The sequence below is a fragment of the Bacillus sp. C28GYM-DRY-1 genome, assembly GCF_030519405.1.
Classification (GTDB): domain Bacteria; phylum Bacillota; class Bacilli; order Bacillales; family Bacillaceae; genus Bacillus; species Bacillus spizizenii_A.
The window spans coordinates 1-57,671 of sequence record NZ_JAUMKF010000002.1; the positions used below are offsets into that span (position 1 = coordinate 1).

Sequence of the window (57,671 nt, forward strand, 5' to 3'; positions counted from 1 at the left end):
AGCTGTTCACGCTGATCTTTTGAGTGTTTGGACAACATGGTAAAACCTCCAAAATCTAGATTCACTCATATTTTAACAAAAAAAGCGTGTCGATGAAGCCACTTATTGTGACTTTGTCGACACGCTGAAATAAAGCAGAACCCCTTAAGAGGTTCTGCTTTATTGTCAGTATGTATGGAGACGGTGGGAGTCGAACCCACGTCCAGAAACATCGATTACTTAAGCGTCTACGAGCGTAGCCTGCATATTTGTAGTTTCACTCATCTTCTTGCCTGCGGGCGGGCCTTCCGAGAGCTAGTCTGTTCATCTCTTCTTACGTTCTCAGACGGGAACGCAAGCGTAGCCTACTTGGATGTGCTCTTCACAGACACATAGGCAATGTCAGGAAGAGCTCGCTGCGCTTATTAGGCAGCTAATGCTACGTTTTGGTTAAAACTGTTAGTTTTGCCAGTTATATTTAGTGCGTGTTTACGAGATCGCCTCTCGGCTCGCAGCTCAAGCTCGATCCATCCCTGTCGAATCCGTAACGTCCCCTTGTTATAAGGGAAATACGGGAGAAAATATCAAGCTCTCACTCAAACTGGCTATAGTCTTATTATAACATGATCACGGCGCTTTTCAATTGTAAAATCCTTCAAATAAGCAGCATTATGATCTGTTCGTGAACACAGTATAGCACAGGCCTGATTTTTGAATCAAGCACTATGCCTTTAGAAGCCCTTTTGACTGTCTCTGAACGCTCTCTCGATTTCCCGCTTCGCGTCCTTCCGCTTCAGGTCTTCCCGTTTGTCATAGTTCTTCTTCCCTTTTCCAAGGCCGAGAAGCACTTTGGCAAAGCCGTTTTTGAAATACAGCTTCAGCGGAACGAGAGAATAGCCTTTTTCCTTTGTTAACCCGATCAGCTTATTAATCTCCTTGCGGTGCATTAACAGCTTTCTCGTCCGAAGCGGATCGTGGTTATAGCGGTTTCCCTGCTCATACGGGCTGACGTGCATATTGTGGAGAAACACTTCTCCCCGTTCGATTTTGGCGAAGGAATCCTTAAGGTTTACGCGGCCGGCACGAATCGACTTGATTTCAGTTCCTTGGAGAACGATGCCTGTTTCATAGGTTTCTTCTATAAAATAATCGTGATTGGCTTTCTTATTTTGAGATAATACTTTTCCTGACCCTTTTGGCATGCCAGAACCTCCTCTCTCTAAGGAAAAACTGTCCACCTTTTGCGATACGCTCTATTTTACCAAATGTCACGTACCGCTACAATGAAAAGCTGTTTCCGAAAGAAAGCAAATAGAGCACTGCGGCCCTATTTGCTGGTTGAGCTGCTATTTCTTCTTTTTCCGTTTCTGTTTCGGTGCATTTTGGAAGCCGCGTTTTTTCTTTTTCTTCTTTGGTTTTGTAAACCACTCACCTTTTTCCTCAGACGGAGCTGGAGAAACAGGTGTATTGGTGCTTTGGACGCGTTTTCTGGCAGGCTTTCCGCGTTTTCTGCTCCGGCTGCTGTCCAGTTCTCTCGGACGCCGCGGAGAGCCCTTCATGCCGACAATTTCAAAGTCGATGTTGCGCTCGTCTTTGTTGACATCGACGACCTTGACTGTGATTTCATCCCCGATACGGAAGACATTGCCTGTTCGCTCACCGATCATCGCAAAATGCTGTTCGTCAAAGCGGTAGTAGTCATCCGTCATAAAGCTGACGTGAACGAGGCCTTCGATTGTATTTGGCAGCTCGACAAACATTCCGAAGTTTGTCACAGAGCTGATCATGCCGTCAAACTCTTCACCGATTTTATCAAGCATGTATTCCGCTTTTTTCAAATCATCCGTTTCACGCTCGGCGTCAACTGCACGGCGCTCCATCGTTGATGTATGCTCGGCGATATCCGGCAGGCGTTCAGCCCACTTTTCCTGTGTCGCTTCATCGACTTTGCCGTTGATTAAATACGTTCTGATCAGACGGTGGACGATTAAGTCCGGGTAACGGCGGATCGGCGATGTGAAATGCGTATAGAATTCCGTTGACAGACCGAAGTGCCCTAAGCTTTGCGGGTCGTATTTCGCCTGTTTCATCGAACGGAGCATGACAGTAGATATCACTGTTTCTTCAGGTCTGTCACGCACAGCGTCCAGAATGCTTTGCAGCGCGCGCGGATGAATATCTCCCGCCGTTCCTTTCACCACATAGCCAAATGTCGTTACGAACTCTAAAAACTTTTGCAGCTTTTCAGCATTCGGCTCTTCGTGAATCCGGTATATAAACGGGACGTTCATCCAATGGAAATGCTCCGCTACCGTTTCGTTCGCCACAAGCATAAATTCTTCGATCAGCTTCTCGGCGACAGAGCGTTCTCTGATGACAACGTCTTTAACCGCCCCTTCTTCATCGACAAGCACCTTTGCTTCTTTGAAATCAAAATCAACGGCGCCGCGGTTCATCCGCTTATCGCGCAGAATTTGAGCCAGGCGCTCCATGTCTTTGAACATTGGTACAAGAGGCTCGTATTTTTGTTTCAGCTCTTCATCATCTTCAACAAGAATTTGATTCACATCTGAATACGTCATTCTTTCCGTTGTTTTGATGACACTTTGGAAGATCTCGTGCTCTGTCACCTGTCCCTGACTGTTAATTGTCATTTCACAAGAGAGGGTCAGGCGGTCAACCTTTGGATTTAAGGAACAAATGCCGTTTGACAGTCTGTGCGGTATCATTGGGATGACACGGTCAACCAAATACACACTCGTCCCTCTTTCTAGCGCTTCTTTGTCAATCGGCGAATTTTCGGTTACGTAATGGCTGACATCAGCAATGTGAACGCCAAGCTTGTAGCTTCCGTCATCAAGCTTCGTCACGGTAACTGCATCATCCAAATCCTTCGCGTCCGCACCATCAATGGTGACAATCACCTGGTCACGGAGATCACGGCGGTCTTTCAGATCTTTTTCATCAATTGTGTCAGGCGTACTTGATGCCTGTTCCATCGCATCAGCAGGAAAATCTCCCGGCAGGCCATGCTTATGAATGACTGATAAAATATCAATCCCCGGATCATTTTTGTGGCCGAGAATGGTTTCAATCTCGCCCTCTGCGTTCATGCGGCCTTCTGGATAGCTCGTCAGCTTGACAACAACCTTGTGTCCTTCCGCAGCACCGTTTTTCCCGTTTTTCGGGATAAAGATGTCGCTTGTGATTTTTTTGTCGTCCGGAATGACAAAGCCGAAGTTTCTTGTTTCTGTATACGTACCGACAACCCGCTGAATCGCTCTTTCTAAAATGCGGATGACAGTTCCTTCCTGCCTGGAGCCGCTTGACTGTGAATTCAGACGAACCATGACGATATCGCCGTTCATTGCCGTATTCAGCTCATTAGGCGGAATAAACACATCGCTTAACGACGTATCCTCAGGCAGTAAAAAGGCAAATCCTTTTGCATGTGCTGAAATCTTTCCTTTTATTAAATTCATCTTCTCCGGAATGCCGTAGCGGTCGCTTCTCGTCCGTACGATAAGCCCTTTTTCTTCCAAGGCGACTAACGCTTTGACGAGCTCTTTAAACTCCTCGGCTTCCGTAATATTTAACATCTCCTCAAGTTCCTGAACAGTCAGAGGCTTGTATGCCTCTTCCTTCATAAACGAGAGAAGCTTATCCATAAATGCTTCTTTTTCCATTATCCAACCTCCTGTTGATTACCAATCGAGCTTCTCTAAAAATTCATACACATCCTGATGGACGAGGTCCCGTTCTTTGTCTAGCGTAATGACATGGCCTGATTCCTCGTACCATTTCAGCTGTTTATCATCAGTTTCTACTTCGTTGTAAATAATATTGGCGCTTTCGGTATTAATCATGTGATCGTGACGTGCCTGCACCACAAATATCGGTGAATAAATCATATCGACATTGTTCCTCACATCGGCAATTAAGTCTTGCAGCGCCTTAAGAGTGTTCATCGGCGTTTTTTCGAATTCCTTCATTTCCTCTTCAATTTGCTCCGGGTTTTTCCCCTCGAATTTTTTGTAATTGCGAGCGTATGAAAGGACGCCCTGATACATGACCTCTTCACTCTTAATATGCATCGGTGCGCACATTGGAACAATTCCCTTTATGGGTACAGTGTAACCCAATTTCAGCGAAAAAACCCCGCCAAGCGACAGTCCGCAGGCAGCAATGCTCTCATAGCCCTCAGATTTCAAGTATTCATAGCCATCCATCACGTTTTTCCACCAGTCTTCAGGCCCCGTATGTACTAGTTCTTCAGGGGGCACGCCGTGTCCTTCATATTGAGGGGCGTGGCACGTATAGCCCCGTTCATTCAAGTAACGTCCCAGCATTCTTACATCCGCTGTATTTCCTGTAAAGCCATGCAGCAAAAGCACCGCTTTGTCTCCGCCTTTAAATGTAAATGGTTTTGGTGTCACAACTTTCATGCTCATGTCTCCCTTTCTATCTGCACGATCATTTTAGTTTTCCACAGTTTGATCAGAAAAAAACGCTCTGAATATCAGCCAGAAACGTGAAAAAGGCCTGACTTTACATCAGACCTTATACAAACATTGCCCTATAGGATATAAGCAAGCGCAATCGTTAACACGAAAAACAAGACTGCCAGCACAACAGTGATGCGGTGCAAAATCAAATCAAGACCTCTTGCTTTTTGTTTCCCGAAGAGCTGCTCCGCTCCACCTGAAATCGCACCAGATAATCCGGCGCTTTTACTGGATTGAAGCAAAACGACAATAATAAGTGCAATGCTGACGATAACCAATAAGGTAATCAAAACCGCGTGCATCCCATACACCTCCAGACTCACTGGCCTACATTACTTCTATTTTACATGAAAAGGGTTGGCATGTCACGCTGTATCAGACGCCAAAAGGCGGGATAATACGTTTGATCTTGGTTACCCTATTCATATGAAAAGGCCAAAAGGAGAAAAACAATGCCCCTTATCAGCATAGCCAGCAAAAAACATCTTTATTATGAGGAATATGGACAGGGAACTCCTATCATCTTTATCCACCCGCCGGGCATGGGGCGCAAGGTTTTTTATTATCAACGCCTTCTATCCGAGCATTTCAGGGTGATTTTCCCCGATTTAAGCGGCCACGGTGACAGTGATTACGCGGATCAGCCCGCCTCGATTTCTTATTACGCTAACGAGATTTTGCAATTCATAGACGCTCTGCATATTGATAAGGCTGTGTTATTCGGGTATTCCGCCGGCGGCTTAATTGCGCAGCATATCGGCTTTACCCGCCCGGACAAAGTGTCTCATCTTGTTCTATCCGGCGCTTACCCCGCTGTACAGAACGTAATCGGAGAGAAGATTCACAAGACGGGGATGTATCTGCTCGAGAAAAACGCCGGTTTGCTCATAAAAATCCTTGCCGTCAGCCACACAAAAAATCAAGAGCTTCGGCACATATTGACAAGCCATATGAAAAAAGCAGACCTAGCCCATTGGCATCAATATTATCAGGATTCGCTCCGCTATAACTGCATTGGACAGCTGCCCCATTTACACATGCCAATGCTGTTTATGTATGGCGGCCTGCGGGACTGGACCTTCCCAGCTTCAAGCTATTACCGCAAAGCTTGCAGCCATGCCGAATTTTTTAGATTGGAATATCAGGGACATCAGCTGCCTACCAAACAATGGAAAACATGCAACGAACTGGTGACAGGGTTTGTGTTGACACATCATTCATAGGGATAGAAAACGCTTGGTCTCCTTGCGTTTTTTGTTTCTCTTATTGACTTTTGTCAATAAAATCATAGTAAAAAAGATCCTCAAATTTCAAATTAAAATAGTGAAGCATTTTACCGATCACAAGCTGCCCCGGCCGTCTTTCTCCATTCAGCACGCGGCTAAGTGTGGCGGGTGAGACTCCGATTTCCAGCGCAAGCTGATTAAGGGAATAATCATTATTGACCATATACTGCAAGACATAATCACGTCTAATCTGAATCTTTTCTACTGGCACTTTCCTCACCATCCATTCCTGGAAAACTTTTTCTATGCTTTTACATTACGGCTTATGTTAACTTTTGTCAATACATTTCCAGCCTACCTATTCCCTTTAGTCAATAAACATACTAAAATATGAGTAACAGTGAGGGACGGGGTGAGATACATGGAAAGCTTTGGCGAACAATTGCGGGCATTGCGTGAAGAGAGAAAATTAACAGTCAACCAGCTGGCGACTTATTCAGGCGTAAGCGCAGCCGGCATCTCCAGAATCGAAAACGGCAAACGGGGCGTTCCCAAACCTGCCACCATAAAAAAACTGGCGGAAGCTTTAAAAATTCCTTATGAAGGGCTTATGTATAAAGCAGGTTATATCGAAGAAGTGCATGAAGCCAGGGCTCCTTATAAAACAAAGTGCAAGCTGCTTGAAAAAGCGGAGGCCTATGACCTGAAAAACCTTGCTCTTCTTAAGGATGAAAAGTGGCAATATCTCAATAAAGAAGATTTGCTCATGCTGGATCATTATTTCTCGTTTATTTCAGACGAAGCCAAAAAACGGTCTGATGATGACTAACTTTTGATAGAAATGTGAGGCGATCACCATGTCACCGTTCGGACAGCAATTACGGGAGCTGCGCCGCGCCCGCAAACTGACAGTGAATCAGCTTGCGGTATACTCAGGCATAAGCTCCGCCACCATTTCCAAAATTGAAAACGGCAAGCGGGGCACGCCAAAACCTGCCACTATCAAAAAATTGGCGGCCGTACTCAAAGTTCCCTACGAAAACCTGATGGCTGCCGCAGGCCATATTCGGCCCTTTCCAGAAGAAATCCGCGAAGCTTCGGAAAGCTATCAGTCCATATATGACATTTATCAAACGGCTGTCATTCGCGGAGCGGAGCACCTCCCGATTTTCAATAGCCAAAAATGGGGATATCTCTCAAAGCAGGATATTGAAAATCTCAGCAAATACTTCGATTTTTTAGCCTCGGAAGCAAAAAAACGAACCTCTACTTCTTAATTCCTTATATCTTTTCTCCATATTCTCAGTCACGCATGCATACCTTCCCTCGTTATTTGCGTTATAATAGTGTCAGACGAGGTGAAAAGTATGAACCAATCAGAAATGTGTCCTAGATTTGAAAAAGCAGTCGACATCTTGAGTAAACGCTGGGTCGCTTTAATCGTATTTCAGCTTTTGAACGGATCGCAGCGATTTAGCGAAATTGAAGCAGCACTTCCAAATCTAAGTGGCAGAGTTCTGTCAGAACGGCTGAAAGAACTTGAGCTTGAAGGAGTGGTGAAGCGGGAGGTCATCCCTGAAACGCCGGTTCGCATCGAATATTCATTGACCGATAAAGGAAAGGCGTTAGCCCCCATCTTGGGTGAGATTTCTAAATGGGCGACGGATTGGATTGACCCTTCCTTTCTTGACTAATTGCTAAAACGGTTCTGATCTCAAAGGCGAGAAAAGAGCCGTTTTTATTTTTCATTTGCCAGGTGAAAAAACGATTTCTCAGCCGATACATAGTAGAACCATACATCGCGTTTTTAGCCGAAAAGCTTGAACAGCTGGCGAAAGAGCTTCATGCGAAGATGGATCAGTTCACCATTCTAAAAATAACCCACGTCCAGATAGGACGTGGGCTTTATTCGTTTCTTAAGGGTATTTTTACTCCAACCTCTGCACCACCCGCTATAGTGTTCCCAAGAGTAAGTTCTCCATTATGAAGATTCACTGCATTTTTTGCAAAAGTCAACCCCATTCCATAATGACCTTTAGAATGACGGCTCTTGTCATCCATATAAAAAAGTTCTGTGGCTTTTTCTAACCCCATTTCCGAAAAACCCTTTCCTGTGTCTTTTACCAAAAAATAAAATATCTCAGAATCGCATTTTGCATGTACTGAGACGGTGCCGCCTTCCGGTGTATAGTCAACTGCATTTGTTAAGATATTCAATAATGCCCTATGTAACAATTGCCAGTCTATTTTCGCTTCTTCCATTAGATTTTCTTTTTTGAACGAAATGTTTATCTTTTTATTTCCTTTATAGGCGGATATATCTTTCTGTAACGTTTCTGTCAGCTTCTCTACAGATGCTTTCTCAAAATGAACCGTTAAGGCATCCTCTGTTTTCGATAGGTGAATGAGCTGATAAATATATTGTTCAATTTGATTTCCTGCTCCAAGAATATATTTTGTATACTCAGCTTGTTCTTCGTTTTGTTTTGACAAGCTGAGTAATTCAGCATTTCCCTTAATAATCGTAATCGGAATCTTGATGTCATGCGCCAAAGCGCCTATTTGTTCTTTTTTGTTTTTTTCTAAACGCCACTGTGCCTCAAGTGAGGACTGAAGTGCATCTCTCATTTCAATCAAGGAGTCAATCACATCATCGAATTCCTTAATATGTGTAAATTCGGGAGTGAATTGCAAATTTTGCTCTTTTATATATCGGGTGATGACGTTCAATGTCTCAAAATGTTTTCTTAATCGATTCGCGAAGTAAGTTGTTATAATAGAAATAACTATAATGAGCAAGATAATCAAAATACAAAGACTTGTTAATTCATAGTTGGGAAGGTATTTTCTTAGTAAAGGCGAACTGAAATCCGCTCGTAATGAATATTGCAAAACGCAATATTCATTACCTCTATCAATCACCAAATATCCTTTTTGCCTATAATTTACATACGGTTTTTTTTCAATCTTCTTTTTGACCAGCTGCAGATCTTTTTCTTGAATAGTTCCAGCTGTTTTTTGTTTTGTTTCTTTGTTAAGAATGGCATATGACATTGTATCGGGAATCATATCGGCAGTTACTTCGTCGATGGTTTCCAGCTTCGGCGCAAGTTTTTCCGCTTCCCGTTCATTATAATTCGCTGGGTGTGAGAAACCTGTATTCATCGCGATCGTATTCACAAAAATATATAGCAGTGCAAGTACGACCAAGCTCACACATAGGGTCACCATATACTTTACCAGTTCTCTAAGAAGCGTTTTCCGGCCCTTAAAACCTATTCCCATTTGTACCCAACGCCCCATACCGTTTTGATGGGATCTGCATGATGCTCTTTACATTTTTTTCGAATCGTTCTGATAAATTCTGTAATGGTTGAATACAAGGCATTCCCCTCTATTCCGTATATCTCCTCGTAAATTTGTTCTCTTGAAAAAGTTCTTCCTTTATGCTGAGCCAAAAATTCACAGATTTTATATTCATTTTTTGTTAGGTTGAGTTTGTTGTTATTGATAAATACCTCTTTACTATCAAAATCAAATAAAAAACCGGAGATCACTCTCTTCGATTGGTGTTTATCTCTCTGTTCCCTTCTTAAGTGAGCATTCACTCGGGCACTAAGCTCTTTAACGCCGAACGGCTTTGTAATATAATCATCTCCGCCGGTAATAAGCCCTTTTACTATCGCTTCCTCTTCCGTTTTAGCTGTGAGGAATAAAATGGGACAATCAACCAAAGGCCGTATTTGTTCACATAACTCAAATCCGTCAATATCCGGCATCATTACATCTAGCAAAATTAAATCATATCCTTGAAATACATCGGGCGGCTGTCCATGAACGTGCTCTAAAATGTCAACTTGATGCTGGTCACGGCGCAGAATATTTTGTATCAGGACAAGAATATCTTTTTCATCATCGACAGCAAGGATTTTTGCCATTTCCCGGCCCCCTCATACTATTCAAATGTTTTTCTGCCTTCCCATTTACTAAACCAAATAAGACTGGCAATAATTGTACATATTATACCAAAAACCATGATCAATACACCTGAATGTATTTCATGCATTAACAAAGGGTGATTCCCTTGATTTACTTCTTTAAAGTGAAGTAATCCATGTAAATCTGACAATCTAATCCCCCAAGCCCACGGGTTATATTTCCATATCGCATCGCCTAGTCCAGTGTTCATTAGAGCTGTCATGAGCAGGCCGGCACCTCCTATCAGGACAGAAGCTCCCATTCCAAACATACAGCTGATAAAAAAGTAAATACAATATAGGACTACACTGCCCGCAACTAGCCAGGCACCACCCATTATAAACATATCGTAAGACAAATCCGGCACGTTTAAAATAAACTTTAGCCCTATGAAATAGATCAATAGCGCTAAACCAATAGAGAAAACCTCCATGATAAGCAGCATGAACAATTTACTGACATAAGCAATCACTTTTGGAGCAGTGCTCCCTAGTAACACATGAAATTTCCCCGCCTGTTCTTCTAAGGTTGCAGTCATTCCGCACAGCACCCCGATGAGCAGCGGCAATGCTACTCCAATAGCTTCCATAAAAGACTTATACAAGTGAAATTGGCTTTGATCTCTCCCATAAAAATAGAGGATCAATACGCATGAACAAACGATAGGAATAATAAAATGCAGCCACATAAAGGAGGTGTGCTTGGTTTTCTGGAAATCAGCTTGTAAACACCTCACAAGCAATCTCACCTTACATCGCCCCCTGCTTTTTTGTTCTGTAATCGATGGAAGGAGCAAATGAACGGCTAGTGAAAAATGCAAGTATCAAAAATAACAGAATAGAAATCACTATAGCAGGTGGGACGACCAGCCAACTCAATAAAGGATCATTATTCTCAAGCAGCAGGCCATTAGGGTGAATACCAATAGTTGGAGCCATCATTCGAATTGGCCAGCTCCACGGAATGAACCACCAAAAGGCACGAGATGCCGGCATAACACCGAGAACTAGCGTCCCTATGAAATTTAACATTACCGCCATTGTAAATCCCCACTTTTTTGCCACAAATAAACAGAGCGGAATTTGCCAAAGACTTGTCAACCAAAGCAATAAGCTTGCAGCGATTGTAGAAAGCGTAATAATGGCAAAATCAGCTATAACGAATCCCATGAGTAACATAAAAATCAAAAATACAATCTGAGATAATAGTGAATAAATGACAATAATGATAATTTTAGCATACCATACTTTCCCCAGATTTATAGGCAATGAATACGTCCCATTATAATCGGAGGCCTTTTTTTCTTTTTGATGAGATAAAGAACAAAATAAAGCAATCATTACCGGCATAAACAAAATAGACCACCAGTTATAAGTGCCTGATACAAAAAACTGAACGTTCATTAAAAAAGAAAAACCTATATTAAGAAGAGGTACAAAGATAATCATTTTTCTGGAAAACGTCCTCTTAAACTTTAGGTTTTCGGCTTTTATATAATTTATCATCTTTTGACACCTTCTTTTTCACGGCTTGCCTTTACCACTTCCATAAACAAGTGCTCCAAATCATCCGCCTCGTTTATTTTCCCCTCGTACCCGAGATGACCGCCGACGATAATGCCGATATGGTCTGCAATTTGCTCTACTTCTGAAAGAATGTGACTAGATAAAATGACCGTGATTCCCTCCTGAGGAAATGAGCGAATAAGGTCTCTAAGTTCCTGTATTCCTATTGGATCTAACCCGTTCGTAGGTTCATCAAGAATTAATAATGTAGGGTGATTTAATAGGGCGATTGCAATTCCAAGCCGCTGCCTCATTCCCATCGAAAACTGCCCTGCTCTTTTCTTCCCAGCATGCAGCATATCCACAGTCTTTAGCACACTGTGTATGCGATCTTCGGGAAGGCCGAGCAGCGTGGCATGTACTTTCACATTTTCAAATGCTGTTAAATTATCATAAAGAGGCGGAGATTCTATTAACGATCCGATATTTTGCAGATCAGATCGTTTCCATTTATGTCCGTCAAAGAAAACCTCACCTGACGTTTTCCGTAAAATTCCCGTTAAAATTTTTAGGGTTGTCGATTTTCCAGCTCCATTTGGTCCCAGCAGACCGTAAATGCTGTTTTTTTGAACAGTTAGTGAAACATCTGAAACAGCTGTTTCTTTGCCAAACCTTTTTGTAAGACTTTTGGTTTCTAATAAGACTGTACTCATGTCACTCTCTCCCTTGTTCCGTTTCATTCTTTATCAAGACCGCTCGATAATACTCACGATTAAACTCAACAATGATTTCCTCGTTGACATCAGTTTCCTCGTTTGTACTGTAAACCTTCCCATAGCGCAAAGGTTTTTTCTCTCTGATTTCATCCGGGTCATTAGAGATATACGGTTCTTTTAGTTCTTCTTCCGACCATCTCTTTCCATCACCATCTACAAAGAAAGTTTGGCCTATAGCCCCTATTACTTTTCCTTTTTTGTCTTCATCAACTTTGTCTTTCAGCTGATAAAGTTTATCGTCATAGACCACTTGATCGAGTTTTCCCTTATCAATCAAGCTCTCCATTGTTTCAGATGTCTCGTTTTCGTTATCATCAGTAAAATGCATTGTTTTTTTCGTTTCTTCAACAACTTTATCTTTAAACTTTGTGAATGATTGACAAGCCGATAACGTACATAAAACAATGAAACAGCCTAACAGGTTTACACATCTTTTCAAAAACAACATACACCACCTCAACCTTATGAAATTTCCCAATCGCTGTTAATTACCGACTTTATTTAGCCATATGAAGATGTTTTTTTACCGGATGCAGACCATTCTAGAATACTTTTATCAAAATTTAATCAAAAAACATTTCCAAGTGGAAACTTTAGGCATTTGGGGGGCCAGCTCCACGATCACATGCCAAATAAAAAAAGTGTGATCAGATCACACTCCTCACTCTAGACAAAACTATTCATCTCCAAACTAAAATGATTGTCTTCAACTATTCTTAACTAAAATCCCTGTTAAGAACCCTTGATTCATTCATCTCTTGTCAATGGTCCCTTTATCCCCCATGAAGCTGAATATAAAAATCGGGTGTGAGATATAACTCTTTCACACCCGTTGCTTTTCACATGTCTCAACTCTAAAAGATAAGTATGTATAACACTCAGAAGTGCAAGGAGTCGAGGCAAAGTGATTAGTGGTTTTACTTATTTAGAGATTTTGCAGTTACAAGTAAGTGTTTGTAGGAAGCAAGTTTGCAATGCACCCGTTACACATCCTGGTGTGCAAAGTGATTCACTTTTCCATTGAGGAGTGATTTTAGAGTCTTGTTTAGAGACTTTTACAACATCCAAATCGAAATCATCGAACTTTGACATATTGGTCACCTCCTTTCAATACCTATATAGTAACGGAAAAATATCAAGATTTTATCATTTTTTCCTTTTTTTATTAAATTAATAATGCTTTTGTCCAATCTGTTTTTGATCCTAATTCCATATTTAACATCCCTAACCCTACACCTACAGCGCCATCCAACAGACCAACGTACTGCAAAGGCACCACTTCGTCCCCTTCCATTGATTCATAGTTATGGAATCCAAAGATATAATCCTTGTCGTAGAAGCTCATAATCTTTTGTTTGATTTCTTGAAGCTCTTCCTTAAAATACTCTTGTCCGGTGAGTTGATTGACGGCCAGCATAATCTGACCGATACCGCTATAACCATGGCATACGGTAGGTGAATAAATTCCCTTTATATCAGATATTGTGTATCTTAAATTTTGCACTCCGATATTTAAAAGTTCAGGATTTTGAAGTGCTTTTCCAGCTTTAACAATCGCCAGACATACACCAGGTCTCCCATAACACCAAGCATCTCTGCTAAAATTGACTGCGTTAGGCGGAGATCCGTTTTGATACTCCTCAAAGCTAATAATTCCCTTCCAAAACAAGCGGTCTTGCTCTTCTTTTTCGGAAAATCGCAGTAGGAAGTCCACCATTTTTTCAATCGCGCGTTCTTGCCCCTTTACTTCAATTCCCTGCATGAGTGCTGAAGACAGAACACAAATAGGACCAGGTATTCCATGTGCTAATCCCATATTAAAATTGCCGTTAGGATAAGCTTTTTTTTCAATATCAGTAAACTGATGTTGAGAAGGAATATGCCACCCAGGAACTGTTTCTCCAACTACGGTAATGTCTTCGGTTAACCTAACCAGATAGGTTAACATATCAATTAACAAATCTCCCATAGCCTTATCTTCTTGAAATAACAGCAGATAGCTTGCAATGCCGCTAACTCCTTCTATCACATCATAGTCACTCATATACACTTGCCGCTGCTCAAAATCAGCAAGCAATTGAGGTACAGTTTCAGCCAAATAGTCGTTAATACTAGAAATCAAACCATTATAATAGGTGAAACGTTGCGATAAACAGACTGCTGCCAGCCCAATACCAGCTGCTCCAGAAAACATTGAAGGAGTATGCAGCCCTTTTTCTTTTATTTCATTTACTAAAATTGACAAATATTGATGTCCTAGGTCGTCCCATCCTTCCTCAGGAAAATGGGCGTGCAATTCGGCATACAGCATGCAAATGCCAGGTATCCCGTGACTCAAAGCAGTTGACTTCCAAGGGATCAGCGGAACTTCACCGATGCTGCGAAAATTATCTTTTTGATTCACTATTTCAAGCACTTTATCGTAATTAGAAATTTGACGAGCCATTTCTTTCACAATTTCAACTTCTATCCTTGATACAGTGCCTCTTTCCATTTGGTGCCTTCCTCCTCTAATGGATTCATATAGTTCTCGGATTCATCCATTTTTTTATATAGCTGGCATGTTTTTAATAGCTCTTCATGTGATCCTATTCCTACAATTTCTCCTTCATCCATTACAATGATTCGATCTGCAAGTTTGGCAGCAACTAATCGATGGGAAATAAAGATTCCTATTTTATCTTTTGACAAGCTGAAAAAAGTATCAAAGGTTTCTTTTTCTGCAATTGGATCCAGCGCAGAACTAGGCTCATCCAAAATATACAAGGAAGCCTCCCTAAAATAAGCTCTTGCCAAAGCAATCTTTTGCCATTGTCCGCCGGATAACTGTCTTCCTTCATCAAACCATAGTCCGAGCTGTGTATCGAATTGATAGGAAGAATGGCTTTTTAAGAAATCGGCCTTTACAACATCGAGAACCTCATGCATTTTGTTTGTTTGATGTAGTTTATCAATTTGTCCGAATCCTATATTTTCTTTTAATGTCATTTCGTATTTCATAAAGTCTTGAAATAGCGCTGCAATTTGGTTCATATAACTTTCCATATCCAGTTCTTTAATATTTGTTCCATTAATCAAAATGTCGCCCTGCTGAACTTCATATAGGCCGGTAAGGAGCTTAATGAATGTACTTTTCCCTGATCCGTTTGGCCCGACAATGGCTACACGTTCTCCTTTATGCAAGGAAACGTTAATATGTTTCAGTGTCTGTTCTCCTTGGTTGGGATAGATAAAGCTGACATTTTGAAAAACAACAGAATGAATAGGCTCAACAATTGGCTTCTTGTGACCTTGACTTTTCTCTTCTTTTAATTCCAGAAATTCATACAATTGATTCATATAGAGATTGCTGTTATAGATCGAATAAATGCTTGTCATGATAGATTGTGAGTGATTTTGCACCAGCGAAACCGATCTGATATAGCTCATTACATTACCGACCATTATTTTTCCCGCAAAAGCAGACATGATGGCAATAAAAATAATGACAGCTCCAACTAATTGCACTGCAATCTCATATATGAGGTTCAAATACGTTTTCTTTCTTAATATCTTTGTATCTTGTTCTATAAATGATTTTTTGATATCCCAGTACTTGTTTAACAAATAATCCTTGAGGTTATACAATTTTAATTCTTTAAAAGAAAAGTCATGTGTGAGTATATAGCTGATATACCAAGACTTTCTTTCCTTTCCTGCCCTTTTCCAGTGTATGAAAAATTCTTCCTGGCCAATTTTCAAGAAATAGAAAAGAGAAATGACCGGAATAACCAACAACAGGAGTGACACTTTAGGATTCCATGACATCAAAAACGCAATTGATGAGAGCAGCGTCACAAAGGATGTGATCATTGTAATGATGGCTTGAATAATCTGATAGGGCTTATAACTGATTTCTTTCGTTACCCTCTCTAACTTGTCATATATTTCCGGGTTTTCAAAGTCCTTGAGAGCTAAATTACTGCTCTTTTTCATAACTTTATAGTTGAGCTTATAACCAATATTTAATTGAAATTTGCCATTATAAAATTCAGAAACCTGCGAAATGAGCTCCGAAAAAAAAGATACCCCTAGATATGTCAAGAAAATGGTGATAACAATTGACACATCTTTCCGGATCGTCACAAGGGAATTAATCAGTTCTTGTGAAATATATAGTGAAACAATTGGCAGAATACCAGTAATAATGCTGAATACTATCAACTTTAAAAACAGTGATCTTTCTAAGGTGAAAATCAACTTGAACGTCTTAGGCATTTGTTTCATGATAAACAGCAGCTCTTTTAGCTTCAGTTGTTCCTTTACTTCCATACTAAACTACCATTCATCTTGTGATATCGTTGCGCATATAAAGAATGTCTGCATAGGGTAAGAATTTTATTTTCTAGTTCTCTGTCAGTTCCGAATAAACGATTGCAATGCAGATGGATGACACTTCCTATGCGTGAATAAATCTCATCTTTGTTATCAAATGCCTGTTTGATTAAACTTGCATAATGAGCTGCGGCCATTTTTCTTGCTTTCAACGTTTCATATAGTATTCTGCCATCACTTGTTTTCTTGAGATGATCCCAATCTCGATCAGAATTGCACATCTCAATATACAGTTCTCGATCCTTTTTAAATTCAGTACGATACTCATTCTGCAAGGAATTTCTCTCTAAAAAAGTTAACTGTTCTTCAAACGTTAGCTCGAACTGTTCTAAAAACTGTATAACCGAAACCATGCCTGCAATTTCCTTGCTTATCGTAATATCTTTCATCCGGTGCATTCTAATTATCGTTTCAACAACTTTGCTGTCTTCACAGAAAAGCTGTTCTGCAGCCTCCATAAGGCTTAGCCCGCCATATCGTTCTATCTCCCGCTCGTATTGAGTGATAACAAACTCTGAAACCAGCCCTTTTTCTCTTAAGCTTTTCAGCCAATTCAATAGTTGAGGAAACAAGCTGTACAGCACTTCGGCTTTTCCATTCAATCTAAATCTTACATGAGGCTTTGGATCCCGATACCTCATAAAGAAATGTCTGACTGGATATTGATCAGAAATCTGGTTATAAAGATCCGCTATTTCAAAAGCAATTAACTCTTCTTCCCTTGTTTGTTTACAATAAAGCTTAATAAACAGCCAATCTTCAAATGGCATTTTTATTCTGTCGGAACCACTTTCCTCTATTGCGTTAAGAATCGGTAAACTCAATGGTTTTTCTGGCTGTTTTCTGAGCAGCGGAACGACGATTTCACCAGAATAGACATGTTGGTCTCTATCCATCAATGCATCTTCATCATGCTCAGCAGCAATAAGTTGTAATGGCTGGTTATGGTCCGTTTTTTTCAGTTCCCAGAAAAAAACCTCCAAAGTACGTTCATCCTCTATATCAATCAATAATCGATTGTCTGCGTTAACGATATAAAATGTTTGCGGCAGTTCATAAGTACGATGAAATTCAAAAAAAGCAGATTTCATCTCTTCTAGTGATGAATTCGAGTGCATGCTTACATCACTTTTGTATATCAGCCATTGTTCGCATGATAAGGTTATCTCTTTATATTTGATTTCAGGGATATACTTGAAATCACTATAGATGCCAACCCAAGGGAAGTCACTCCATTTTCTTTTTCCGTCCCTTGAAATTTCTAATAAGAATCGTATAGCGTTTGTCATTAACAACGGATTAAACATATGATTTGATTCAAAAGACAGAATTTCGCCAGTTGTTTTATGTCTAGCATAAAAGATATCGTTCTTATTGATTCCAATTAGAATATCTTCTGCTTTGACGGAATCATTAAGATGCAGAGCGCTATTCGTAAAAAGAGACATTTCTTTTTCTCGGTAGCTTACATTTCTTGTTACATTTCCAGACCTGACCTGATTAGGTACAATACTCAACTCACAAACTTTCGAATGTTTCTCTGTTAACTCTTTCTCCTTGTTATGTAAGGCCTCTATGACTCCACTGATTGAATCAGACATATAGGAAAACCTGCCAAATGTTTTCCCTGCGCGGGTTGACCCCACGTTAGGGCCTAAATAAAGCATGACTTTCCCATTTCGTAATTTAACAAAGAAATTGAGCTCAAGTGATAAAGGGATCTCTTCATCAGAAATGGTAGCGTTGCATATGCTATGGAATGTTTCGTCATTTAATTGAATAGGAGCTTTCTTTCTAACTGATTCAAAATACTTTTTCAGGAAAAATTGTTTCATTTCAGGTGAAAATTGATCCGGAAATGATGTTTCTTCAAAGAATTCATTAGCAGGATTCGTATAGGTAGCAGGCGCACCGATGCCAGCGTTTGAACAAAGCATTTCTAAAAGCGGAACTTCTCTTTCATATCCATAGCGCTCCAAAAAAACATGTTTGTACTTTTCTAAGTGGTCTACATTCTTCGCGGAGGGAGAAGCCATATAAGTAAACATGCTGGCCAATTCACTTATGGCAAGAGATGTTTCATGATCTAGTTGAATAGAGGAGTCTGCTAATCCAGCGTCTACTTGCAGAGGAGATGATGTCTTTATGAGTTTATCCATTGTTTCAATCAGATTTACATACTGATGCTCCCCCTCTCCGATCGCGATTCGATTATATGTATCTATCTGATATTGAATGTCCTTACAAGCCTGAATGAGATCATTCGGAATATGGCTGTTTTCCGCTTGAACAATTACATACTGAAATTGATCTGAAACAGTCATCGGCGGACGTAAATTTGATATCAAGAACTCTTTGTCAATAAGGTCTGTTACATACTGATTAATTTTATTGATTGGGGTATTTGGATAGTTATCTACCAAACAACGGATCATATCTTGATAAGCAGCAGATTCACCACAAAGTTCTTTTACCAAATGGAAAACCGAAGTCGCCCGAACACTGACTTCTTCAGATTTTCCATCTGTACTGTACAACAAGTAAGCCCGGTCACCTTTCATATAGCAAGCGGAATTTAATGTGAAAGAAAGCCGATCGGTGTATTCATTTTCCAATTTTCTAATGAGTTGATAGAGCCACTTAAAATCAACCCGAGCCTTTTTGTAAAATGAGTGTTGGTCAAAAGACAATTGATTTTTATTGGCGAAAGACCCTATTCCCACCGAAGAAAAAAGGCCAAAAGGTGTGGTTCTCGTTGCTCTTCTTGTTGCATACTTCAAAATAGCCTGCTGAAAGTTGCGCTTTTTTTTCCCTTTTAATTTATTCGGCGATTGCAGGAAAGTATGTATTGTTTCGTAAAGCGTCCTGCTGGATACCAGTATTTGTTCACGAAACAATGAATCGTTGCAAAGGTCATATAATAACTGATCGATATCGTGAGAATTCTCATTTTTTAAGTCTTGATGTACTAAAGGAATCCGAATCATATAATGATCTATAGGTGTATATAAGGATTTCATATTATTCTATAGCCCCCCATATTTATCCACTTTATATAATAACAACAATTCTACATCTCTCTGCAGAGTCCTCCATTTTATTCTATTTAAACCAAAATTATTACAATACTCTACTTTATACTTTACATTCTAAAAATCAAAAAAATATCAAGTTCCTCCCAGTAAATACCATAAAAAAAGGGCTCTTTTCCCTCTCAGAAAAGAATCCTTTTTGCTTAACTCTATACACTTATTACCTTTTTTCTGCTTTTTTGTTTCACTGGATTCAACAACCTTTCAATCCAAGCCATTATCAAATCTGCTCCTATGGCCATTACCGCAGTGGGGATCGCGCCTGCGAGAATAATCGCGGTTCCGTTTGTCGCGTTTGAGCCGCGGACGATCATATCCCCAAGGCCGCCGGCGCCGACAAATGTGCCGATTGCTGTAATCCCGATGGCAATGACGAGAGCCGTGCGCAAGCCTGCCATAATGACAGAAAGCGCGAGCGGGAGCTCAACCATCCGGAGCACCTGGAATTTCGTCATGCCCATTGCTTTTCCCGATTCTAAGTAGGCATGTTCAATGGTGACAATGCCTGTATACGTGTTTCGGATAATCGGCAGGAGGGAATACAGAAATAATGATATAATCACGGTGTTTGCACCGAGCCCCATGACAAGCATTAAAACGGCCAGCATCGCGAGTGCCGGGATGGTCTGGATAACATTTGTTACGGCGAACACCCAGGCTGATAAGCGGCGATAATGCGCAATGAGGATTCCGACCGGAACCCCGACGACAGCGGCAAACACGACGCCGTAAGCCGACATGAGAAAGTGGCGGCTGAATTCTTCCATGACGTAGCTTCCGTTTTGCGTGTAATACGTCATTAACTGTTCAAGCACGTTCATTGCCTTCGTCCCCCTTTCACGATTCGAAGTAGTGATGCGTTTCTAAATATTCCTTGGCAACGACAGACGGTTCTTTTAGATTGCCGTCGACTTCGTAGTTGAGCTCTTGCATTGTGGCTGTGTCGATTTTCCCGATCATTTTCTGGATCACGCCTTCCAGCTCAGGATGTTCTTTTAGAACATGTTCCGGAACAACCGGAGAGCAATCGTACGGCGGGAAAAATTGCTTATCATCCTTTAGCATTTTGAGACCATAGGACTTGATTCTTCCATCAGTCGAATACGCGAGGACAATGTCCATTTTTCCGCTTTTCACCGCATCATACACAAGCCCGATCTGCATGGGATACGTGCCGCCGAATGTCATGCCGTAGGTTTTCGTAAAATCCTGATAGCCGTTCCCCCTGAGCTTCATCCAATAGTTATCAACGCCCAGCTTTAATTGCGGCGCCCATTTTTTCACGTCTGATACGTTTTCTAAATGATATTGATTCGCCTGCTCCTCGCTGACCGTAAAGGCATATGTATTATCAAACCCGTATGAGCCATACCATTTTAATTCATACCTTTTTTTAAACTCCCGCTGTATCAGCGCCAGCGCTTTACCCGGATCTTTCTCAGGTTCCATTCTCAGCGTTCCTGTCAGCGCGTCTCCCGTATATCTTGTGGCCGCAATGTCGATTTCCCCATTCATTAAGGCCTGCTGCTGAACCGCGTTGGAGCCGAGATTTTTAATGGTTGTTGTTTTAAGATCGGTATGGTGTTCGATCAACTGGCCAAGCATGCTGGCGATGATTTCTGATTCGCTCATGCTTTGCGCGCCGATTTTAATGGTCTGGTCTGAAGCGGCGCTGAGACCCGGAAGCGAACAGCCGCTCAACGTCAGCATTGCTGCTAGCGTTAACCCGATCATCCATTTGAGATATTTTCTTTTCATGAGCCGCCTCCTTATGAAACTTCCTTCAATCTCTGCATGCCGGCAGGTGTCAGTTTTCGTTCACTCACTGCCAGCACGTAATCTATTACAATTGCCAATATCGTGACGGGCACCGCGCCCCCGATGATGTATTCCGGCTGATATAAATTCAGTCCGATAAAAATGTAATCACCCAAACCGCCGCCTCCGATAAAGGAAGCGAGCGTTGCCCAGCCGATTAAGTAAATCGTCGATGTTCTGATTCCCGCCATGATCACAGGCGCGGCAAGCGGCAGCTCCACCAGGCGGACTTGTTCAGCCGGCGTCATGCCGATGCCTTTGCCAGACTCAAGTAGATTTTTGTTGACGCCGCGAATGCCGGTATACGTGTTGCGGAGGATCGGTAATACAGAATAGAAAAACAAAGCCGCGATCGCTGGAACCTTCCCGACACCCAGGAGCGGAATAAAGAAGGCGAGAATCGCCAGACTCGGCAGCGTTTGAATGATATTGACGATACCGATAATGGTGCCGGCTCCCTTTTTCATTCTAGTAAGCACAACCCCTAGGGGAACGGCAACAAGCACGCCTAAGATGACAGAAATGAGCGATATCGTGATATGCTCATATGTTTTATAAAGGAGCTCGCCCCCGTTGGTTTGCAAAAATTGAACAATATGATTCACAACTTATCGCCTCCCTATGACAATACCGCGAGCTGCTTTTCTTCTCCCCAGAGAGAGTCATATACAATGTCGACCAGACTTGCTCTCGTCACAATTCCGATTAAGCGCCGGTTTTCATCCACAACAGGGACGTATTTAACACCCCGTTTTAAAATTTTGCGGACCGTGTCGCGCAGCAGTGTGCCACCCAATACTGTGTATAGATCTTCATGTAAAACCTCTCCTACGAGATTGGCTTTTTTCCGGCATTGATCAATGATTTCAACATCCACATAGCCTTGCAGAACGTACTCGTCATCGACGACAAGCAGTGAATCGACACGCTCCTGCCTCATTAGCTGAATCGCTTCAGAAAGCGTTTTATCCGCGGTGATCGTCACAGGCTGTGTGTTCATAATCTGGTCAACCCGTTCCACATCCGGGCTGGATGACTGGATCAGCCGCTCCTTGCCGATAAATTCCTCAACAAATTCATCTGCAGGATTTCTCAAAATGTCATCGGGCGTTCCGACTTGAACGATTTCTCCCGCTTTTAAAATCACAATCCGGTCTGCCAGTTTAATCGCTTCATCCATATCGTGGGTAACAAATACGATGGTTTTATGTAAGGTTTTTTGCAGTTTTTTAAATTCTTCCTGGAGGGAATCCCTCGTAATCGGGTCGAGTGCCCCAAACGGTTCATCCATTAAGATAAGCGGCGGCTCCGCGGCAAGTGCCCGTAATACACCTATTCGCTGCTGCTGTCCTCCGCTTAATTCATGAGGGTAACGGTCCAAATATTCAGGCCCCATATCGACCAATTTCAAAAGCTCACGCGAACGCTCTTTCCGCTTGTGCTCCGGCCATTTCAGCAGTTTAGGGACAAGTGAAATGTTTTGCTGAATGGTCATATGCGGAAACAAGCCGATCTGCTGAATGACATAGCCGATCTTACGCCTTAACTCTACGGGGTCCTGTTCCATAATGTTTTCGCCATCAATAAAAATCTTGCCGGCGGAAGGCTCAATTAATCGGTTTATCATTTTCATTGTTGTTGTTTTCCCGCAGCCGCTCGGGCCGATAAAACAGATAAATTCGCCTTTTTCAATCTTAAGATTCACGTTGTTCACGGCTTTTTTGCCGCCCTTGTATGTTTTCGAGACATTTTCTAATGTCAGCAAACATCGCACCTCCAAAATTAAGTTTATTCAATTCGTTCAGTTTATATTTAATTTTTCAGACAATTGAATGCTTCCCATTATAGAATAAATTTTATAAAATAAAAAGTTTACAATTTGTTCATATTGTTTATAAAGTATGTGTAAGCGCTGATTTACCCGCATTGACCTATGATGATCTCCTTATTGCTCCAATTTCCTGCCGAATTCTCTTGTTACAGCTTTTCCGCCATGTCAAAAATGTGGTATATTGACATCGGAATTGTTAGCTGAAAGGATTGAAACCGTTGGAGAAAGATCCGTTAACGATCATTGAACAAGCCGAGGACCATTTAATAGAAAGAATCGCGGAAAACATGCATGCATTTGGAATGCCCTCTACCGTCGGGCGTGTGCTGGGCATTATTTATATGAATCGAAAACCGATGACGCTGACCGAATTGTCTGAAGCGACCGGCATGAGCAAAACACGCATGAGCCAAGTTGTCCGGGAAATGCTAGATGCCAACATTGCCGAGAAAGTGTTTGAAAAGGGCGTGCGAAAAGATTTATATGAGGTTGAGCAGGATTACTATCAAACCTTTATCACGCTGTTTACAGCCACTTGGAGCAAAATCGTCAGCAAGAACAAAATGATGCATAAAAAACTCAATCGGGAGCTGCTTAGCATGTTGGATGAAGAGCTTACTCCTGAAGCGGAAGAAAAAGTGAATGAGCTGCTGAAGGAATTAAAGGAATGGCTCGATTATTATAATTGGCTCGGGCGTTTGATTGAGTTTTTTGAGAGCGAAGAGATTTTTAAATATGTGCCGAAGCCGTAAAAAGACGCCCTGTCATTCACAAGGCGTTTTTTCCTATGCCGGCGCCGGCCAGATTTTTCTTCTTTTTAATTGGGCTTAACGAGTGTTCAAGCCAGCCCATGATTAAATCGGCAATCACTGTTATCAGAGCCGTGGGGATTGCCCCCGCCAAAATAATCGCAGTTCCATTTGTTGCATTTGATCCCCTGACGATGATATCTCCGAGACCGCCTGCACCGACAAATGTCCCGATCGCTGTAATGCCGATCGCAATGACAAGAGCGGTGCGGAGGCCAGCCATAATAACAGAAAGCGCAAGCGGAAGCTCGACCATCCGCAGCACTTGAAATGTTGTCATTCCCATCGCTTTACCGGATTCAAGATAAGCGTGTTCAATGCTGATAATGCCTGTATACGTATTTCTGATAATCGGCAGAAGAGAATACAGAAATAATGACAGTATCACCGTATTAGCGCCCATCCCCATGACAAGCATCAGCACGGCGAGCATGGCGAGAGCCGGGATGGTCTGAATGACGTTCGTGATCGCAAAAATCCATCCGCTTAATGTTCTGTATCTGGCGATCAGAATGCCGAGCGGAATTCCAACAATGGCGGCAAATAAAACGCCGTACACCGACATCAGAAAATGGCGGTAAAACTCCTGCAGCACGTAACCGCCGTTTTGCGAATAGTAAGTGCCTAGCTGCTGTAGTACTTCCATATAATCTGCCTCTTTTCTTAATCAAAATAATGATGTTTCTCTAAAAATTCCTTTGCTACGACAGACGGCTCCTTCAGCTTGCCATCCACCTCATAATTAAGCTCCTGCATCGTTTCCGTATCGATTTGCCCAATCAGCTTGTTGATCACACCTTCAAGCTCTGGATGCTCCTTGAGCACCTTTTCCGGAATCACAGGTGAACAGTCATACGGCGGGAAGAAATGCTTATCATCTTTTAAGATTTTCAGATCATAGGCTTTAATCCGTCCATCCGTTGAATAAGCCAGAACGGCGTCCATTTTCCCGTTTTTGACTGCGTCATAGACTAGTCCGATCTGCATGGGATAAGTTGTGCCGAACTCAAATCCGTACGTGCTGACAAAGCCTTTATACCCGTCGCCTTTCCGTTTCAGCCAGGCATTGTCGACGCCCAGTTTATATTGGGAAGCGTTTTTCTTCAGGTCAGACACGCTGCTGATATGCTCCTTTTCCGCAAACTTTTTTGTCACGGTAAAGGCATATGTGTTATCAAATCCGTAGGAATCAAACCATTTATAAAAAAAGCGCTTTTGAAACTCGTTCTGCACAATGTTCAGCGCCTTTTTCGGATCCGTTTCCGCTTCCTTGGCGAGGGTACTTGTTAAATCGGTTCCGGAATAGCGCGTGGCAGCAATATCAATGTCACCGCCCAGCATTGCTTGGTGCTGTACATAGTTTGACCCGAGGTTTTTCACTAAAGCGGTATTCAAATCTGTATCATGTTCAATAAGCTGCGCGATCATATTCGCTACAATTTCTGATTCTGTCATGCTTTGCGCCCCGATTTTGATCGTGTCGTCTGAAGCGCCGCCGAGTCCCGGCAAAGAACAGCCGCTCAGCAGCAGGACAAAGGCGAGAGCGCCAAGCCATTTGATTTTTTTCGTTTTCAACAGAGCCAACTCCCTTACGAAACTTCCTTCATCCCTTGCAATCCTTTCGGCGTCACCTTTCTTTCTGTCACAGCCAGCATATAATCAATGATAATGGCCAAGATCGTGACCGGGACGGCCCCGCCAATGATATATTCAGGCTGATACAGGTTCAGGCCGGTAAAAATGTAATCACCGAGACCGCCTCCCCCGATAAAGGACGCAAGTGTCGCCCAGCCAATTAAGTAGATCGTTGACGTGCGGATTCCCGCCATGATGATTGGGATCGCCAGCGGGATTTCAACAAGCCGAATCTGCTCCCAGCCGGTCATGCCTATCCCTTTGCCCGATTCCAGCAGATTTTTGTTGACACCTTTGATACCGGTATACGTATTGCGCAAGATCGGCAGCACAGAATAGAAAAATAAAGCGGCAATCGCAGGCACTTTCCCTACGCCGAGAAGCGGAATAAAAAAGGCTAAAATCGCCAAGCTCGGCAAGGTTTGCACAATGTTGGCGACGCCTATTATCGCGCCTGCGCCTTTTTTCATTCTAGTGAGAGCGACACCGAGCGGCACTGCAACGATAATGCCTAATACAACGGCTATGAGTGAAATGTATACATGTTCTCCTGTTTTATACAGCAGCTCTCCGCCGTTCGTTTGCAGAAAAGCCATCATTTGATTCATCTTAAAAGAGCTCCTTTCCTGGTCAGATCGTCATAAGCTGGTCTGCCTCGCCCCATATCGAATCGTATACGATATCAACAAGGCTCGCTCTTGTCACAATCCCCGCTAAATGGTTCTGTTCATCCACCACCGGGACATACTTGATGCCCTGCTTTAAGATTTTTCGGACTGTATCGCGAAGAAGCGCCCCTTTTTGTACGGTATATATATCAGAGCGGTATACATCACCAACGACGCTCGCTTTTTTGCGGTTTTGATCAATCATTTCCACATCAACATAGCCCTTCAGCACATTTTGCCGGTCCACAACAAGCAGCGAGTCGACACGTCTTTCTCTCATCAGTTGAATCGCCTGAGAAAGCGTTTTATCCGCTGATACAGTTACAGGTGTTCTGTTCATCATTTGCTCAACCCGCTCCATTTCAGGCCTAGTCTGGATCAAGCGTTCTTTTCCGATAAATTCTTCAACAAATTCATTTGCCGGATTCCGGAGAATCTCATCAGGTGTGCCGACTTGAACGATTTCGCCCGCTTTCAAAATCACGATACGGTCAGCGAGCTTAATCGCTTCGTCCATATCGTGGGTGACAAACACAATGGTTTTGTTTAGTGTTCTTTGCAGTTTTTTAAATTCTTCCTGAAGGGAATCACGCGTAATCGGATCAAGCGCTCCGAACGGTTCATCCATTAAAATGAGAGGGGGTTCCGCAGCCAGTGCGCGCAGCACGCCTATTCTTTGCTGCTGTCCGCCGCTGAGCTCATGAGGATAACGGTCTAAATATTCCGGGCCCATATCCACGAGCTTTAACAGCTCTCTCGCCCGTTCTTTCCGTTTTTCTTCTGGCCATTTCAGCAGCTTCGGCACAAGTGAGATGTTCTGCTGAATGGTCATGTGGGGGAACAGACCGATCTGCTGAATCACATAGCCAATTTTTCTCCTCAGTTCAACCGGATCCTGCTCCATAATATTTTCTCCGTCGATAAAGATCCTTCCCGACGATGGTTCGATCAGTCTGTTAATCATCTTCATCGTTGTCGTTTTTCCGCAACCGCTCGGGCCGATAAAACAGATAAATTCACCCTTGGCAATATCTAAATCGATGCTGTTCACAGCTTTTTTGCCGCCTTTATATACTTTTGACACTTGTTCCAATTTCAGCAATCCGTGCACCTCCGCAGGTTCTCTTTAATTTTCTGAAAAGTATAATCTTTATTATAGTTTGAACTTTATAAAATAAAAAGTTTACAATGTGTTCAAATTATATGTTATTTACAGGTTATTTATTGTTATGATCAAGACGGAGAGGGTGTTCTTACAATTACGCCGGATACCTCCCTCATCCTCCGCATACAACTGTTTTCAACAACTGGCAGAAATATGATATATTGACACCATCAATTGCCATTTGAAGGGATGATCAGCTGTGGAAAAAACTGCTCTCGACATCATTGAACATGCTGAAGAGCATATCATTGAGAAGATAGCCGATAATATGCATACGTTTGGGATGCCTTCAACTGTCGGGCGTGTGCTTGGAATTATTTATATGAATCGAAAACCGATGACCTTAAGCGAGCTCTCTGAGGCAACAGGCATGAGCAAAACACGGATGAGCCAGGTTGTCCGTGAAATGATTGATGCCAATATTGCCGAAAAGGTGTTTGAAAAAGGCGTACGAAAAGACCTTTATGACGTTGAGCAGGATTATTATCAAACCTTCATTTCTTTATTTGCGGCGAACTGGACAAAGGTCGTGAGCAAAAACAAAGTGCTGTATAAAAAATTAAACCGGGAGCTGACTGATCTTTTACAAAGGGACGGGCTTACCCCCGAAGCGGAAGAGAAAGTCAATCAACTGCTCAATGAATTAAGAGAATGGCTCCATTACTATGACTGGCTGAGCAGATTGATTGAGTTTTTTGAGAGTGAGGAAGTTTTTCAATACGTGCCGAAAACAAAAGAAAGCAGCTCCCTGAAGTAAGGGAACTGCTTTTTGCAATATGGCCTTAAAAATCGGAAACATACTTTTAGCCCGGCACCAATCATTCCGACCGCAACGACCGCCAAGATTAATCCCATCAGTCTAGTAATGACGTTCACCTCACGTATTAAAAGACACATCGGTGAAGCAATTATAAAATGATTTTTTAATCAATCTTCGGATTCACTTAGCTGACATCCGTTCGCTCGCGGTATCAACTTAAGGACTTTGGAGATGGATGTGAGAAATATATGAATAACTAGCATAAAAAAGTCACAGCTGCTATTGCGCTTGTATCTTTTTTATGTGGTATTTTTGTATGAATATTGGTTACTTTACAACTTTTTTCTTTTAAAATAAATCTAGTAATCCATTATACCTTTATTACAGATAAAGGAGTTATTTTATGTATTGTCCTCAATGTGGCCATCAAACAGATGGCGGAAATTTTTGTGAGACATGCGGATCACCGCTTCCTCGTCAATCAGGCCAACCGCAGGCGGCGCAAGCCGGAGCTGCTGCGAAACAAGCAGCAAAGCCTGAAGGTCTTCCTTTTTCACAAGATCGACGACATCGTTTTTCAGTTTGGCTGAGACTGTATATTCACCGGGAATGTACGGTCCAAGGGTTTGTGCTTGATCTGCATTCTTTACAGACCCGGCATCCTCTTTAAACTTTAAAATAAATCGGTGCTACCTTTAAGTCATAATGGTCAAATACAAGCAAGCTTTTCCCGTCTTTCTCCGCATATACGATATCCTTTTGGGCTGTTTCAGCACTCAGCGATGCAAAAAGTTCATCTTTTTTGTCTGGATGGTCCTTCAAATATGTAAGAAACGGTTTTATATTGTTTTTAGTTAGCTTAAGCTTGTCATTTACCGGTGTGAGAAGAGAAGCGCTTTGGTCCTTATCCTCATCATTTACGGCTTGTTCAAACCTGTCAATTAACCTATCCTTTGAAGTAAAGTACGCTCCGGTTTTATATGCGTCAAATAATATGACGCACGCTGCGGCAATGCTGCTCCATAAAATGATGGTTTTCGTTTTCTTAGGGATTGATTTTCGAGCCTGCCTGGTTTCAGCAGTGCTTGCTGTTTCTTGATTTGCCTGTTTGCTGCTCTCTCCTATCGGGGTGCCGCAACCCTTACAAAACTTGGCCCCTTCATTATTTTTATGAACGCATTCCTTACAAAACATGTGACTTTACTCCTGTTTGTTTTCCACTATTTTTACACATTTCCAATATTACACATTTTATGATAGAATGGTATTGAATTGGAGGAAATCATGAAATTATCTCTATAAACATATGAAAAGGTGGAATGAACGTGCAAAAGCTTAGGATTCATAAAGAAGAAAAAACAAATCACGAATTATACGACCTATTGCTGCTGGCCGATCCGTCTAAGGACATTGTAGATGAATATCTAGAGAGAGGAGAATGTTACACCGCTTGGGCCGATGATGAACTTGCCGGTGTATATGTATTGCTCAAAACTAGGCCGCAAACAGTTGAAATTGTAAACATTGCCGTAAAAGAGTCTCTCCAAAGGAAAGGTTTTGGCAAACAGCTTGTACAAGATGCCATTGAAAAGGGAAAGGAGCTGGGTGCGGACACAATTGAAATCGGCACTGGGAATTCTAGTATTCACCAGATATCTCTCTATCAAAAATGCGGATTCCGCCTTCAGGCGATCGACCATGATTTCTTTGTCAGACATTATGATGAGGACATTTTTGAAAACGGGATTCAATGCCGCGATATGGTGAGGCTTTATTTGGACTTATAATAAATCATTAAAAATGAGAACCGGGTAATCTCGTAATGTTTTTGTATAGAATTAAATAGAAACGCAGAACACCTTTTTCTTTATAAAACAAGCTGTCCCCAACCTATTTAGACAGCTTGCATTAATCTTTCTAACATTATTTGTATTCAATCCGAAGCAGAGACTTTATTTCAGAGATTAAATCTTCGACTTCTGATTTATTCCTCCCTTTTATAATTATACTTCCATGTCTGCTTCCAGAATCTTCCGGAGTTTGCAGAACATCTCCTTGCTTAACATTTAGTTTATATTCAATCACATTCGGATGCTCTTTTAACTGATTTTCGCCGAGTATTGACTGAACCTTTCCAGGTTGAAAAAAGAGAAATTGACTAGAAGCTGTACACTCATATTCAATTGTGTCTGGATATACCGAAACTTCATTTAGATCATAGTAAAATAATGCAAAAAACAAACTTGTTCCTGTCGCTAACCTTACTAAGTCCGTTATTTTATCTCCCCCCGGCCTTACATGTGTCTCAACTATTTTTGGCCCCTCTAAGGTAATAATCATCTCCGTGTGAGATATCCCTGTTTTTAAAGTGAGGATATCTAAGGTTAAATGAACACTTTCTTCGATTTGTTGATACAATGCTTTGTCAGAATGAAAGGGCAGAATATGTCCCGACTCAATAAATCGTGGGTTTCCAGTAGTTTGTTTTTCTGTTATTGCAATTATTTTGTGTGAACCGTTAAAGCTTATTGCTTCTATACTTATTTCTTTTCCTTCTATATACTCTTCACAAATAAAGGACGTATCTAAGTCAAACTGCTTCGACATCATGTTCAAGTCTTGCAAATTTGATAACTTAAACACCTTGGAACTGCCTGCTCCGTCAATCGGTTTAACAATAACCGGAAATGAAATTTTTTCAACTGCCTCCTTTAGTTCCTGATAAGAGGAAACTGTTTCAAATAACACCCTATGTTTTTCTTCTTGATTTAGTAATCTTCGCATTAGGCTTTTATTAGTTGCTCTTTCTACTGAGCCTAAAGTAACACCTTTGATACCTAGAGCTTCGGTTAAGTAAGCAGCCAATTTCACCGAATATTCTCCAAATCCATAGATTCGATGTAAAGGACACATCTTGTTTATAATCTTTGCATAATAAAGAGCCTTTCTGTAGTCATTCCAGTTAAATAAGAAAACTTCGTCAGCCAATCTTTCTATATCTGCTTGAAGCGTCTCTTTAATAAAAACAAAAATATAATTATATCCTGCTTTTCTTGCATCTTCTATTACACTAGCTCTCGGGCTAATTAGCAGAGCTGTTCTCATGTAATTCACTCCTATTTGTATGAATTAAAATAGCCTTGACTTTCCACAGCAATATCAACCCTACCAGAGCCACACCTATATAAATTAACCATAACCAGATCATTCCGTTATTTACCCCCCACTTATAACAAAATCCACCGGTAAGACTGCCAAGACCTCCGCCAATCATAAAGCTAAATACAACAAACCCCAAATAACTTCCCAGTAGACGCTTTGGGGCTAACTGAGACGCTATGTTATCTAATGAAGCTGGAATTAATATTTCTCCTATTGTAAGTAAAAAGGTAAATACAAATAAGACAGCGAGATGATCTGAAAGGGTTAACGTTACAAACCCGAATGCCACAAAAGTCATTCCTATAACAAGTACAGAGTGTTCTTTAAACCTATTTTGAAAATAAACCATTATCGGATACTGCAAAAGAATGGTCAAAAATCCATTAAAAGAAAATATCACACTCACATATTCAGGTTTTTTAAGAAAATCCTTCATATAAAGAGGAATCGTTAAGTTAAATTGCATATAGAGAAAATAAAAAAAACTAACTGCAAAAGTTAAATATACAATTCTTTTATCTTTAAATATGGCAAACATACTTGACACAGGAATAGTACTTGTTTCATTACCTATTTTTTGATTCAGTAATTTCTTTACAAGAAGCATAACAATAATATGAGTCGCTGCAGAAAAAACAAAAATATAACGTATTGATACTAAATATAAAATTCCGCCTACTAAAGGCCCTAGAGCTGCTCCAATATTGACAGCCGTATTGCGCAGGGCAAAAACAGAACTTCTAATTGAGTCATTTCCGTAAGCTAATACCACTTTTAGGGAAGGGGTAATCATCGCACCCCCCAGCCCTACAAGAATAGTCGATACTATAATAAGCGGTTTGTTGATTGACAAAATAAATAAAACATAGCCAATAGATCTAATGATTAATCCCGACAAACAAACATTTTTTGTACCAAACTGATCTGTTAAAAATCCGCCGAAAAAAGTGAATCCTTGCTGACTGATAGAAAACAGCAAGAGTATAGTTCCAATAAACGCAGGTGAATAATTCAAATCCGACAAATATATCGAAATATAGGGCATAAACATAAATGTTCCAAAACTGCTAATTAAAATGCCAGCCAATGCTATTTTTGATATTCTCGTCATACTCCTGAATGTTCGCAAGAGAGAGGTCATTTTAATTCCCTGCTTCCATTTGCCAGACCATTTGACTTCTCAGCCAGGCGTCTATCTGATTTAATCTCCTTTGGAGCATTTTTTCATTTTCTCCCTCAATCAGCAATCCGGCTACTTTATCTATACTTCGATGTGGTTGATTAAAGTTTGTCCCGGCTACTGCCTTATCATAAATTTTAACCCACTGAAATGGGATCTCTTCTGGAATTTCTAGAATCTCACCTTTATAAGGCGGAATTAGCAGGAATCCATGTAACATGTTTTCAGGTAATAATTCTTTTTGCATGTCTAAGCCGCATTGGCTTCTTATCCATTCTGTTTTTATATTAATACCATATGTAGACTCTAATGCTTGAAGAATATATCCTCCGCCGACTCTGCTCGCAATCTCGCACAAGATCAAATTACCAGTACTAGCTTCTCTGAATACCTCAGCATGATATACAACATTTGCGGGACATTCAAAAGATTTAAGCAATTGATAAAAAAAGTCTTTTACCTCTTTATACTCCTCACTTTTGCTTGAAATTTGAAAACTTCCAAGGCTGGCATTTTCTTTATATGCTAAACAACCATTCCAATATTGTGATACACTTAATAATTTTTCATTGTTATCTATGAATAATGCATCAATATGATACATATCCCCTTCAATAAATGTCTCAGCTTCATAAGCATAGAGCTTTTTCGTCTCTGCATATTTCTGAATGTCTTTTTCATTTCGAATAACAAATATATCTCTTGATGCTCCTTGATCAATAGGCTTTAATATAAAAGGGTATTTATGTTCGGCAGAAAAATCATATACATCAAATATAGAATGAATTTTACGAAAAACAGGAGTGCGGACATTTTGTTCCGCACACTCTTTCATAATAACTTTATCTCGAAAAGATCGTCCGCTTCTCTCTGTTTGCCCGGGAATACCTAATCTGTCACGAATTCTACCAGCCCTGATCATATCATATTCATCATAAGCAATAAGGGCATCGAATTTATAATAGTCTGTCAATTCTTTAACCCTGTACTCGACCAACTCATTTTCGCTCATGTCCGGAATCTCTTCATAATATTGAAATTTATGATTATTTTTCAATTTTGGTGTAGTTAAAACAACCATTTGAGATACCTTTTCCGGAGCAATTTCATTCAGGTCTAATAACTTATCATAAGAATTAATGACTAAGATAGCCAAAGTCTCACCTCTTTAAATAGCACTTGAATTGTATTATAAACAACTCTATTATAATACATTTTCTTCAGTTTTTTTCATTTCATGGATGATCATTTTGGCAATTGCCTGTTCAGTCACATCAGGAGCTTCCGGCATAAATTGTTTTAGATAAAAATTCGGACACGTATTCACTTCTAAAACTCTAAGCTCCCCTGATGGCGTTTCAAGAAGATCAATACCAGCAATTCTTGCTCCCATTACTTTGGCTGCTTTTTCAGCTATTGAAGCCATTTGGGAATCAATATGTTCAATTAAAACGGGTTTGCCTCCGCGCGCCACATTTGTTACCCACTCACCAGCAGGACTATATTTGTAAAAACCCGAAGTGGCTTTAAAATTGATACAAATAATTCTTATATCTCTATCTGGTTTCTCATAATATGGCTGTGCATAAAAACTTTCATTGTATTGAGCAAATGTTCTTGCTAAATCCTTTAGTAAAATTGGAGAATCAACTTTAATGACAGCTTGTCCTCCAGCACTGACTATTTGTTTGTGAACTAATGGATATTTGAGGTCACCTGACCATTCATCTAAATATCGATCTGAATAACCACTAATAACTGGGAAATGAGGTATCCCTTCTCTATGCAGTGCTTCGGAATTTAAATATTTATTTTGACCGCAGAATAAAGTTTCAGCAGTATTGATAACCGGAATTCCACTTCTTTCAAATGCATATAGTAAATTCATGCCCATTCGAAGTATATCTTCAAATACCCATCCTAAAACCAATGCAGGTTTTATTTCGCATTTTCCAATAAAAAAACGATTTCCATCTTCGGTGAAATATGATGTAATATCCTTTGGATTAACTGTTAAACAATCCACGCTATACGATTTGAGAGTTTCAGCTAATGCATCATGGTCTTTTTTATCTTCTTCATTAGCTAAGATAAGTACAAAACCTTCCTTTATATCTGTTGACATTATTAGGTCTCTCCTTTTATGTTTGATTTAAATGGAAACGATACCTTTGCGGTTCTTGAGGATATGTTTACTAGGAGATTTAAGAGTGTCAAGTAGTTCTGGCTTATAATTTGCGACTTCCGCTGGATTGTTTGAATAAACTTGAAGCTTATCTGCCTCGCCTTTTAAAAGAGAAAGATCACATTGGGTATTTAAATTTTGAGATTTCATCCACTCATCGTTATATATCGTGTTTAAATAACGCTCTCCACTATCTGCAGCAAAACAGAAAATGCGATTTATGTTATTTGACTGGGATATTCTTATGGCTGCAGCAACACATGCTCCTGTACTTCCTCCTACCAATACCCCTTCGTTTCGTGCTAGAGCTCTACACGCTATAAAGGCAGTTTCATCTGGCACTTTATAGACTTCATCGATATATTCTATGTGTTCAATATTAGTTGGGGTCCAGCTTAATCCCATTCCAGGAAGTAAATAGCTATGCTCTTTACCGCTAAAAATAGAGGAGCCCACTGCATCTACTGCTATTATTTTTGTTGCTGGATACTTCTCTTTAAAATAACGTGAAATTCCCCCTGTTTGTCCGCCTGTTGAAACTGCCAGTATTATTGCGTCAAAGCCCTCTGCAAACTGATTTTCAATTTCTGGTGCCGTAATGTGATAATGGGCATCTGCATTAGTAGGATTAAAGCATTGATCAGGGCGGAACGAATTTGGAATCTGTTGATGTAATTCATTGGCCAGCTTTATTCTTGTTTTATGATATGATCCACTGTCATCTTTTTCTTGAACAACAATTACTTCTGCTCCATAGGCTTTTAACATATTTAAATTGGCTTGAGTTGTTTTTGGATCTACTAGAATCAGAACTTTGTATCCTTTTGCTGCTCCAATCATGGCGAGAGAAATCCCAAAGTTACCAGAAGACGATTCGATGATTGTATCACCTGGTTTAAGGAGTCCTTTTTTTTCAGCTTGTTCAATAATATAAAGAGCCGGCCGATCTTTTATACTACCTGCCGGATTTCCTCTCTCTATTTTTAAGAATAGGTCAGCATTTAAAATTGACTTTGCGTTGTGAAGTTTAATATAGGGTGTATTTCCGACTAAATCTGTAATACGTACCATACTTTGTGCCTCCCTTTATTAGAATAATTTGATAATCCGCAAATATCTTCTTCTATCTCAGTAACCCCCTTCACACTGCATTTATTTCCATTATAATACAATCAAGTTCTACTAAAAGGGTCTTTATTCCTGTATTTACAAAACATGAAATGATCTCCACAAAAAAAACCTGCCCGGTTGCCGGCAGGTTTTTTTCTAATTACTTATTCAAGTTGTAGAAAGAGTTAATACCGTGGTATTGAGCAGTTTCAGCCAACTGATCTTCGATGCGAAGAAGCTGGTTGTATTTCGCAACACGGTCCGTACGTGACGGAGCACCTGTTTTGATTTGTCCTGCGTTTGTTGCCACAGCGATGTCAGCGATTGTGCTGTCTTCAGTTTCACCAGAACGGTGAGAGATAACAGCAGTGTAGCCTGCGCGTTTCGCCATTTCGATCGCATCGAATGTTTCAGTCAATGTACCGATTTGGTTTACTTTGATCAGGATAGAGTTGCCTACGCCGTTTTTGATACCTTCAGCAAGTTTTTTCGTGTTTGTAACGAAGAGGTCATCACCAACAAGCTGAACTTTTTTGCCAAGACGCTCAGTAAGAAGCTTGTGGCCTTCCCAGTCGTTTTCGTCAAGTCCGTCTTCGATAGAGATGATTGGGTATTTAGAAACCATTTCTTCGTACCAGTCAACCATTTCAGCAGATGTTTTTACAACGCCTTCGCCAGACAGATGGTATTTGCCGTCTTCTTTGTTGTAGAACTCAGAAGATGCAGCATCCATTGCAAGTTTTACTTCTTCGCCAGGTTTGAAGCCGGCTTTTTCGATTGCTTCAACAATTGTTTGAAGCGCTTCTTCGTTAGAACCAAGGTTTGGAGCGAATCCGCCTTCATCACCTACAGCTGTGTTCATTCCTTTAGCAGAAAGAACTGATTTCAGGCTGTGGAAGATTTGAGCGCCCATGCGTAGTGCTTCACGGAAGTTAGGAGCACCTACAGGCATGATCATGAATTCTTGAATATCTACGTTGTTATCAGCATGCTCTCCGCCGTTTACGATGTTCATCATCGGTACAGGAAGCGTTTTTGAGTTGAATCCTCCAAGGTATTGGTAAAGAGGAATCTGTAAGAAATCAGCAGCTGCGCGCGCGCAAGCCATAGATACGCCAAGAATTGCGTTCGCACCAAGTTTGCCTTTGTTTTCAGTACCATCAAGCTCGATTAAAAGCTGATCGATTGCGTTTTGTTCAGTTACATCAAAGCCAAGAAGCTCTGGGGCAATGACTTCATTTACGTTGTTAACAGCTGTTAACACGCCTTTTCCAAGGTAACGGTCTTTGTCGCCGTCACGAAGCTCAACTGCTTCGTATTCACCTGTAGAAGCTCCGCTCGGCACTAGTGCGCGGCCGAAAGCTCCTGTTTCTGTATATACTTCAACTTCAACTGTTGGGTTACCGCGGGAGTCTAGTACTTCGCGTGCATAAACATCAACAATGTATGGCATGAGTTTTGTCTCTCCTTTTGATTTCAAATTATTTTTGAATTAACGATGTTCCTGTCATCTCTTTCGGTTTTTCAACACCGAGAAGGTCTAATAACGTTGGTGCAAGGTCGCCTAGGATTCCGCCTTCACGCAACGTGATGCCTTCCTTCGTAACAATAACAGGGACTGGGTTTGTCGTATGCGCAGTGTGCGGTTCGCCTGATTCTGTAACCAGAATGTCAGCATTACCGTGATCAGCGGTAATGATAGCATGTCCGCCTTTAGCGAGAATCGCGTCAACGACTTCGCCTAAGCATTCGTCCACTGCTTCAATTGCTTTAATTGTTGGTTCAACCATTCCGGAGTGGCCGACCATATCAGGGTTTGCGAAGTTAAGAATGATCGCGTCATGTTTGTCAGCTTCAATTTCTTTGACAAGCGCGTCCTTTACTTCATACGCACTCATTTCAGGCTTCAAGTCATATGTTGCAACTTTCGGCGAGTTGATGAGAATACGCTCTTCACCCGGGAATTCAGCTTCACGGCCGCCGCTCATAAAGAACGTGACGTGCGGATACTTTTCAGTTTCTGCAATTCGAAGCTGTTTTAATCCGTGCTGTGATAATACTTCTCCGACTGTGTTATCGAGATTTATCGGTTTAAACGCTACATAGCCGTCAACTGTTTCACTGAAGTGAGTCAGGCAGACGAAATGCAGGTTTTCCGGATGATTTTCACCGCGGTCGAAATCACGGAAATCTTTGTTTGTGAACGTGTTGGAAATCTGAATCGCGCGGTCTGGTCTGAAATTATAGAAAATCACAGAATCGCCGTCTTGGATTGTCGCAACAGGCTCACCGTTTTCCTTTGTGATTACAGACGGAATCACGAATTCATCATAGATTCCGTTCGCATAAGAATCATCAACAACATCCATTGCGCTGCGGTATGTTGGGCCTTCGCCGTACGTCATTGCGCGGTACGCTTTTTCTACACGGTCCCAGCGTTTGTCGCGGTCCATTGAGTAGTAGCGTCCGGAAATGCTGGCGATTTCTCCAACACCGATTTCCTCCATTTGTTCGTTCAGCTGGTTGATGTATGTTTTCGCTGTTTGCGGACCTACATCACGGCCGTCAAGGAAACCATGAATGTAAACCTTTGTCAGCCCTTCATTTTTCGCAAGCTTTAACAATGCGAACAAATGATTGATATGGCTGTGCACGCCGCCGTCTGATAAAAGGCCGAACAGGTGCAGGGCTTTGTTGTTTTCTTTCGCGTTGTTAATCGCGTCAAGGAATGTTTGATTGCGTTCGAACTCTCCTTCACGAATGGCAACATTTACGCGTGTTAAGCTTTGGTACACAATACGTCCCGCACCGATATTTAAGTGACCCACTTCGGAGTTCCCCATTTGTCCGTCAGGAAGACCAACAGCCTCGCCTGAAGCAGTCAATGTTTGATGAGGATACTGGTTCCAGTAGCGGTCAAAATTCGGTTTTTTCGCTAAAGCGACTGCGTTTCCTACTGTTTCGTTACGTAATCCGAACCCATCAAGAATGATGAGTGCAGCTGGTTTTTTACTCATATTGACCTTCCTCCAATAATTGAACGAATGACTGTGGCTCAAGGCTCGCGCCGCCGACCAAAGCACCGTCAATATCGGACTCTGCCATATATTCTTTAATGTTTGCAGGCTTTACGCTTCCGCCATATTGAATGCGAAGCTTATCTGCAGCTTCTTGGCTGAAGCTTTCAGCGACGGTTTTACGGATATGCGCACACACGTCGTTCGCATCTTTTGCTGTAGAAGATTTGCCTGTTCCGATTGCCCAGATTGGCTCATACGCAATAACAGAAGCAGCAACTTGTTCTTCAGAAAGACCAGCAAGGCCTTTTTTCACTTGGTCAGCAACAAGATCATTTGTTTTGCCGGCTTCGCGCTCTTCAAGCGTTTCACCTACACAGATGATCGGCACAATGCCGTGTTTGAAAGCAGCATGTGCTTTTTTGTTAACTGTTTCATCAGTTTCAGCGAACATTTCACGGCGCTCAGAGTGGCCGATGACGCAGTAGTCGACGCCAAGGTCATTAAGAGCAACCGGGCTGATTTCGCCTGTGAACGCGCCGCTTTCTTCGAAGTGCATGTTTTGTGCGCCGACTTTTAGGTCAGTGCCTTTAACAGCAGAAGTAAGCTTTTCTAAGAAAAGTGCTGGCGCGCAAACAACAGCTTCCGCTTTGTCTGCTGCTGGAATGGAAGATTTCACTTCTTCAACGAAGCTGACAGCTTCGCCGAGTGTTTTGTTCATTTTCCAGTTACCGGCGATAATTGGTTTTCTCATCTGTTCCACTTCCTTATAGCAGTTTTGAGATTATTTATCGTTAAGTGCAGCTACCCCTGGAAGCTCTTTGCCTTCCATAAACTCAAGGGATGCGCCACCGCCTGTTGAGATGTGGCTCATTTTGTCAGCAAGGCCGAATTTTTCAACCGCTGCCGCAGAGTCTCCTCCACCGATGACAGAGTATGTATCTTTCGCCTCTGCCAATGCTTCCGCTACCGCTTTTGTTCCTTGAGCGAACAAGTCGATTTCGAATACGCCCATCGGTCCGTTCCACACGACAAGCTTGCTGTTTTTGATGACGTCAGCATACGTTTCGCGTGTTTTCGTACCAATGTCGATTGCTTCTAAATCACTAGGGATTTCAGAGATCGGCACAATTTTCACGTTTGCATCGTTAGAGAAATCATCTGCAACGAGTACATCTTCAGGCATGTAGAAGTTAACGCCTTTTTCTTTCGCGCGTTCCATAAATGATTTCGCAAGCTCGATTTTATCCTCTTCAAGAAGAGATTTACCGATTTCATGACCAAGCGCTTTCACGAATGTATAAGCAAGACCTCCGCCGATGATCAGGTTGTCTACTTTATCAAGAAGACTTTCGATCACACCGATTTTGTCCTTTACTTTTGCTCCGCCGATGATCGCTGTGAACGGGCGGTCAGGGTTAGAAACCGCTTTTCCGAGTACGTCCAGCTCTTTTTCCATTAAGAAACCTGCAACTGCTGGCAGATGCTCGGCAATTCCAGCTGTAGATGCGTGAGCACGGTGGGCAGCACCGAATGCGTCATTTACATATACATCTGCAAGCTCAGCAAATGCTTTTGCAAGCTCAGGATCATTTTTCTCTTCACCAGGGTAGAAACGTACGTTTTCCAGTACAAGAACGTCTCCGTCCTTCATGTCAGATATTTGTGCTTTTACAGCATCACCGTAAGCTTCATCTGCTTTTTTCACTTCTTTGCCAAGCAGTTCGCCGAGACGTGCAGCGACAGGAGTTAAACGAAGCTCCTCAACCACTTCGCCTTTCGGGCGGCCTAAGTGGCTCGCAAGAAGGACTTTCGCGCCTTGTTCTGCAAGGTGTTTGATTGTTGGAAGCGCAGCACGGATACGTGTATCGTCTGTTACTTCCCCGTCTTTCATTGGAACGTTAAAGTCAACGCGGCAGAATACAATTTTGCCTTTTACGTCGATGTCTTTGAGAGTTTTCTTATTCATGCCTAGGAGATCCTCCTTCAAAATGGTTTGCATACAGCACGAAAAACGTGAAACCGTCTGGTCAAGCGATAACTCCGCTAGGGCAGATCAGCAGTCTTTTTCGGCACAGGGCAGTTCGTCTGAAGCCAGGGCAGCGGCCTTAGGCGAAAGCGCCGGCAAAGCTGCTAAAAAAGCGGCCGTTTCTCTATCACAGAACGTTTTCTGAAAGCCGGTCTTCATGGAAAAAGGGAAAGGGAGATCGTCCCCTTCCCTTGTCCGCTTTCATTATAGCGCTTCTATTCGAAAGAACCAAGCCAGGTCCTTTTTTCAGCTATAAATTAAAGACCTTTTTTTGCGATGTAAGCTGCAAGGTCAACAACGCGGTTAGAGTAGCCGCTTTCGTTATCGTACCAAGAGATTACTTTTACCATGCTGCCTTCCATAACCATTGTAGAAAGAGCATCGATTGTAGAAGAGTTTTTGTTTCCGTTGTAGTCGCCAGAAACTAATGGCTCTTCGCTGTAGCCAAGGATTCCTTTAAGATCGCCTTCAGCTGCTTCTTTAAGAGCTGCGTTTACTTCTTCAGCTGTTACTTCTTGGTTCAGTTCAGCAACCAAGTCAACTAGAGAAACGTTTGGAGTTGGAACACGCATTGCTCCACCGTTCAGTTTGCCTTTTAGTTCAGGAAGAACTAGAGAAACTGCTTTAGCAGCACCAGTTGAAGTTGGGATGATGTTTTCAGCTGCTGCACGCGCACGACGGTAGTCTTTGTGCGGAAGATCAAGGATTTGCTGATCGTTTGTGTAAGAGTGAACAGTTGTCATCATACCGCGTTTGATGCCGAATTTGTCGTTAAGTACTTTTGCAAACGGCGCAAGGCAGTTTGTTGTGCAAGATGCGTTAGAGATAACATCGTGGTTAGCCGCATCGTATTTATCTTCGTTAACACCCATAACGATAGTGATATCTTCTTCGTTAGCAGGAGCAGAGATGATTACTTTTTTCGCGCCAGCTTCTAAGTGTTTCGCAGCGTCTGCGCGTTTTGTGAAGAAACCAGTAGATTCAACTACGATTTCAACGCCTTGTTTGCCCCAGCTAAGTTTAGCAGGATCGCGTTCTGCAGAAACTTCAATTGTTTTGCCGTTAACAACAAGGTTGTTACCGTCAACTGAAACTTCAGCGTCTAATTTTCCGTGTACAGAATCATATTGTAAAAGGTGAGCCAGCATGTTAGCATCTGTTAAATCGTTAACCGCTACTACCTCAACTTCAGGATTGTTTAATGCTGCGCGGAATACGTTACGTCCAATACGACCAAAACCGTTAATACCGACTTTTACTGCCATGATTGTTTCCTCCTTTAATTAAGTGAGAGATATTTATATTGAGGGATTATACATCCCTTAATAACTTCTTTGCGGCTCCTTCGTCTGTGACGAGAACCGTGTTTCGGGGCTTTTTAAAGTAAGCCTCGATCGCCTCGGCTTTTGATGATCCGCCCGCTACCGCAATAATATCGGGGATGGCGTCTATGTCATCCAGCTGCATTCCGACAGAATGCACTTTGTGGACCACTTCGCCGTCCACATTAAAATAGTAGCCAAACGCTTCTGTCACCGCACCGTGATCATCTATCTTCTTTAAGTCTTCTAAAGGTGTGTTTCTCCGCTGAGCCATAGTTTTAGCTTCGCCGATTCCGTGAACCAGCATACTCGCTGATTTTATCGTGTTCAGCACCTCTTTGACAGAAGGTTCTTCAATAATAGATGAATAGGCGCCTTGTGACAGCTGTCCCGGAACAAACAAAAGCCGGTAAGTGCCTGAAGCCTTTTCCGCCATATGTGCGCATATTGTGTTTGCCTGGTTTTTCACGTCTTCGCCTAAACCGCCTCTTGCAGGCACAAACAAAAGCTCGCGGTTTTTAGAATCCGGCGTCATCATTTCGGCGACAGCTTCAATTGTCGTACCGCCAGTTACAGCGACGATATTATTGCCTGAAAATCTTTTTTTCATACATGCGACAGCTGCTCTTCCCATTTCTTTTTTGACCCATGGGGATTGATCGCTGTCTCCGGACACGATAATGGCATCCCTTAGATTTAAACGTTCTTTTAATGTCTTTTCCAAAAGAGTCAAACCTAAAACATCTTTCATCGTATCTTCCAGAACGGAAAGCAGTTCATAACCCTCTTCTGTCAACGTCATGCCATTAGTTTTAATATCGACCAGGTTCTGTTCCTTCAAAAACTGAACCTCGCCCCTCAGCACACGCTCGCTGATTTCAAGACTGGCAGACAGGCTTCTTCGCCCGATGGGTTCTGTCAGCCTGATATACTGCAAGATTTCAAACCTCTTTTGCATAACGAGCAGAAGATCAGGCAATAATTTTTTTTGAGCTTGTAGTAACTGGTTCATGACTCAAACGTTCCTTCCTTTTTTTGCTGGACATTATATGTCCCGCTATGACAAAAAACGTCCCATCATAGCCAAAAAAAATTATTTCTGCTTTCTTAAATTATTTTAACAGGGTGGAATTGTTTATTCAACTGTTAAGAGTCAATTCATCGACAATATTCGCAGAGTTTTCATGCCGAAGCGTTTTATCCAACACTATTTTTTCCTATATATCTATATCTTATACAGAAAACGAAAAAAGGTGCATCCCAACATAAACAGCCCTTCCAAAAGAAGGGCCTTCTATATTAAAGCGTTTTCATTTTATCCAGAGCTTTTCAATCTCTTCGAGCGATTTGTTCTTCGTTTCCGGACAGATCGTCACAACAAACAGGAAGCAAAGGACGTTAATCACCGCAAAAATCCAGAATGTATAGGCGAGCCCGAATGAGTCAATCATCATTGGCACAAACTGTCCGATCGCCCAGTTTGCTCCCCATAAAAAGATGGTCGCAATGCCCGCGGCTCGCGCACGCAGATGATTCGGGAAGATTTCAGAAATCATAATCCATGTGATCGGCCCTACAGATACACAAAATGCCGCCACAAATCCTAAAATAAAGAAGATCAGCATAAGTCCGTTTGTTAACTGAAAGTAGAACGACGTTCCGATTAATATCATAAAAATGGCCATAAATGCAGATCCGATGGACATCAATTTTTTTCGTCCGACTTTATCAATCAACAACACCGCAATAACGGTAAAAATAACTTCTACAACACCGACGATACAGGTTGCCACAAATCCGGCGTTTTGCCCATATCCCATCATTTTAAAGATTTCTGGCCCATAGTAAGTGATCGCGTTCATGCCGATGACTTGGTTAAACAGCGCCAGCAGGATTCCAATGATAAGCGCCTTTCTGAGCCCCGGCTTGAAAAGCTGGGAGAGAGATCCCATTTGTTCTATTTTTAAAGAGTTCTCAATATTCTTTAATTCTTCTTTTGCAACAGTTTCTCCATTAATACGTGTCAGTATCTTTAGCGCTTCAGTTGTTTTGCCCGCTTTCGCCAGCCATCTCGGACTTTCAGGCACGACGAGCAATACGAGGAAAAAGATTACAGATGGCACCATTCCATAAGCGAGCATCCATCTCCAGCCGGTGTGCACACCCCATTCATATGTTCCGGAACGCTGCACAGCGAGATTAATAAAGTACGTTGCGGAAATACCCAATATCGTAAAGAGCTGATATAAGGAAGACAGGCTTCCCCGTATGGCAGGCGGCGCGGCTTCTGTAATGTACGTAACTGAGAGTGATGAGCCCATCCCAATCCCGAGGCCTCCGATAATCCTTGCAATAATTAAAGTTGTCACGTCTTGAGAAAGCGCTGAAACGATGGCTGATATCGCAAATAGCAAAGCAGCTGTCATTAAAATTTTTCTCCGTCCGAACCTGTCGCTTAAAAATCCGGATATTCCGACGCCGGCCACTCCTCCGATCATAATGCTGGAAATCACAAGCCCTTCCATAAACGGAGTCAGGCTGTATAAATCTTTCAGAAAGCCGATGGCGCCTGAAATCACTGCCGTGTCATAGCCGTACAATAAACCTCCAAGTCCCGCCGCGCATGAGATCAAAATGACAAATCCCATTGAATGACTTCTTGTTACAGGAGCATTTGGTTCTAATTGAGTTGGAGTATTCTTCATTTTTCTGCCCTCCCGAATGTTGAGTAAAGCGTTTACATTTCCCTATGCAAATGTACGTACTTATATTAAAATTTAACGAAAATTTCATTTAATTAGTACGTACAAATATAGAATAATCCTGTTTGTATTTTCTGTCAATGTTTTATTACAAAGAATGCTGTGATATACTAAAATTTGTCCGTATACATTTTGGAGGAATGGATATGTTACCAAAATACGCGCAAGTAAAAGAAGAAATCAGTTCATGGATTAACCAAGGCAAAATACTGCCTGATCAAAAGATCCCTACCGAAAATGAATTAATGCAGCAATTTGGCGTCAGCCGGCATACTATTCGCAAAGCAATCGGAGACCTCGTATCACAAGGTCTGCTGTACAGTGTGCAAGGCGGGGGCACCTTTGTCGCTTCACGCTCTGCCAAGTCAGCGTTGCATTCCAATAAAACGATCGGTGTTCTGACAACTTACATATCAGACTATATTTTCCCAAGCATCATTAGAGGTATCGAGTCTTATTTAAGCGAGCAGGGGTACTCCATGCTGCTGACAAGCACAAACAACAACCCAGACAATGAAAGAAGAGGGTTAGAAAACCTGCTGTCCCAGCATATTGACGGACTCATCGTGGAACCGACAAAAAGCGCCCTGCAAACGCCGAACATCGGCTACTATCTGAATTTGGAGAAAAACGGCATCCCCTTTGCAATGATTAACGCGTCCTATGCTGAGCTTGCCGCACCGAGTTTTACCTTGAATGATGTGAAAGGCGGCATGATGGCGGCGGAGCATCTCCTTTCTCTCGGCCACACGCACATAATGGGTATTTTTAAAGCTGATGACACACAAGGTGTGAAGCGGATGAACGGGTTTATACAGGCACACCGGGAGCGTGAGTTATTCCCTTCTCCGGATATGATCGTGACATTTACGACAGAAGAAAAAGAATCAAGGCTGCTGGAGAAAGTGAAGGCCATATTGGAAAAAAACAGCAGGCATATGCCGACAGCCATTCTGTGTTATAACGATGAAATTGCGCTGAAGGTGATTGATATGCTGCGGAAGATGGATATAAAAGTACCGGAGGATATGTCTATCGTCGGGTATGATGATTCTCATTTTGCGCAAATTTCCGAGGTCAAATTAACCTCTGTCAAGCACCCGAAATCCCTGCTTGGAAAGGCAGCAGCGAAATATGTCATTGACTGTCTGGAGCATAAAAGGCCAAATCAGGAAGATGTCACTTTTGAACCTGAATTAATCATCCGCCATTCGGCGCGAAAACTGAATGAATAAAAAAGCAATGTATGGGTCTCCCCTCTACATTGCTTTTTTTATAGCTGTTATCTGTTTTTCCAAACGTCTGCAATGATTTCAAACGAACGCATTCTATCTGCGTGTTCAAAGGTTTCTGAATTGACCATAATTTCATCAGCCTGTGTCGTTTTGACGAAGTCTTCGAGCTTCGCCTTCACTTCTTCCGGGCCGCCGACAATCGTTGAGCTCAGCTGCTCATTGACCATCGCTTTTTCATATGGGCTCCAGATTTGATCCATATCCTCAACAGGCGGCTTAAGCTGGTTCGGCGTGCCGCGGACAAGGTCAAGAAATCTTTGATAATGCGAAGTCGCAAGATGTTGCGCTTTCTCGTTTGTATCTGCCGCGATAATGGTGACGCCGACCATCGCATACGGCTCATCAAGCACTTCTGATGGCTTGAAGGAGTTGCGGTACAGCTCCAGAGCGGGAACGGTATTGGCCGGTGAGAAATGAGCAGCGAATGCAAACGGAAGACCCAGTTCACCTGCCAGACGGGCGCTAAAGCCGCTTGATCCCAGCAGCCAAATCGGCACATCTATGCCCTCTCCCGGAATGGCGCGGACTTGATTGCGCACATTTCCGGACGGTTTAAAGTAATTGCGCAGTTCCTCTAATTGTTCTGGAAAATCTTCACCGCTGCTGATGTTTCTGCGGAGCGCTCTTGCTGTCAATTGGTCTGTTCCCGGCGCACGTCCGAGCCCCAGATCAATCCGTCCGGGATACAGCGTTTCAAGTGTGCCGAATTGCTCAGCAATCACTAATGAAGAGTGATTCGGAAGCATAATGCCGCCGGAGCCGACGCGAATTTTTTTTGTGCCGCCGGCAATATGGCCGATCAGAACAGCGGTGGCAGAGCTTGCGACACCTTCTATATTATGATGCTCAGCGAGCCAGTAGCGGTGATAGCCCCACTCCTCCGCACGGCGCGCCAAGTCCATGCTGTTTTGGAATGATTCTGCAACCGTCCCTCCCTGAACAACCGGAGATAAATTCAAGACAGAAAGCAAGGTATCTTTGCGTTGTTGAGTAGACATGTTTTTCTCCTTTGCAATTGTGATATCAGTAAACAGCCTCAAGCTGTCAAGTCATGATCGAAAGGACTTCTCTCACACCATAACATAACTGCAATCAGGAATAAAATAATTTGATTCGATGAAATTCGAACAATATAAAACGAACCGATTGCTACCATTATTCTGCAGCAAACAATTCCTGAGCCATATCAATAAATAGTTTAGCCGCCAGAGAAGCCTCCTTTAGCGACGGAACTGCAAGCTGTACATCACGGTACACCTGCGTGTCCAAATCCCTCGTCACCACACGCTCTGGCGATCTTTGTAAATAAGAAGGCTTGCCAATAATAAAAACCCTCTTGTCGAATGTGACAAGAGGGTTCCTTATTTACTGATGCTTGCGCCCTTTGACCACATATGCAACTGTAATCAAAAGGTAGATCGCCGCAGTAATGCTGGTAATGACAATTGACGTTGTCAGGATGACGCCGATCAGAATGGCAAGTAACGCCAGTATCGCAAACCATGTGGTGTACGGGAACCATTTTACATAATAAGCCGGTGTTTCTGTTTGTTCTTTTCTCGATTTCAAATGAGCGAATCCGATGATCAGCCAAATGAATAAAACGGTATACCCCAATGATCCCATTAAGTAATTAAACGTTTGGCTTCCTGCGAACAGAGAAATCAATACGCCAATATAGAGAGAGGAAGTGCACATCAGAATTGCAAACATCGGTACATTTTTCGATGAAAGCTTCGAAAAGATCTTCGGAAGCCTTCCGTCAGTAGCCTGTGTATATAAAATGCGTGATGATCCGTATAAACCTGAATTCATAGAAGAAATGATCGCCAGCAAAATGACTGCGTTCATGATATGATCCGCGCCCGGAATACCTACCATTTTAAAGACCATGACGAAAGGACTTTCCGGAACGGAATTCACTTGATTCCATGGAATCAGGCTGACGATGATGAAAAACGGCAGCAGGTAGAACGCGACAATCCGTGTCAGTGTGCTTCGGACAGCTTTCGGGACAACCTTTTCCGGGTTCTTTGTCTCAGCAAGCGTCACACCGATAATTTCTGTACCGCCGTAAGAGTAGATCACGACAAGCATCGCCGTAATCAGCCCTGTGCCGCCGTGCGGGAAAAATCCGCCGTGCTCTGTCAGGTTTGAAAACCCGGCAGCTGTATGATCACCGAATGATACAAATAAGAGCAACAACCCTAATAGAATAAAGACAATAATAACAGTAATCTTGATCATTGCCAGCCAATATTCGGTTTCGGCGAAGATTTTAACAGAAAGCAAGTTCACAATCGTGACGATAAAAGAAATCCCTAATGCCAAAACCCAGATCGGGCAGCCCGGCAGCCAATATTGAATAAAAATCGCAGCCACAACAGCTTCAGCCGCAATGTTAAGCACCCACATTTTCCAGTATATCCAATCCAAGAAATAAGCAGGGTAATTTCCCAACACCTGCTGAACAAGATCCCGGAAGGTTCTGGCGTTTCGGTTGCGCACAGCCATTTCCGCGAGCCCCTGCATAATAAACAGCAAAATAATGCCGCCGAGCAGGTAAGCGATAATGACAGATGGCCCTGCCATATCGATCGCTGAGCTGCTCCCTTTAAATAAACCTGCACCGATTGCTCCGCCCAGCGCCATCATCATAATATGGCGGGACGTCATCGTGCGTTTTAACGTCTGATTGTCCTTTTTCATCCTTTTGTACCTCTCCTTCTCATTTTCAAAAACAAAAAAGCCCGCCGTCTCCTATCTAATCTAATAGATAAAGAGACGACGAGCCTTCGGCTGACCGCGGTACCACTCTTGTTGATTCTTCATGAAGAATCCAGCTTTTGACCTGTAACGAAGGTTATCCGTTAAAACATGGGGAATATTCAATCTATTCCGTTTCGTCTTACCACTCCCGGGCGAGTTCAAAGAAGAATCAGGCTGCGTCGCACCATCCCGCAGCTCTCTGTTCTGATACCTTTCTTTTACTGCTCCCAATCTATGTGTTTTCGTTTTCTGAAAAACTTAAATTTTATGATCTGAATATATTAACATAATATACGTGCTTCTCTTTTCCCTGTCAATAACTACAGAAAAAAAGAAATTGTTATTTTATCCCTTTTTGAATGGCTTTCCAAAAGGATTCTGACTCGTTTCCTAATGCATAGACTGAGACACCTGCTATTTTATATTGCTTTGCCAGGTGGCTCTTCGTTTGAACGGTTTTTTCGTTTTCATACCACACGACATGTTTATGCTTTTTTTGTCAACGTAAGTAACGTCATCGAACCTGATTTTTTGTTGAATGCCGGCTCTGCTTTCTGTTTTTTGATAAGGGACTTGAGTTCATTCCATTCCCACATTGTGCTGCCGCTTCCGTCTTTCACATCCCAGTCTAAGCCGGGATTCCCATAGGACTTTATTGGCTTTGATCTTTTTGACTGAAAACTGTAGAGAGCTTTTGATAAAGCTTGTGCTCGCCACTGATCCCGGATCGCCCCAAATCCCGTGTTCATCGTAAGTCATCACCTGCACGTAATCCGCATATTTACCGATTTTGGCATAATCATACGGCCAGCTCCAGTCATCCTTTTGATCATCGGCGCTTTTGGCGGGAACAGAAACCATTGTTTTAATATGTTTCTTTTTCAGGGCCTGAGAGACATCTTGAATGAAGCGTGAGTATTTGGATCGGTCTGCTGGATTCACTGCTTCAAAATCGATATTGATACCGTAGTATAAGTGATTTTTGGCAAGTGCTATTAGCTGATCTGTGAATCGTTTTTTCGCTGTGTTTTATTACTCATGACCCGCTTGGCTAAATCACCGTCAAAATCGTAAATGGCGTCATTATAGTTTGAAATGACAGCCCATGTTTTGATTTTTTTCTTGTTCGCATATGTTAGCTGCTTGCCTGGGGCTTCGCCAATAACATGTCCGTTTTTTTCAAACGCAAACGTATCTGTAGCGATGGAATTCATGTATGTATGATATTTCGTAAGAGAATTGTATGAGGCCGTATCCCCAGTCGTGTAATTTAATGTCACGCCGGCTGCCTTCGCTTCATTTTTTGTATACATAAACAGCACGATCGCAATTGCCAGTGAAACAGCTATAATCAGCCATTTTTTCATCGTATTTCCTCCTTTTTCAAGTCATACTCTTCTCATCGGCCAAAAAATTGGATAATTGAAGTTTTTTTGGGTATTGGAGGCACAACGAATACGAGGGTTTGTCGACATGCTAAAAGCCCGGCATATGCTGCCGGGCTTTTATAATCAGCGGTCCGAGACGAGAATGTATGCGGCTTTTACTGGTCCGTGCACCCCGACAACCAAATCCATTTCAATATCGGCTGAGTTGCTCGGTCCAGTAATATAGTTGATGCATGAGGGAACAGTGACGCCGTCCGCAATGTTTTGGCGGATAATATCACTGGCTTGGGTCATTCTCGGCACGATGCTTGATTTCGGGACAATCGCAATATAGGTTGTCGGCAGAAGGCTGACAGACCGGCCGATGTCTTTTGAGGAAAAGAGAACAACCGTCCCCGACTCTGCCAGTGTGATCTCACTGAATGTTATACCTACATTGGCTTGCTCCGCTTTTTTGATATTTTCTTCGCCTTTAGCAGCATCCCACTCCCAGACCGGCGTTCCATCGTTCGGCCAGTCTTTGGCGAGAAGGCTTTTTAGTCCGTATGCGTCAAAGCGGGGGTCCATTGGAATAATGACAGGGCCTCCGGAAAACCTGCTGACCTGCTCGCGGAGGGCATCGTATAGGCCGGTTGAATCCGTTTCAATAAGCTCTGTATGGATTTTGACACAATGGTTTTTGAGGACTGTGACTAAGTCATCCGCTGAATACCCTTTAAGTGTTTGATACTGCGGTTGATGCGCCCACTCAGGAACTGCCACGCCTCCTGTTCTTCTTTCACGGCCCAGACGTGATGCGATCCGGTTTAAAAAGCTCTCCTGATTCTGAACGGTTCCCTTCGTCATCACTGCTCCTCCTTCGTGCGTTCACTTGTTTCTCTGTCCGTAAACCAATCTCTGAATCTCGATTTATGCGGTGCTGGGAAGTCACGGATCTGTGTCCAGCTTTTGAGTGGGCCGGGCCCTTTCGAAATTTTTTCGTCCTCTGTAAAAGGCGTCATGGCGGCTGGTGCCCATTTTGAGCCCATTTTATAGAGCGGTAAAGATGACGCGCCAAGTCCGAACGCTTTCATCGCAAGCTTTTCACTGATCGGCGCTCTGCCTTCTTTTTCAACGATGTTCTGGCGATGCTTGAGAAGCAGCTCATGAAGCGGAATTTTGACCGGACAGGCTTCTGAACAAGCCGCGCACAATGTAGACGCGTACGGCAGCTCCTTAAAATCGTCATAACCGCCGAGCAACGGTGATAAAACCGCTCCGATCGGCCCCGAATAGATAGAGCCGTATGAGTGTCCGCCGACATGGCGGTACACAGGACAAACATTGATACAGGCGGCACAGCGGATACATTGCAGCACAGACTGGAATTCCGTTCCAAGAATATTGGACCGGCCATTGTCCACAATGACAAGATGGAATTCCTCCGGCCCGTCCACTTCCCCTTCCAGCTTAGGACCTGTTAAAGCCGTAATGTAACTTGTCAGCCGCTGTCCGACAGCGCTTCTTGTCAGCATGCTGACAAGCACTTCAAATTCTGAAAATGACGGAACAATCCGCTCCATTCCCATCACGGTGATTTGTGTTTTCGGCAAGGTGCTCACAAGCCGCCCATTTCCTTCATTGGTCACAAGGCTGACAGAACCCGTATCAGCAATGGCGAAGTTACAGCCGGTAATGCCGATATCCGCTTCCAGAAACTTCTCCCGGAGGATGGCGCGCGCATGCATCACTAGCTCTTCCGGTTTTTCTGTATGTTGATAGTCCAGTCTTTCTTTAAATACATCACGTATCTGTTCTTTATTTTTATGAAGGGCTGGCGCTACGATATGTGATGGCGGATCATGATCATCAATCTGCAAAATATACTCGCCAAGGTCGGTTTCAACGACTTCGCAGCCTTCCTGTTCCAACACCTCATTCAGATTGATTTCCTCTGTGACCATTGATTTTGATTTTACGATTTTCTTCCCGTTCTTCTTTTGAATGACATCGCGAATATAAGAAGACGCCTCTTCCGCTGTTTCCGCGAAATAGACATGCCCCCCTCTTTTCGCCACATTTTCGGCTAGCTGGCCGAGATAGAAATCGAGGTTTTCAAGAACATGCTGCCTAATTTCCTCTGATAGCGAACGCCACTCTTCCCAGTTTCCCAGCTCTTCGGCTGCTTCAAGGCGCCGTGTCCGCAAACGCTCCTGCGCCCCCGAAACAGCGCCTCTCATAAATTCATTATCGATCCCCTGTGATACCCGCTCTTTAAAAGCGTCAGTACCGATTTTCATCGCCATGATCCTTTCCCCCTCTGAATCCAGTTTTATCTGCTGTTGAGCACTTCGGCGATGTGCATCACTTTGACATTCTTGTCTTTACGATCAAGCCGTCCCCCGATATTCATCAAGCAGCCGCAGTCCGCACCGATCAGCACCTCTGCTCCCGTTTCCTCCACACATGCGACTTTTTCATCGACCATCTGCTCAGAGATCTGTGCCATTTTGACGGAGAACGTTCCTCCGAATCCGCAGCAGTTATGTTTGCCCGGAAGCGCTGTCAATTCTAGCCCCTTCACATGACTCAGAAGCTTCATTGGCTCCTCTTGAACCCCGAGCAGCCTTGTCATATGGCACGACGTATGTAAGGTTGCTTTTGTATGAAGGGCCGCGCCGACATTCTCTACCCCAAGGACGTTCACGATAAAATCCGTCAGTTCATACGTTTTATCGGCAAGCTTTCGCGCTTTATCGGCCCATTTCGGGTCATCCCGAAAGAGGTGCGGATACTCCCGGAACATCGTCGTGCAGGAACCGGAAGGGCTGACGACATATTCGGAATCCTGAAACGTTTCAATCATCCGTTTCATTGCTTTTTTGGCATCATTCACATAGCCGCTGTTGTAAGCCGGCTGCCCGCAGCAAATCTGCCCCTCTGGAAAATCAACCTCACATCCAAGCCGCTCCAGCAGCTCAACCGTTGCTTTTCCAACATTTGTTTGAAACATATCAACAAGACAAGTGACAAAAAGTGAGACTTTCATGATGAACCCCTCTCTCATCCCCAATATATGATCCGGTCATCTGATGACCTGAGTTAAAATAACTATATGAATATCGTACACTATTCTGACAATGGAAGGAAAGGGCTTTCTTAACATTCTGGCATAAAAAAACGCCTGTTTTACTCGACAGACGTTCATAGCACCATACACTTTTTAACGGCTATACAGGAAATTTCTGTATCTTGTATATGTTTTCACAAATAAATAAAAGAAGCTAAGCGTGCTTAGAAGTACAATCCAGCCCGCTCCCCCTCTCATCAGTGCAAAAGGTGTTTCAAACAAAAAGGCGCTGATAAAAGCTACTCCCGTCTTATCCCACAGGCCCGGCGTATAATACAAACTCTGGGGACGGATAAATAAGTCAGCTGTCAAAGCATTGGTAGTAAAGAGAATCGGGATGAAGGATAAGAATATAAAATAAAGTGCAAAGTACGATTGCAACAGGCGTTTATATTTTCCAGCTCTGGATTCTGTATCAGAAAAAATATCGTCTGATGCACTGGCGTTCTCTTTTCTAAAATAATGCAGGCCCTGTGAACTGAAAAGATGCTTCCATCCGCTGTCTTCAAAAAGAGTCCGATAATCAGTAAAATCTCCCGGATGTTTAAAGGTGCGATAGTCTATTTTGATGGTAGAGTTGTCTGAGGATGCTTCATCTGAAAAACAATAGGATAAAAAACATTTCCCTTTTAATTCACACCCCTTATCTGCCATCTTATTTAGCCATTTTTCCTCACTGTCTATGTCCATAAAATATCTGTATTTTTTCATTTGGTCTCCCCCTTTTTATTTACTTCTTGCCTCGTTATGTCAACCAACTGCTCCATTCTCTCCATGTCCTTCCACAACACATTTCTTCCAAGTTCAGTGATGATATATGTTTTTCTGCGGCGATCTTCACTTGGATAAGGCTCGATCAATTGATGCTTCAATAAGTTTTCAATTGCTCCATAAAGAGTTCCAGGCGCCATTTTCACTCTTCCGCCGCTAAGCTTTTCAATATTTTGCATAATGATGTAACCGTGAGCAGGTTGTAACAAAGACAAAAGAACATAGTAAACAGTCTCAGTCAGCGGCAAATGCTTATTTTCTTTCATGCAGCAGCCTCCAATATTCAGTATAACTGTATAATTTTATCATATACAGTTATACTGAATATTGCAACCATACATGACCAGATGAACACAAAAAACCTGGCTATTAATAACCAGGTGTCCATTAAATCCAGCCCTTTTCCTCAGCAATGCTGGCTGCTTCTGTTCGATTTTTCGCATCGAGCTTGTGGATGATTTCTGATATATAGTTTCGGACTGTGCCTTGAGATAAATAGAGTTCCAGCGTAATATCTTTTGTTGTCTTGCCTAAAGCCGCCAGACGCAGAATTTCTTGCTCCCTTACTGTAAGCGGATTTTCGTCTCGCATCATATTAAACGTCAGCTCCGGGCTGAAGGCTCGTTTTCCCTTTATACACTTTCGGATGGCGTCGGCCAGATCGTCAATTTCGCCGTCTTTCAGCAGGTAGCCATGTACGCCGGCTTTGACGGCGCGTTCAAAATATCCGGGGCGGGCAAAAGTGGTTAAAATAATAACCTTGCTGCCGCAGCCTTTTTGCATTAATTCCTCCGCCACATCCAGCCCGCTTCGAACCGGCATTTCAATGTCCATGATGCATACATCAGGCTCCAGCTTCAAAATGGCTTTTAGCGCCTCTTCCCCGTTTAATGCTTGTCCGATGACTGTCATATCCTCTTCTAAATCAAGCAGAGATCCCAAAGCGCCTAAAAGCATTCGCTGGTCCTCAGCAATAAACAGACGAATCATTTCCTTCGCCCTCCTATCATTCTGCTTTTTTAATAAGGGGAACTGTCAGTGTCACAACCGTTCCGTTATGAGCTGAAAGCGTTAATCCCCCTTCAATGAGCATGAGCCGTTCTTCCATTCCCCGCAGGCCATTCCCAAACGTTTTCACCTTTGCCGCTCCCTTTCCGTCATCCCGTATGACAATACGCATTTTGTCAGCAAACCGGGCAATGGTGATGGCGCAGTGGGTGGCATTGCTGTGCTTGATGATATTGGTCACGGCTTCCCGCATACACATGCTAATAATATTTTGCGTGACGGGAGATATTGCTGAAAAGTCTTCGTCCCCTTCGTATTGAAAGGTAATGTTTCCCGCTCTTAATATGTGCTGAATGTTGGCGAGCTCCTCCGTCATGGTAACTGTTCTCATATCAGAAACAAGCTCACGAACCTGCTTGAGTGCGGCTCGTGAACTTGTTTCCATTTCTTTTGCTTCAAGCCGGGTCCGTTCTGGATCAGATGTTGCCAGCCGCTGAATCAGCTGGCTTTTTAATGTAAGCAGCGACAAAGTATGGCCGAGGGTATCGTGAAGATCACGGGCGATTCGGACGCGCTCCTCCCTTTTAGAGAGTTCTTTTATCTGTTCGTTGGCTTGGGCAAGCTTGGTTTCGAGTTCAATTCTCCGAAACAAAGAACGGATCCCGAATGGAGAAATGAGCATGATGACAAGAAACGGGAGAACAGAAAAAAGCTCCCGGAGCGAGGCCGAATTCGCAAGTAATTGATAACAACATGGAAATAGCAGCATAAAGAGTAAACCGCAGAACGCACGGTTAAACTTTGTTTTCTCTTTGTAATAACCAACAAAGTTTGCCGGGAAAAAACCTAAATAGATATAGGTGATATTGTAAAACACACTATAGATAAAGATAACCGCCATTTGCACGATAAGCCAATACGTAAACGAAGCTCTGTCCACACTGCAGAACAACTGGCGATATGCCATGACAAAAAAGATCAGCATGACATATCCCATCACCTGTTTGATGCCTGATTCTTTCAATAAAGAGAGGAACGGCATAACCGTATACACCAGAAAGATATAAGGGAAAAACCCGAATTGCTTCGGGAGAATGGATATTGCCTTTTTCATATATTACACCGCTTCTTGTTTTCTTCTTATATATTTAGATAGTAGCATAAAGATCGTCAAATAAGCGATCAATACCAGAATATTCTTCCAGGTTGGACTCCCGCCTCGGACAAGTTCCCACGCCCCGCTCCCGAAATGATAAGACGGAAGCCAACGGCCAATGTTCTGCATCATATCAGGCATAACCTCAAACGGCATCCACATGCCCCCGCCTAAAGCGAGCAGCATGTAAAGCACGTTGCTGATTCCGGCTGCTGTTTCTACTTTTCTCATGAGGCCGATGAGTGTGCCTAACGCTAAAAACGGCAATGCGCCCAACAAAATCCATAAACCGCTCATAAACCATTCAAACGGTGACAAGGCAATATCATTGATCATTGCGCCGAACAGAAAAATGACGGTAATGGATAAAACGTGAATGACACTTTGGCCGATCATCTGAGCTGATAAATAGATATGATCCGGAAGAGGCGTAATGCGGACAAAAGCTGTCCAGCCTTGTGACCGTTCTTGAACCATACGGATGCCAAGCGTCATGATAGAGGATCCCATCACACTGAAGACTGTCATCGACATTAAGTAATGGGCGTCCCATGCGCGTTGATCAGGTACGTTGGTATTTACTACATTTGTAAAAAGATAATAAAAAGCAATCGGCATGATCAGCGACCAAAGCACAAAATACTTATTCCTCAGCACCCTTTTCATTTCAGCGATGCTTTGCTTTTGCAGCATGTTCACTCAGATTCCCTCCCTAATTCCGTCAGCCAGCTGGCGAAATGCCTCATCGAGCGTTCCTTGCTCAACCCGGATATCGCGTGCATGTATGTTTTCTTGAAAGATCAGCACTAACACTTTATCTGTATTTGATGTGTGGATGATGGTTCTCTTATGCTTTTGGATTACTTGCTCTACTTCCGGGTGACGGGACAGCCTTTCCAATGATTCATCTGAATGGAGCGTAAAGGAAACAGACTGTTTTTGAATCCTTGAGCGGATTTGCATTGGCGAGTCGTCTGCTACAAGGCGCCCGTCAGCAAAAAATAAGATTCGTTGAGCGGCATCATCCGCTTCCTGTAAGTAATGAGTTGAAAAAATAATCGTTTTTCCTTGGTCCGCCAGTCCATGAATGGTCTGCCAGAATCGATGTCTTGAAGATGTGTCCATTCCGACTGTCGGTTCATCGAATATAAGCAGCTCCGGGTTCCCGGCAAGAGCCAAAGCAAAGCTCAAACGACGTTTCTGTCCGCCTGATAATTTTTCTGCTCTTGTTTTCAAATCATCTTTTGTGAGTGCTGTTAACGCAACGAGTTCTTTCATAGATAATGG

At 42.5% G+C, this 57,671-nt stretch carries 56 protein-coding genes, 1 other RNA gene, 5 pseudogenes and 1 other annotated feature (1 of these 63 running past the window's edge); of the genes and pseudogenes, 11 read left to right on the plus strand and 51 right to left on the minus strand.

Going from position 1 to position 57,671, the window contains the following annotated elements; translation table 11 throughout:
- Nucleotides 1-172 precede the first annotated feature (172 nt).
- From ssrA to secG, 5 genes are all read right to left on the minus strand, one after another.
- Nucleotides 173-534: a transfer-messenger RNA gene (ssrA, locus tag Q3W56_RS02120) on the minus strand.
- 176 nt (nucleotides 535-710) lie between these two features.
- The gene (gene smpB / locus Q3W56_RS02125) at nucleotides 711-1,181 is read right to left on the minus strand and encodes an SsrA-binding protein (RefSeq protein WP_302894326.1); all 471 of its coding nucleotides are present in this window, start codon (nucleotides 1,179-1,181) and stop codon (nucleotides 711-713) included.
- A gap of 144 nt (nucleotides 1,182-1,325) precedes the next feature.
- On the minus strand, nucleotides 1,326-3,665 hold the full coding sequence (gene rnr, locus Q3W56_RS02130) for a ribonuclease R (protein ID WP_268400623.1): 2,340 nt from the start codon (nucleotides 3,663-3,665) through the stop codon (nucleotides 1,326-1,328).
- A gap of 18 nt (nucleotides 3,666-3,683) precedes the next feature.
- Nucleotides 3,684-4,424: an alpha/beta hydrolase gene (locus tag Q3W56_RS02135; RefSeq protein WP_302894327.1), complete on the minus strand. Its 741-nt coding sequence runs from the start codon at nucleotides 4,422-4,424 to the stop codon at nucleotides 3,684-3,686.
- A gap of 131 nt (nucleotides 4,425-4,555) precedes the next feature.
- Complete coding sequence (secG, locus tag Q3W56_RS02140; RefSeq protein ID WP_003220028.1) at nucleotides 4,556-4,786, minus strand: preprotein translocase subunit SecG; 231 nt, start codon at nucleotides 4,784-4,786, stop codon at nucleotides 4,556-4,558.
- Between the two features lie 150 nt (nucleotides 4,787-4,936).
- Here secG and Q3W56_RS02145 point away from each other — a divergent pair, with 150 nt between their 5' ends.
- Nucleotides 4,937-5,707, plus strand: a complete 771-nt coding sequence (locus Q3W56_RS02145) for an alpha/beta fold hydrolase (RefSeq protein WP_302894328.1) — start codon at nucleotides 4,937-4,939, stop codon at nucleotides 5,705-5,707.
- Between the two features lie 40 nt (nucleotides 5,708-5,747).
- Here the strand turns inward: Q3W56_RS02145 and Q3W56_RS02150 are convergent, their stop codons facing one another.
- Nucleotides 5,748-5,981, minus strand: coding sequence for a helix-turn-helix domain-containing protein (locus Q3W56_RS02150; RefSeq protein WP_003220031.1), 234 nt, complete (start codon nucleotides 5,979-5,981; stop codon nucleotides 5,748-5,750).
- A 150-nt stretch (nucleotides 5,982-6,131) separates the two neighbouring features.
- Between Q3W56_RS02150 and rghR the strand changes: the two genes are divergently transcribed.
- From rghR to catR, 3 genes are all read left to right on the plus strand, one after another.
- Nucleotides 6,132-6,539: a transcriptional repressor RghR gene (gene rghR, locus Q3W56_RS02155; RefSeq protein ID WP_302894329.1), complete on the plus strand. Its 408-nt coding sequence runs from the start codon at nucleotides 6,132-6,134 to the stop codon at nucleotides 6,537-6,539.
- A gap of 28 nt (nucleotides 6,540-6,567) precedes the next feature.
- Complete coding sequence (locus Q3W56_RS02160; protein ID WP_268400620.1) at nucleotides 6,568-6,987, plus strand: helix-turn-helix domain-containing protein; 420 nt, start codon at nucleotides 6,568-6,570, stop codon at nucleotides 6,985-6,987.
- 90 nt (nucleotides 6,988-7,077) lie between these two features.
- Complete coding sequence (catR, locus tag Q3W56_RS02165) at nucleotides 7,078-7,404, plus strand: catDE operon transcriptional regulator CatR (protein ID WP_019715738.1); 327 nt, start codon at nucleotides 7,078-7,080, stop codon at nucleotides 7,402-7,404.
- A gap of 211 nt (nucleotides 7,405-7,615) precedes the next feature.
- On the opposite strand, the gene Q3W56_RS02170 is transcribed toward catR, so the two are convergent.
- The 14 genes from Q3W56_RS02170 to opuBA form a co-directional block, all read right to left on the minus strand.
- Complete coding sequence (locus Q3W56_RS02170; RefSeq protein ID WP_302894330.1) at nucleotides 7,616-8,995, minus strand: HAMP domain-containing histidine kinase; 1,380 nt, start codon at nucleotides 8,993-8,995, stop codon at nucleotides 7,616-7,618.
- Nucleotides 8,986-9,648 (minus strand): response regulator transcription factor, encoded by a 663-nt coding sequence (locus Q3W56_RS02175; protein ID WP_302894331.1) that lies wholly within the window; start codon nucleotides 9,646-9,648, stop codon nucleotides 8,986-8,988. Before Q3W56_RS02175 ends, Q3W56_RS02170 begins: the two co-directional genes overlap by 10 nt.
- A gap of 17 nt (nucleotides 9,649-9,665) precedes the next feature.
- The gene (locus Q3W56_RS02180; RefSeq protein ID WP_302894332.1) at nucleotides 9,666-10,436 is read right to left on the minus strand and encodes a lantibiotic immunity ABC transporter MutG family permease subunit; all 771 of its coding nucleotides are present in this window, start codon (nucleotides 10,434-10,436) and stop codon (nucleotides 9,666-9,668) included.
- 1 nt (nucleotide 10,437) lies between these two features.
- Entirely contained in the window at nucleotides 10,438-11,193 is a 756-nt protein-coding gene (locus Q3W56_RS02185; protein ID WP_302894333.1) for a lantibiotic immunity ABC transporter MutE/EpiE family permease subunit, read from the minus strand.
- The gene (locus Q3W56_RS02190; protein WP_010328624.1) at nucleotides 11,190-11,906 is read right to left on the minus strand and encodes a lantibiotic protection ABC transporter ATP-binding protein; all 717 of its coding nucleotides are present in this window, start codon (nucleotides 11,904-11,906) and stop codon (nucleotides 11,190-11,192) included. The genes Q3W56_RS02185 and Q3W56_RS02190 overlap by 4 nt, the downstream gene beginning before the upstream one ends.
- Before the next feature lies 1 nt (nucleotide 11,907).
- On the minus strand, nucleotides 11,908-12,417 hold the full coding sequence (locus Q3W56_RS02195; protein ID WP_268550816.1) for a NisI/SpaI family lantibiotic immunity lipoprotein: 510 nt from the start codon (nucleotides 12,415-12,417) through the stop codon (nucleotides 11,908-11,910).
- A gap of 473 nt (nucleotides 12,418-12,890) precedes the next feature.
- On the minus strand, nucleotides 12,891-13,061 hold the full coding sequence (locus Q3W56_RS02200) for a gallidermin/nisin family lantibiotic (RefSeq protein ID WP_003220055.1): 171 nt from the start codon (nucleotides 13,059-13,061) through the stop codon (nucleotides 12,891-12,893).
- A gap of 73 nt (nucleotides 13,062-13,134) precedes the next feature.
- The gene (locus tag Q3W56_RS02205; protein ID WP_302894334.1) at nucleotides 13,135-14,463 is read right to left on the minus strand and encodes a lanthionine synthetase C family protein; all 1,329 of its coding nucleotides are present in this window, start codon (nucleotides 14,461-14,463) and stop codon (nucleotides 13,135-13,137) included.
- Nucleotides 14,436-16,280 carry an ABC transporter ATP-binding protein gene (locus Q3W56_RS02210; protein WP_302894335.1) on the minus strand — a complete coding sequence of 615 codons (1,845 nt, stop codon included), beginning with the start codon at nucleotides 16,278-16,280 and terminating at the stop codon, nucleotides 14,436-14,438. The genes Q3W56_RS02205 and Q3W56_RS02210 overlap by 28 nt, the downstream gene beginning before the upstream one ends.
- Nucleotides 16,271-19,363, minus strand: a complete 3,093-nt coding sequence (locus Q3W56_RS02215) for a lantibiotic dehydratase (protein WP_302894336.1) — start codon at nucleotides 19,361-19,363, stop codon at nucleotides 16,271-16,273. The genes Q3W56_RS02210 and Q3W56_RS02215 overlap by 10 nt, the downstream gene beginning before the upstream one ends.
- A gap of 221 nt (nucleotides 19,364-19,584) precedes the next feature.
- On the minus strand, nucleotides 19,585-20,256 hold the full coding sequence (locus Q3W56_RS02220) for an ABC transporter permease (RefSeq protein WP_302894337.1): 672 nt from the start codon (nucleotides 20,254-20,256) through the stop codon (nucleotides 19,585-19,587).
- Nucleotides 20,257-20,272: 16 nt separating this feature from the next.
- Complete coding sequence (gene opuBC, locus Q3W56_RS02225) at nucleotides 20,273-21,193, minus strand: choline ABC transporter substrate-binding lipoprotein OpuBC (protein WP_302894338.1); 921 nt, start codon at nucleotides 21,191-21,193, stop codon at nucleotides 20,273-20,275.
- 11 nt (nucleotides 21,194-21,204) lie between these two features.
- Nucleotides 21,205-21,858: a choline ABC transporter permease OpuBB gene (opuBB, locus tag Q3W56_RS02230; RefSeq protein WP_302894339.1), complete on the minus strand. Its 654-nt coding sequence runs from the start codon at nucleotides 21,856-21,858 to the stop codon at nucleotides 21,205-21,207.
- Nucleotides 21,859-21,872: 14 nt separating this feature from the next.
- Nucleotides 21,873-23,018 carry a choline ABC transporter ATP-binding protein OpuBA gene (gene opuBA, locus Q3W56_RS02235; RefSeq protein ID WP_302894340.1) on the minus strand — a complete coding sequence of 382 codons (1,146 nt, stop codon included), beginning with the start codon at nucleotides 23,016-23,018 and terminating at the stop codon, nucleotides 21,873-21,875.
- 284 nt (nucleotides 23,019-23,302) lie between these two features.
- Here opuBA and Q3W56_RS02240 point away from each other — a divergent pair, with 284 nt between their 5' ends.
- Entirely contained in the window at nucleotides 23,303-23,836 is a 534-nt protein-coding gene (locus tag Q3W56_RS02240; protein ID WP_302894341.1) for a GbsR/MarR family transcriptional regulator, read from the plus strand.
- Nucleotides 23,837-23,852: 16 nt separating this feature from the next.
- Here the strand turns inward: Q3W56_RS02240 and opuCD are convergent, their stop codons facing one another.
- From opuCD to opuCA, 4 genes are read right to left on the minus strand one after another with little or no spacing between them, the layout of a single operon-like run.
- On the minus strand, nucleotides 23,853-24,539 hold the full coding sequence (gene opuCD, locus Q3W56_RS02245) for a glycine betaine/carnitine/choline/choline sulfate ABC transporter permease OpuCD (RefSeq protein ID WP_302894342.1): 687 nt from the start codon (nucleotides 24,537-24,539) through the stop codon (nucleotides 23,853-23,855).
- A gap of 17 nt (nucleotides 24,540-24,556) precedes the next feature.
- A complete protein-coding gene (gene opuCC, locus Q3W56_RS02250; RefSeq protein WP_302894343.1) occupies nucleotides 24,557-25,468 on the minus strand; it encodes an osmoprotectant ABC transporter substrate-binding lipoprotein OpuCC in 912 nt (303 codons plus the stop codon).
- Nucleotides 25,469-25,482: 14 nt separating this feature from the next.
- On the minus strand, nucleotides 25,483-26,136 hold the full coding sequence (gene opuCB, locus Q3W56_RS02255) for a glycine betaine/carnitine/choline/choline sulfate ABC transporter permease OpuCB (RefSeq protein WP_302894344.1): 654 nt from the start codon (nucleotides 26,134-26,136) through the stop codon (nucleotides 25,483-25,485).
- Nucleotides 26,137-26,158: 22 nt separating this feature from the next.
- The gene (gene opuCA, locus Q3W56_RS02260) at nucleotides 26,159-27,298 is read right to left on the minus strand and encodes an osmoprotectant ABC transporter ATP-binding protein OpuCA (RefSeq protein WP_302894345.1); all 1,140 of its coding nucleotides are present in this window, start codon (nucleotides 27,296-27,298) and stop codon (nucleotides 26,159-26,161) included.
- 262 nt (nucleotides 27,299-27,560) lie between these two features.
- Here opuCA and opcR point away from each other — a divergent pair, with 262 nt between their 5' ends.
- Nucleotides 27,561-28,118 (plus strand): opuC operon transcriptional regulator OpcR, encoded by a 558-nt coding sequence (gene opcR / locus Q3W56_RS02265; RefSeq protein WP_019715753.1) that lies wholly within the window; start codon nucleotides 27,561-27,563, stop codon nucleotides 28,116-28,118.
- Between the two features lie 26 nt (nucleotides 28,119-28,144).
- Here the strand turns inward: opcR and Q3W56_RS02270 are convergent.
- Nucleotides 28,145-28,240: pseudogene (locus Q3W56_RS02270) on the minus strand (MarC family protein); the annotation flags it as partial.
- A 69-nt stretch (nucleotides 28,241-28,309) separates the two neighbouring features.
- On the opposite strand from Q3W56_RS02270, the gene Q3W56_RS21125 reads away from it, so the two are divergent.
- Both Q3W56_RS21125 and Q3W56_RS02280 read left to right on the plus strand, forming a co-directional pair.
- Nucleotides 28,310-28,381 (plus strand): YvbH-like oligomerization domain-containing protein, encoded by a 72-nt coding sequence (locus tag Q3W56_RS21125; RefSeq protein ID WP_302894547.1) that lies wholly within the window; start codon nucleotides 28,310-28,312, stop codon nucleotides 28,379-28,381.
- 143 nt (nucleotides 28,382-28,524) lie between these two features.
- Nucleotides 28,525-28,665 (plus strand): annotated as a pseudogene (locus tag Q3W56_RS02280) (zinc ribbon domain-containing protein); the annotation flags it as partial.
- Here the strand turns inward: Q3W56_RS02280 and Q3W56_RS02285 are convergent.
- Nucleotides 28,652-29,315 (minus strand): annotated as a pseudogene (locus tag Q3W56_RS02285) (TcaA second domain-containing protein); the annotation flags it as partial. The pseudogenes Q3W56_RS02280 and Q3W56_RS02285 sit on opposite strands and share 14 nt — an antisense overlap.
- Nucleotides 29,316-29,440: 125 nt before the next feature.
- On the opposite strand from Q3W56_RS02285, the gene Q3W56_RS02290 reads away from it, so the two are divergent.
- Nucleotides 29,441-29,908 (plus strand): GNAT family N-acetyltransferase, encoded by a 468-nt coding sequence (locus Q3W56_RS02290; protein WP_302894346.1) that lies wholly within the window; start codon nucleotides 29,441-29,443, stop codon nucleotides 29,906-29,908.
- 136 nt (nucleotides 29,909-30,044) lie between these two features.
- On the opposite strand, the gene Q3W56_RS02295 is transcribed toward Q3W56_RS02290, so the two are convergent.
- From Q3W56_RS02295 to Q3W56_RS02335, 9 genes are all read right to left on the minus strand, one after another.
- Complete coding sequence (locus Q3W56_RS02295; RefSeq protein WP_302894347.1) at nucleotides 30,045-31,226, minus strand: ATP-grasp domain-containing protein; 1,182 nt, start codon at nucleotides 31,224-31,226, stop codon at nucleotides 30,045-30,047.
- The gene (locus tag Q3W56_RS02300; RefSeq protein ID WP_302894348.1) at nucleotides 31,204-32,424 is read right to left on the minus strand and encodes an MFS transporter; all 1,221 of its coding nucleotides are present in this window, start codon (nucleotides 32,422-32,424) and stop codon (nucleotides 31,204-31,206) included. Before Q3W56_RS02300 ends, Q3W56_RS02295 begins: the two co-directional genes overlap by 23 nt.
- Before the next feature lies 1 nt (nucleotide 32,425).
- Nucleotides 32,426-33,619, minus strand: a complete 1,194-nt coding sequence (locus Q3W56_RS02305; protein ID WP_302894349.1) for an ATP-grasp domain-containing protein — start codon at nucleotides 33,617-33,619, stop codon at nucleotides 32,426-32,428.
- Between the two features lie 48 nt (nucleotides 33,620-33,667).
- Nucleotides 33,668-34,588 carry an ATP-grasp domain-containing protein gene (locus Q3W56_RS02310; protein WP_302894350.1) on the minus strand — a complete coding sequence of 307 codons (921 nt, stop codon included), beginning with the start codon at nucleotides 34,586-34,588 and terminating at the stop codon, nucleotides 33,668-33,670.
- Nucleotides 34,589-34,615: 27 nt separating this feature from the next.
- Nucleotides 34,616-35,719, minus strand: a complete 1,104-nt coding sequence (locus Q3W56_RS02315; protein ID WP_302894351.1) for a PLP-dependent cysteine synthase family protein — start codon at nucleotides 35,717-35,719, stop codon at nucleotides 34,616-34,618.
- 199 nt (nucleotides 35,720-35,918) lie between these two features.
- Nucleotides 35,919-37,211 (minus strand): phosphopyruvate hydratase, encoded by a 1,293-nt coding sequence (eno, locus tag Q3W56_RS02320; protein WP_302894352.1) that lies wholly within the window; start codon nucleotides 37,209-37,211, stop codon nucleotides 35,919-35,921.
- A 28-nt stretch (nucleotides 37,212-37,239) separates the two neighbouring features.
- The gene (gene gpmI / locus Q3W56_RS02325) at nucleotides 37,240-38,775 is read right to left on the minus strand and encodes a 2,3-bisphosphoglycerate-independent phosphoglycerate mutase (protein ID WP_268398858.1); all 1,536 of its coding nucleotides are present in this window, start codon (nucleotides 38,773-38,775) and stop codon (nucleotides 37,240-37,242) included.
- Nucleotides 38,768-39,529, minus strand: coding sequence for a triose-phosphate isomerase (gene tpiA, locus Q3W56_RS02330; RefSeq protein WP_019715758.1), 762 nt, complete (start codon nucleotides 39,527-39,529; stop codon nucleotides 38,768-38,770). Before tpiA ends, gpmI begins: the two co-directional genes overlap by 8 nt.
- A 30-nt stretch (nucleotides 39,530-39,559) precedes the next feature.
- Nucleotides 39,560-40,744 (minus strand): phosphoglycerate kinase, encoded by a 1,185-nt coding sequence (locus Q3W56_RS02335; protein WP_302894353.1) that lies wholly within the window; start codon nucleotides 40,742-40,744, stop codon nucleotides 39,560-39,562.
- Between the two features lie 22 nt (nucleotides 40,745-40,766).
- On the opposite strand from Q3W56_RS02335, the gene Q3W56_RS02340 reads away from it, so the two are divergent.
- A complete protein-coding gene (locus Q3W56_RS02340; RefSeq protein WP_019715760.1) occupies nucleotides 40,767-40,949 on the plus strand; it encodes a hypothetical protein in 183 nt (60 codons plus the stop codon).
- A 112-nt stretch (nucleotides 40,950-41,061) separates the two neighbouring features.
- On the opposite strand, the gene gap is transcribed toward Q3W56_RS02340, so the two are convergent.
- The 3 genes from gap to araE form a co-directional block, all read right to left on the minus strand.
- Nucleotides 41,062-42,069, minus strand: coding sequence for a type I glyceraldehyde-3-phosphate dehydrogenase (gene gap, locus Q3W56_RS02345; RefSeq protein ID WP_003219957.1), 1,008 nt, complete (start codon nucleotides 42,067-42,069; stop codon nucleotides 41,062-41,064).
- 46 nt (nucleotides 42,070-42,115) lie between these two features.
- Nucleotides 42,116-43,138 (minus strand): gapA transcriptional regulator CggR, encoded by a 1,023-nt coding sequence (gene cggR, locus Q3W56_RS02350; protein WP_302894354.1) that lies wholly within the window; start codon nucleotides 43,136-43,138, stop codon nucleotides 42,116-42,118.
- A 298-nt stretch (nucleotides 43,139-43,436) separates the two neighbouring features.
- Entirely contained in the window at nucleotides 43,437-44,831 is a 1,395-nt protein-coding gene (gene araE / locus Q3W56_RS02355; protein ID WP_019715762.1) for an arabinose-proton symporter AraE, read from the minus strand.
- Between the two features lie 203 nt (nucleotides 44,832-45,034).
- Between araE and araR the strand changes: the two genes are divergently transcribed.
- The gene (araR, locus tag Q3W56_RS02360) at nucleotides 45,035-46,123 is read left to right on the plus strand and encodes an arabinose utilization transcriptional regulator AraR (RefSeq protein WP_302894355.1); all 1,089 of its coding nucleotides are present in this window, start codon (nucleotides 45,035-45,037) and stop codon (nucleotides 46,121-46,123) included.
- Between the two features lie 47 nt (nucleotides 46,124-46,170).
- Here araR and Q3W56_RS02365 read toward each other — a convergent pair whose 3' ends face one another.
- From Q3W56_RS02365 to Q3W56_RS02425, 13 genes and pseudogenes are all read right to left on the minus strand, one after another.
- On the minus strand, nucleotides 46,171-47,181 hold the full coding sequence (locus tag Q3W56_RS02365; protein WP_019715764.1) for an LLM class flavin-dependent oxidoreductase: 1,011 nt from the start codon (nucleotides 47,179-47,181) through the stop codon (nucleotides 46,171-46,173).
- Between the two features lie 157 nt (nucleotides 47,182-47,338).
- Nucleotides 47,339-47,476 (minus strand): annotated as a pseudogene (locus tag Q3W56_RS02370) (LysR family transcriptional regulator); the annotation flags it as partial.
- Between the two features lie 72 nt (nucleotides 47,477-47,548).
- Nucleotides 47,549-48,892: an amino acid permease gene (locus Q3W56_RS02375; protein WP_019715766.1), complete on the minus strand. Its 1,344-nt coding sequence runs from the start codon at nucleotides 48,890-48,892 to the stop codon at nucleotides 47,549-47,551.
- A 68-nt stretch (nucleotides 48,893-48,960) separates the two neighbouring features.
- Nucleotides 48,961-49,196 (minus strand) — a binding site (T-box leader).
- Between the two features lie 96 nt (nucleotides 49,197-49,292).
- A pseudogene (locus Q3W56_RS02380) lies at nucleotides 49,293-50,319 on the minus strand (glycosyl hydrolase family 18 protein).
- Between the two features lie 144 nt (nucleotides 50,320-50,463).
- The gene (gene lutC / locus Q3W56_RS02385) at nucleotides 50,464-51,186 is read right to left on the minus strand and encodes a lactate utilization protein LutC (RefSeq protein WP_302894356.1); all 723 of its coding nucleotides are present in this window, start codon (nucleotides 51,184-51,186) and stop codon (nucleotides 50,464-50,466) included.
- Nucleotides 51,186-52,625, minus strand: coding sequence for a lactate utilization iron-sulfur protein LutB (gene lutB, locus Q3W56_RS02390; protein ID WP_019715768.1), 1,440 nt, complete (start codon nucleotides 52,623-52,625; stop codon nucleotides 51,186-51,188). Before lutB ends, lutC begins: the two co-directional genes overlap by 1 nt.
- Nucleotides 52,626-52,651: 26 nt before the next feature.
- Entirely contained in the window at nucleotides 52,652-53,368 is a 717-nt protein-coding gene (lutA, locus tag Q3W56_RS02395; protein WP_302894357.1) for a lactate utilization iron-sulfur protein LutA, read from the minus strand.
- A gap of 174 nt (nucleotides 53,369-53,542) precedes the next feature.
- Nucleotides 53,543-54,160, minus strand: a complete 618-nt coding sequence (locus Q3W56_RS02400) for a DUF2812 domain-containing protein (protein WP_302894358.1) — start codon at nucleotides 54,158-54,160, stop codon at nucleotides 53,543-53,545.
- Complete coding sequence (locus tag Q3W56_RS02405; RefSeq protein WP_302894359.1) at nucleotides 54,157-54,486, minus strand: PadR family transcriptional regulator; 330 nt, start codon at nucleotides 54,484-54,486, stop codon at nucleotides 54,157-54,159. Before Q3W56_RS02405 ends, Q3W56_RS02400 begins: the two co-directional genes overlap by 4 nt.
- Before the next feature lie 121 nt (nucleotides 54,487-54,607).
- Nucleotides 54,608-55,210 carry a two-component system response regulator YvfU gene (yvfU, locus tag Q3W56_RS02410; protein ID WP_268398874.1) on the minus strand — a complete coding sequence of 201 codons (603 nt, stop codon included), beginning with the start codon at nucleotides 55,208-55,210 and terminating at the stop codon, nucleotides 54,608-54,610.
- A 16-nt stretch (nucleotides 55,211-55,226) separates the two neighbouring features.
- Complete coding sequence (locus tag Q3W56_RS02415) at nucleotides 55,227-56,342, minus strand: sensor histidine kinase (protein ID WP_302894360.1); 1,116 nt, start codon at nucleotides 56,340-56,342, stop codon at nucleotides 55,227-55,229.
- Between the two features lie 3 nt (nucleotides 56,343-56,345).
- On the minus strand, nucleotides 56,346-57,083 hold the full coding sequence (locus tag Q3W56_RS02420; RefSeq protein WP_302894361.1) for an ABC transporter permease: 738 nt from the start codon (nucleotides 57,081-57,083) through the stop codon (nucleotides 56,346-56,348).
- Nucleotides 57,084-57,671 carry the 3' portion of an ABC transporter ATP-binding protein gene (locus tag Q3W56_RS02425; RefSeq protein WP_302894362.1) on the minus strand. Its footprint extends 318 nt past the window's final position, so the window shows 588 of its 906 coding nt (coding positions 319-906); its start codon lies beyond the right edge, outside the window — the gene reads right to left on this strand; the stop codon is at nucleotides 57,084-57,086.

Coding starts and splice junctions, on each gene's coding strand:
- smpB (WP_302894326.1), bottom strand. CDS start 1,181: ATGCCAAAAGGGTCAGGAAAAGTATTATCTCAAAATAAGAAAGCCAAT.
- rnr (WP_268400623.1), bottom strand. CDS start 3,665: ATGGAAAAAGAAGCATTTATGGATAAGCTTCTCTCGTTTATGAAGGAA.
- Q3W56_RS02135 (WP_302894327.1), bottom strand. CDS start 4,424: ATGAAAGTTGTGACACCAAAACCATTTACATTTAAAGGCGGAGACAAA.
- secG (WP_003220028.1), bottom strand. CDS start 4,786: ATGCACGCGGTTTTGATTACCTTATTGGTTATCGTCAGCATTGCACTT.
- Q3W56_RS02145 (WP_302894328.1), top strand. CDS start 4,937: ATGCCCCTTATCAGCATAGCCAGCAAAAAACATCTTTATTATGAGGAA.
- rghR (WP_302894329.1), top strand. CDS start 6,132: ATGGAAAGCTTTGGCGAACAATTGCGGGCATTGCGTGAAGAGAGAAAA.
- Q3W56_RS02160 (WP_268400620.1), top strand. CDS start 6,568: ATGTCACCGTTCGGACAGCAATTACGGGAGCTGCGCCGCGCCCGCAAA.
- catR (WP_019715738.1), top strand. CDS start 7,078: ATGAACCAATCAGAAATGTGTCCTAGATTTGAAAAAGCAGTCGACATC.
- Q3W56_RS02170 (WP_302894330.1), bottom strand. CDS start 8,995: ATGGGAATAGGTTTTAAGGGCCGGAAAACGCTTCTTAGAGAACTGGTA.
- Q3W56_RS02175 (WP_302894331.1), bottom strand. CDS start 9,648: ATGGCAAAAATCCTTGCTGTCGATGATGAAAAAGATATTCTTGTCCTG.
- Q3W56_RS02185 (WP_302894333.1), bottom strand. CDS start 11,193: ATGATAAATTATATAAAAGCCGAAAACCTAAAGTTTAAGAGGACGTTT.
- Q3W56_RS02190 (WP_010328624.1), bottom strand. CDS start 11,906: ATGAGTACAGTCTTATTAGAAACCAAAAGTCTTACAAAAAGGTTTGGC.
- Q3W56_RS02195 (WP_268550816.1), bottom strand. CDS start 12,417: ATGTTGTTTTTGAAAAGATGTGTAAACCTGTTAGGCTGTTTCATTGTT.
- Q3W56_RS02200 (WP_003220055.1), bottom strand. CDS start 13,061: ATGTCAAAGTTCGATGATTTCGATTTGGATGTTGTAAAAGTCTCTAAA.
- Q3W56_RS02205 (WP_302894334.1), bottom strand. CDS start 14,463: ATGGAAAGAGGCACTGTATCAAGGATAGAAGTTGAAATTGTGAAAGAA.
- Q3W56_RS02210 (WP_302894335.1), bottom strand. CDS start 16,280: ATGGAAGTAAAGGAACAACTGAAGCTAAAAGAGCTGCTGTTTATCATG.
- Q3W56_RS02215 (WP_302894336.1), bottom strand. CDS start 19,363: ATGAAATCCTTATATACACCTATAGATCATTATATGATTCGGATTCCT.
- Q3W56_RS02220 (WP_302894337.1), bottom strand. CDS start 20,256: ATGAACGTGCTTGAACAGTTAATGACGTATTACACGCAAAACGGAAGC.
- opuBC (WP_302894338.1), bottom strand. CDS start 21,193: ATGAAAAGAAAATATCTCAAATGGATGATCGGGTTAACGCTAGCAGCA.
- opuCD (WP_302894342.1), bottom strand. CDS start 24,539: ATGGAAGTACTACAGCAGCTAGGCACTTACTATTCGCAAAACGGCGGT.
- opuCB (WP_302894344.1), bottom strand. CDS start 26,136: ATGAATCAAATGATGGCTTTTCTGCAAACGAACGGCGGAGAGCTGCTG.
- Q3W56_RS02290 (WP_302894346.1), top strand. CDS start 29,441: ATGAACGTGCAAAAGCTTAGGATTCATAAAGAAGAAAAAACAAATCAC.
- Q3W56_RS02295 (WP_302894347.1), bottom strand. CDS start 31,226: ATGAGAACAGCTCTGCTAATTAGCCCGAGAGCTAGTGTAATAGAAGAT.
- Q3W56_RS02300 (WP_302894348.1), bottom strand. CDS start 32,424: ATGACCTCTCTCTTGCGAACATTCAGGAGTATGACGAGAATATCAAAA.
- Q3W56_RS02310 (WP_302894350.1), bottom strand. CDS start 34,588: ATGTCAACAGATATAAAGGAAGGTTTTGTACTTATCTTAGCTAATGAA.
- Q3W56_RS02315 (WP_302894351.1), bottom strand. CDS start 35,719: ATGGTACGTATTACAGATTTAGTCGGAAATACACCCTATATTAAACTT.
- eno (WP_302894352.1), bottom strand. CDS start 37,211: ATGCCATACATTGTTGATGTTTATGCACGCGAAGTACTAGACTCCCGC.
- gpmI (WP_268398858.1), bottom strand. CDS start 38,775: ATGAGTAAAAAACCAGCTGCACTCATCATTCTTGATGGGTTCGGATTA.
- tpiA (WP_019715758.1), bottom strand. CDS start 39,529: ATGAGAAAACCAATTATCGCCGGTAACTGGAAAATGAACAAAACACTC.
- Q3W56_RS02335 (WP_302894353.1), bottom strand. CDS start 40,744: ATGAATAAGAAAACTCTCAAAGACATCGACGTAAAAGGCAAAATTGTA.
- Q3W56_RS02340 (WP_019715760.1), top strand. CDS start 40,767: ATGGTTTGCATACAGCACGAAAAACGTGAAACCGTCTGGTCAAGCGAT.
- gap (WP_003219957.1), bottom strand. CDS start 42,069: ATGGCAGTAAAAGTCGGTATTAACGGTTTTGGTCGTATTGGACGTAAC.
- cggR (WP_302894354.1), bottom strand. CDS start 43,138: ATGAACCAGTTACTACAAGCTCAAAAAAAATTATTGCCTGATCTTCTG.
- araE (WP_019715762.1), bottom strand. CDS start 44,831: ATGAAGAATACTCCAACTCAATTAGAACCAAATGCTCCTGTAACAAGA.
- araR (WP_302894355.1), top strand. CDS start 45,035: ATGTTACCAAAATACGCGCAAGTAAAAGAAGAAATCAGTTCATGGATT.
- Q3W56_RS02365 (WP_019715764.1), bottom strand. CDS start 47,181: ATGTCTACTCAACAACGCAAAGATACCTTGCTTTCTGTCTTGAATTTA.
- Q3W56_RS02375 (WP_019715766.1), bottom strand. CDS start 48,892: ATGAAAAAGGACAATCAGACGTTAAAACGCACGATGACGTCCCGCCAT.
- lutC (WP_302894356.1), bottom strand. CDS start 51,186: ATGACGAAGGGAACCGTTCAGAATCAGGAGAGCTTTTTAAACCGGATC.
- lutB (WP_019715768.1), bottom strand. CDS start 52,625: ATGGCGATGAAAATCGGTACTGACGCTTTTAAAGAGCGGGTATCACAG.
- lutA (WP_302894357.1), bottom strand. CDS start 53,368: ATGAAAGTCTCACTTTTTGTCACTTGTCTTGTTGATATGTTTCAAACA.
- Q3W56_RS02400 (WP_302894358.1), bottom strand. CDS start 54,160: ATGAAAAAATACAGATATTTTATGGACATAGACAGTGAGGAAAAATGG.
- Q3W56_RS02405 (WP_302894359.1), bottom strand. CDS start 54,486: ATGAAAGAAAATAAGCATTTGCCGCTGACTGAGACTGTTTACTATGTT.
- yvfU (WP_268398874.1), bottom strand. CDS start 55,210: ATGATTCGTCTGTTTATTGCTGAGGACCAGCGAATGCTTTTAGGCGCT.
- Q3W56_RS02415 (WP_302894360.1), bottom strand. CDS start 56,342: ATGAAAAAGGCAATATCCATTCTCCCGAAGCAATTCGGGTTTTTCCCT.